This window comes from Acinetobacter sp. SFA (genome assembly GCF_001647535.1).
GTDB lineage: Bacteria > Pseudomonadota > Gammaproteobacteria > Pseudomonadales > Moraxellaceae > Acinetobacter > Acinetobacter pecorum.
This window is the reverse complement of sequence record NZ_LSZI01000004.1, coordinates 1-57671: the sequence shown is the minus strand read 5'-3', so window position 1 is coordinate 57671 and position 57671 is coordinate 1. Positions and strand designations below refer to the sequence as shown.

49 protein-coding genes and 7 pseudogenes (1 of these 56 running past the window's edge) are annotated in these 57671 nt (G+C 41.1%); 27 read left to right on the top strand and 29 right to left on the bottom strand.

Annotation, left to right across the window (positions count from 1 at the left end; genetic code table 11):
• Both AY607_RS03315 and trmB read left to right on the top strand, forming a co-directional pair.
• On the top strand, positions 1 to 1399 hold the 3' portion of the coding sequence (locus AY607_RS03315; RefSeq protein ID WP_064101773.1) for a SulP family inorganic anion transporter. 47 nt of this gene lie to the left of the window's left edge; only the last 1399 of its 1446 coding nucleotides appear in the window; its start codon lies beyond the left edge, outside the window; the stop codon is at positions 1397 to 1399.
• Between the two features lie 151 nt (positions 1400 to 1550).
• On the top strand, positions 1551 to 2267 hold the full coding sequence (gene trmB, locus AY607_RS03310) for a tRNA (guanosine(46)-N7)-methyltransferase TrmB (protein WP_064095843.1): 717 nt from the start codon (positions 1551 to 1553) through the stop codon (positions 2265 to 2267).
• Between the two features lie 98 nt (positions 2268 to 2365).
• Here the strand turns inward: trmB and AY607_RS03305 are convergent, their stop codons facing one another.
• The 5 genes from AY607_RS03305 to AY607_RS03285 form a co-directional block, all read right to left on the bottom strand.
• Positions 2366 to 3136: a Rossmann-like and DUF2520 domain-containing protein gene (locus AY607_RS03305; protein WP_064096161.1), complete on the bottom strand. Its 771-nt coding sequence runs from the start codon at positions 3134 to 3136 to the stop codon at positions 2366 to 2368.
• Positions 3137 to 3218: 82 nt separating this feature from the next.
• A complete protein-coding gene (locus AY607_RS03300) occupies positions 3219 to 4016 on the bottom strand; it encodes a thioesterase family protein (protein WP_064095842.1) in 798 nt (265 codons plus the stop codon).
• 62 nt (positions 4017 to 4078) lie between these two features.
• Complete coding sequence (locus AY607_RS03295) at positions 4079 to 4747, bottom strand: class I SAM-dependent methyltransferase (RefSeq protein ID WP_064095841.1); 669 nt, start codon at positions 4745 to 4747, stop codon at positions 4079 to 4081.
• A 333-nt stretch (positions 4748 to 5080) separates the two neighbouring features.
• Positions 5081 to 6769, bottom strand: coding sequence for an AMP-binding protein (locus AY607_RS03290; protein WP_064095840.1), 1689 nt, complete (start codon positions 6767 to 6769; stop codon positions 5081 to 5083).
• 97 nt (positions 6770 to 6866) lie between these two features.
• Positions 6867 to 7502: a TetR/AcrR family transcriptional regulator gene (locus tag AY607_RS03285; protein ID WP_064095839.1), complete on the bottom strand. Its 636-nt coding sequence runs from the start codon at positions 7500 to 7502 to the stop codon at positions 6867 to 6869.
• A gap of 147 nt (positions 7503 to 7649) precedes the next feature.
• Between AY607_RS03285 and AY607_RS03280 the strand changes: the two genes are divergently transcribed.
• From AY607_RS03280 to AY607_RS03245, 8 genes are all read left to right on the top strand, one after another.
• Entirely contained in the window at positions 7650 to 8822 is a 1173-nt protein-coding gene (locus AY607_RS03280; RefSeq protein ID WP_064101772.1) for an isovaleryl-CoA dehydrogenase, read from the top strand.
• Positions 8823 to 8857: 35 nt separating this feature from the next.
• Positions 8858 to 10459 carry a carboxyl transferase domain-containing protein gene (locus AY607_RS03275; RefSeq protein ID WP_064101771.1) on the top strand — a complete coding sequence of 534 codons (1602 nt, stop codon included), beginning with the start codon at positions 8858 to 8860 and terminating at the stop codon, positions 10457 to 10459.
• Positions 10460 to 10471: 12 nt separating this feature from the next.
• Positions 10472 to 11266, top strand: coding sequence for an enoyl-CoA hydratase/isomerase family protein (locus AY607_RS03270; protein WP_064101770.1), 795 nt, complete (start codon positions 10472 to 10474; stop codon positions 11264 to 11266).
• A gap of 19 nt (positions 11267 to 11285) precedes the next feature.
• Positions 11286 to 13280, top strand: a complete 1995-nt coding sequence (locus AY607_RS03265; RefSeq protein ID WP_064101769.1) for an acetyl/propionyl/methylcrotonyl-CoA carboxylase subunit alpha — start codon at positions 11286 to 11288, stop codon at positions 13278 to 13280.
• Complete coding sequence (locus tag AY607_RS03260) at positions 13277 to 14179, top strand: hydroxymethylglutaryl-CoA lyase (RefSeq protein WP_064101768.1); 903 nt, start codon at positions 13277 to 13279, stop codon at positions 14177 to 14179. The genes AY607_RS03265 and AY607_RS03260 overlap by 4 nt, the downstream gene beginning before the upstream one ends.
• Positions 14180 to 14272: 93 nt before the next feature.
• A complete protein-coding gene (locus tag AY607_RS03255; RefSeq protein ID WP_064095834.1) occupies positions 14273 to 14977 on the top strand; it encodes a CoA transferase subunit A in 705 nt (234 codons plus the stop codon).
• 2 nt (positions 14978 to 14979) lie between these two features.
• Positions 14980 to 15618 (top strand): CoA transferase subunit B, encoded by a 639-nt coding sequence (locus AY607_RS03250; protein ID WP_064095833.1) that lies wholly within the window; start codon positions 14980 to 14982, stop codon positions 15616 to 15618.
• A gap of 96 nt (positions 15619 to 15714) precedes the next feature.
• A complete protein-coding gene (locus AY607_RS03245) occupies positions 15715 to 17127 on the top strand; it encodes a short-chain fatty acid transporter (protein WP_064101767.1) in 1413 nt (470 codons plus the stop codon).
• 54 nt (positions 17128 to 17181) lie between these two features.
• On the opposite strand, the gene AY607_RS03240 is transcribed toward AY607_RS03245, so the two are convergent.
• The 4 genes from AY607_RS03240 to AY607_RS03225 form a co-directional block, all read right to left on the bottom strand.
• Positions 17182 to 18681: an OmpA family protein gene (locus tag AY607_RS03240; protein WP_081408791.1), complete on the bottom strand. Its 1500-nt coding sequence runs from the start codon at positions 18679 to 18681 to the stop codon at positions 17182 to 17184.
• 181 nt (positions 18682 to 18862) lie between these two features.
• Positions 18863 to 20098, bottom strand: coding sequence for a dihydroorotase (locus tag AY607_RS03235; RefSeq protein ID WP_064101765.1), 1236 nt, complete (start codon positions 20096 to 20098; stop codon positions 18863 to 18865).
• A 10-nt stretch (positions 20099 to 20108) separates the two neighbouring features.
• Positions 20109 to 21125 (bottom strand): aspartate carbamoyltransferase catalytic subunit, encoded by a 1017-nt coding sequence (locus tag AY607_RS03230; RefSeq protein WP_064101764.1) that lies wholly within the window; start codon positions 21123 to 21125, stop codon positions 20109 to 20111.
• A 222-nt stretch (positions 21126 to 21347) separates the two neighbouring features.
• Entirely contained in the window at positions 21348 to 21692 is a 345-nt protein-coding gene (locus AY607_RS03225; protein WP_064101763.1) for a hypothetical protein, read from the bottom strand.
• Positions 21693 to 21922: 230 nt separating this feature from the next.
• Between AY607_RS03225 and rlmKL the strand changes: the two genes are divergently transcribed.
• Entirely contained in the window at positions 21923 to 24127 is a 2205-nt protein-coding gene (gene rlmKL / locus AY607_RS03220) for a bifunctional 23S rRNA (guanine(2069)-N(7))-methyltransferase RlmK/23S rRNA (guanine(2445)-N(2))-methyltransferase RlmL (protein WP_064101762.1), read from the top strand.
• Between the two features lie 99 nt (positions 24128 to 24226).
• Here the strand turns inward: rlmKL and clpB are convergent, their stop codons facing one another.
• The 3 genes from clpB to crp all read right to left on the bottom strand — a co-directional run bounded on the left by clpB (position 24227) and on the right by crp (position 28973).
• Positions 24227 to 26806, bottom strand: coding sequence for an ATP-dependent chaperone ClpB (clpB, locus tag AY607_RS03215; protein WP_064095827.1), 2580 nt, complete (start codon positions 26804 to 26806; stop codon positions 24227 to 24229).
• 233 nt (positions 26807 to 27039) lie between these two features.
• Complete coding sequence (locus AY607_RS03210) at positions 27040 to 28089, bottom strand: NADP(H)-dependent aldo-keto reductase (RefSeq protein ID WP_064101761.1); 1050 nt, start codon at positions 28087 to 28089, stop codon at positions 27040 to 27042.
• Between the two features lie 176 nt (positions 28090 to 28265).
• Positions 28266 to 28973, bottom strand: a complete 708-nt coding sequence (gene crp, locus AY607_RS03205) for a cAMP-activated global transcriptional regulator CRP (protein WP_064101760.1) — start codon at positions 28971 to 28973, stop codon at positions 28266 to 28268.
• A 147-nt stretch (positions 28974 to 29120) separates the two neighbouring features.
• Between crp and AY607_RS03200 the strand changes: the two genes are divergently transcribed.
• From AY607_RS03200 to AY607_RS15365, 6 genes are all read left to right on the top strand, one after another.
• Positions 29121 to 29543 carry an OsmC family protein gene (locus AY607_RS03200; RefSeq protein ID WP_064101759.1) on the top strand — a complete coding sequence of 141 codons (423 nt, stop codon included), beginning with the start codon at positions 29121 to 29123 and terminating at the stop codon, positions 29541 to 29543.
• Positions 29544 to 30053: 510 nt separating this feature from the next.
• Complete coding sequence (locus tag AY607_RS03195) at positions 30054 to 32210, top strand: TonB-dependent siderophore receptor (RefSeq protein WP_064101758.1); 2157 nt, start codon at positions 30054 to 30056, stop codon at positions 32208 to 32210.
• 71 nt (positions 32211 to 32281) lie between these two features.
• A complete protein-coding gene (locus AY607_RS03190; RefSeq protein ID WP_064101757.1) occupies positions 32282 to 32893 on the top strand; it encodes a DUF4198 domain-containing protein in 612 nt (203 codons plus the stop codon).
• Between the two features lie 43 nt (positions 32894 to 32936).
• Positions 32937 to 33215 (top strand): hypothetical protein, encoded by a 279-nt coding sequence (locus AY607_RS03185; RefSeq protein ID WP_064101756.1) that lies wholly within the window; start codon positions 32937 to 32939, stop codon positions 33213 to 33215.
• Positions 33216 to 33218: 3 nt separating this feature from the next.
• Positions 33219 to 34778, top strand: a complete 1560-nt coding sequence (locus tag AY607_RS03180; RefSeq protein ID WP_064101755.1) for a PepSY-associated TM helix domain-containing protein — start codon at positions 33219 to 33221, stop codon at positions 34776 to 34778.
• Positions 34775 to 35056, top strand: coding sequence for a hypothetical protein (locus AY607_RS15365; protein ID WP_064101754.1), 282 nt, complete (start codon positions 34775 to 34777; stop codon positions 35054 to 35056). Before AY607_RS03180 ends, AY607_RS15365 begins: the two co-directional genes overlap by 4 nt.
• A 408-nt stretch (positions 35057 to 35464) precedes the next feature.
• On the opposite strand, the gene AY607_RS03170 is transcribed toward AY607_RS15365, so the two are convergent.
• From AY607_RS03170 to AY607_RS03160, 3 genes and pseudogenes are all read right to left on the bottom strand, one after another.
• Positions 35465 to 36949: a carboxylesterase/lipase family protein gene (locus tag AY607_RS03170; protein WP_064101753.1), complete on the bottom strand. Its 1485-nt coding sequence runs from the start codon at positions 36947 to 36949 to the stop codon at positions 35465 to 35467.
• A 243-nt stretch (positions 36950 to 37192) separates the two neighbouring features.
• A pseudogene (locus AY607_RS03165) lies at positions 37193 to 37438 on the bottom strand (transposase); the annotation flags it as partial.
• Between the two features lie 151 nt (positions 37439 to 37589).
• A pseudogene (locus tag AY607_RS03160) lies at positions 37590 to 38641 on the bottom strand (linear amide C-N hydrolase).
• A gap of 1020 nt (positions 38642 to 39661) precedes the next feature.
• Here AY607_RS03160 and AY607_RS15295 point away from each other — a divergent pair.
• Together AY607_RS15295 and AY607_RS14955 are read left to right on the top strand one after the other, a co-directional pair.
• A complete protein-coding gene (locus AY607_RS15295; RefSeq protein WP_205630793.1) occupies positions 39662 to 39835 on the top strand; it encodes a hypothetical protein in 174 nt (57 codons plus the stop codon).
• A gap of 94 nt (positions 39836 to 39929) precedes the next feature.
• Positions 39930 to 40073: pseudogene (locus AY607_RS14955) on the top strand (IS982 family transposase); the annotation flags it as partial.
• A 429-nt stretch (positions 40074 to 40502) separates the two neighbouring features.
• On the opposite strand, the gene AY607_RS03145 reads toward AY607_RS14955, so the two are convergent.
• The 4 genes and pseudogenes from AY607_RS03145 to AY607_RS03130 all read right to left on the bottom strand — a co-directional run.
• Positions 40503 to 40700, bottom strand: coding sequence for a hypothetical protein (locus AY607_RS03145; protein WP_064095820.1), 198 nt, complete (start codon positions 40698 to 40700; stop codon positions 40503 to 40505).
• A 67-nt stretch (positions 40701 to 40767) separates the two neighbouring features.
• Positions 40768 to 40995: a hypothetical protein gene (locus AY607_RS03140; protein WP_005168316.1), complete on the bottom strand. Its 228-nt coding sequence runs from the start codon at positions 40993 to 40995 to the stop codon at positions 40768 to 40770.
• Between the two features lie 111 nt (positions 40996 to 41106).
• Positions 41107 to 41322 carry a cold-shock protein gene (locus AY607_RS03135; RefSeq protein WP_005237341.1) on the bottom strand — a complete coding sequence of 72 codons (216 nt, stop codon included), beginning with the start codon at positions 41320 to 41322 and terminating at the stop codon, positions 41107 to 41109.
• A gap of 551 nt (positions 41323 to 41873) precedes the next feature.
• Positions 41874 to 42458, bottom strand: a pseudogene (locus AY607_RS03130) (alpha/beta hydrolase); the annotation flags it as partial.
• Positions 42459 to 42727: 269 nt separating this feature from the next.
• Between AY607_RS03130 and ddlA the strand changes: the two are divergent.
• Positions 42728 to 43819, top strand: a complete 1092-nt coding sequence (ddlA, locus tag AY607_RS03125) for a D-alanine--D-alanine ligase (protein WP_064101784.1) — start codon at positions 42728 to 42730, stop codon at positions 43817 to 43819.
• 515 nt (positions 43820 to 44334) lie between these two features.
• Here the strand turns inward: ddlA and AY607_RS15185 are convergent.
• Both AY607_RS15185 and AY607_RS03115 read right to left on the bottom strand, forming a co-directional pair.
• Positions 44335 to 44508, bottom strand: a complete 174-nt coding sequence (locus tag AY607_RS15185; RefSeq protein ID WP_155857660.1) for a hypothetical protein — start codon at positions 44506 to 44508, stop codon at positions 44335 to 44337.
• 267 nt (positions 44509 to 44775) lie between these two features.
• Positions 44776 to 45048: a hypothetical protein gene (locus AY607_RS03115; protein WP_064095448.1), complete on the bottom strand. Its 273-nt coding sequence runs from the start codon at positions 45046 to 45048 to the stop codon at positions 44776 to 44778.
• Positions 45049 to 45236: 188 nt separating this feature from the next.
• Between AY607_RS03115 and AY607_RS15015 the strand changes: the two genes are divergently transcribed.
• Positions 45237 to 45407: a hypothetical protein gene (locus AY607_RS15015; RefSeq protein ID WP_171255268.1), complete on the top strand. Its 171-nt coding sequence runs from the start codon at positions 45237 to 45239 to the stop codon at positions 45405 to 45407.
• Between the two features lie 275 nt (positions 45408 to 45682).
• On the opposite strand, the pseudogene AY607_RS15290 reads toward AY607_RS15015, so the two are convergent.
• The 6 genes and pseudogenes from AY607_RS15290 to AY607_RS03085 form a co-directional block, all read right to left on the bottom strand.
• A pseudogene (locus AY607_RS15290) lies at positions 45683 to 45727 on the bottom strand (hypothetical protein); the annotation flags it as partial.
• Positions 45728 to 45912: 185 nt separating this feature from the next.
• A pseudogene (locus tag AY607_RS15360) lies at positions 45913 to 46263 on the bottom strand (hypothetical protein).
• Positions 46264 to 46400: 137 nt separating this feature from the next.
• Positions 46401 to 46742, bottom strand: coding sequence for a hypothetical protein (locus AY607_RS03100; RefSeq protein WP_064101750.1), 342 nt, complete (start codon positions 46740 to 46742; stop codon positions 46401 to 46403).
• Between the two features lie 730 nt (positions 46743 to 47472).
• Positions 47473 to 47673, bottom strand: coding sequence for a hypothetical protein (locus tag AY607_RS15180; RefSeq protein ID WP_064101749.1), 201 nt, complete (start codon positions 47671 to 47673; stop codon positions 47473 to 47475).
• A gap of 153 nt (positions 47674 to 47826) precedes the next feature.
• Positions 47827 to 48048 carry a hypothetical protein gene (locus tag AY607_RS03090; protein WP_064101748.1) on the bottom strand — a complete coding sequence of 74 codons (222 nt, stop codon included), beginning with the start codon at positions 48046 to 48048 and terminating at the stop codon, positions 47827 to 47829.
• Positions 48049 to 48111: 63 nt separating this feature from the next.
• The gene (locus AY607_RS03085; RefSeq protein WP_064101747.1) at positions 48112 to 48414 is read right to left on the bottom strand and encodes an I78 family peptidase inhibitor; all 303 of its coding nucleotides are present in this window, start codon (positions 48412 to 48414) and stop codon (positions 48112 to 48114) included.
• Positions 48415 to 48839: 425 nt separating this feature from the next.
• On the opposite strand from AY607_RS03085, the gene AY607_RS03080 reads away from it, so the two are divergent.
• The gene (locus AY607_RS03080; protein WP_064101746.1) at positions 48840 to 49160 is read left to right on the top strand and encodes a hypothetical protein; all 321 of its coding nucleotides are present in this window, start codon (positions 48840 to 48842) and stop codon (positions 49158 to 49160) included.
• A gap of 306 nt (positions 49161 to 49466) precedes the next feature.
• On the opposite strand, the gene AY607_RS03075 is transcribed toward AY607_RS03080, so the two are convergent.
• The gene (locus AY607_RS03075) at positions 49467 to 49685 is read right to left on the bottom strand and encodes a hypothetical protein (protein WP_064101745.1); all 219 of its coding nucleotides are present in this window, start codon (positions 49683 to 49685) and stop codon (positions 49467 to 49469) included.
• 888 nt (positions 49686 to 50573) lie between these two features.
• Positions 50574 to 50954: a hypothetical protein gene (locus AY607_RS03065; RefSeq protein WP_064101743.1), complete on the bottom strand. Its 381-nt coding sequence runs from the start codon at positions 50952 to 50954 to the stop codon at positions 50574 to 50576.
• Between the two features lie 722 nt (positions 50955 to 51676).
• On the opposite strand from AY607_RS03065, the pseudogene AY607_RS15175 reads away from it, so the two are divergent.
• The 5 genes and pseudogenes from AY607_RS15175 to AY607_RS03045 form a co-directional block, all read left to right on the top strand.
• Positions 51677 to 52039, top strand: a pseudogene (locus AY607_RS15175) (S24 family peptidase); the annotation flags it as partial.
• Between the two features lie 81 nt (positions 52040 to 52120).
• A complete protein-coding gene (locus AY607_RS03060) occupies positions 52121 to 52411 on the top strand; it encodes a hypothetical protein (RefSeq protein ID WP_064095455.1) in 291 nt (96 codons plus the stop codon).
• A gap of 922 nt (positions 52412 to 53333) precedes the next feature.
• The gene (locus AY607_RS03055) at positions 53334 to 54278 is read left to right on the top strand and encodes a sensor domain-containing diguanylate cyclase (RefSeq protein ID WP_064095456.1); all 945 of its coding nucleotides are present in this window, start codon (positions 53334 to 53336) and stop codon (positions 54276 to 54278) included.
• Positions 54279 to 55217: 939 nt separating this feature from the next.
• Positions 55218 to 55499, top strand: a complete 282-nt coding sequence (locus AY607_RS03050) for a hypothetical protein (protein WP_064095457.1) — start codon at positions 55218 to 55220, stop codon at positions 55497 to 55499.
• 557 nt (positions 55500 to 56056) lie between these two features.
• Complete coding sequence (locus AY607_RS03045) at positions 56057 to 57187, top strand: hypothetical protein (protein ID WP_064101742.1); 1131 nt, start codon at positions 56057 to 56059, stop codon at positions 57185 to 57187.
• Positions 57188 to 57671 lie beyond the last annotated feature (484 nt).

Genomic DNA, 57671 nt, shown 5'->3' with positions numbered 1-57671 from the left:
TGTACTGGCAGGTCTGGTGGTGGGACTTGCCCTGATTCCTGAATCAATCGCCTTCTCTGCCATTGCCGGTGTCGATCCGCAAGTCGGTTTATATGCCTCTTTCTGTATAGCGGTATCCATTGCTTTTTTTGGCGGCCGTCCTGCCATGATTTCCGCAGCTACAGGCGCAATGGCGCTTTTGATGATTACCTTGGTAAAAGAACATGGTCTGCAATATCTGCTGGCTGCCACAATTCTGACCGGCATCATTCAGGTCATTGCCGGTTATTTTAAAGTCGCTAAATTAATGCGTTTTGTATCGCAGGCGGTGGTATACGGATTTTTGAATGCCTTGGCGATCCTGATATTTGTGGCACAAATCCCGGAAATTAAGCAGATGGAGAGCACCGGTTATCTGTTTATTGCGATTGGTCTGGCAATTATTTATCTGTTTCCTTATATCCCTAAAATTGGTAAAGCCATTCCCTCGCCTTTGATCTGTATTATCGTCTTAAGTGGGCTGGCGCTGTTGTTGGGTGCAGATATGCGTACCGTGAGCGATCTGGGACAATTCCCGGATACCTTGCCGGTATTCCTGATTCCAGAAATTCCACTCAATCTGGAAACCTTGCAAATTATCCTACCTTATTCCTTTACCTTGGCAACTGTCGGTTTGCTGGAAAGCATGATGACCACTACGGTCATTGATGAAGTGACCAGAACTGAAGGTGACCGTCATCAAGAATGTCGTGGTCAGGGTATGGCCAATATTGTCAGCGGCTTTATGGGTGGGATGGCCGGGTGTGCCATGATCGGCCAGTCAATTATCAATGTGTCTTCAGGGGCACGTACCCGTTTATCGACTCTGGTCGCTGGTGTGTTTCTGCTCTGTCTCGTGGTTTTTTTGAAAGACTGGCTGGCTTATATCCCAATGGCAGCACTGGTTGCGATCATGATTATGGTGGCATTTACCACCTTTCAATGGGGAGCAATCAAGCAATTCAGCAAACATCCGCTAGAATTCAATACCGTGATGATTGCCGTGATTATTGTCGTGCTTGCCACTCATAATCTGGCGCTTGGTGTATTTGTCGGCGTATTGCTCTCTGCCCTGTTCTTTATTAATAAACTGGAAAGAACCGTACATGTCTATACGCATTTAAATGCAGCCAATTCACGTAGCTATGTTATTTCTGGACAAATTTTCTTTAGCAGTACAGAAAAATTCTATCAGTTCTTTGATTTTAAAGAAAAGCTTGAGCATGTGGAACTGGATCTGACCCATGCGCATGTCTGGGACGTGACTTCGGTCAATATGCTGAATAACGTGATTCAGAAGTTTAAAGCCCAAGGTATAGATGTAAGGGTAATCGGTTTAAATGAAGCCAGCAGTACACTGATTGACCGTTTTAGTAGCTGATGAACGATGATTAATAAAAGAGCCTCGATTGGCTCTTTTACTTTATCTGGAAGATCTTGCCGATTTTTATGGAGAAATACCGAGAAAAGTTTGACTTGCTCGGCTCAGGACTTAAAATACCGCATTCTGAATTTTTAGATTTGCCAAAGTTATGTCGAACGATCAATTAGACCAGCAAGTCGTGGAGCTGGAAAACTTAAGCGAGCACCGTGAAATCGTGACGTTTATGCGCCGCTCAATGCCGCTAAACACCTCCCAACGTACTGCGCTTGAACAATATGGTCACTTAATTTTGGAATATCCAGTCGGTGATTTGCGTCAGCACTTTGAACATCCTCAACGTCCTTTGACTGTAGAAATCGGTTTTGGTATGGGCCGTTCACTGGTATTGATGGCCAAAGCCAATCCTGAGCGAAACTTTGTCGGAATTGAAGTCCATGTACCGGGTATTGCCCAGTGCGTGTATGAAGCAGGTGTTGAAGGCTTGACTAATTTACGTGTGCTAGATGCGGATGCAATTCAGGTATTACGTGAAATGCCAGATAATAGTATTAATGCAGTTCAGTTATACTTCCCTGATCCATGGCAGAAAAAGCGTCATTTTAAACGCCGCTTTGTTTCACATGAGCGTATGCCACTGGTGGAGCAAAAGCTGGAGCTTGGCGGAACTTTCCATGCTGCAACGGACTGGGAGCCGTATGCTGAATGGATGATTGAAGTATTGGAAGAACGTCCACGACTGGAAAATCTGGCGGGCAAAGGCAACAGCTACCCTCGTCCGGAATGGCGTCCACAAACCAAGTTTGAACGTCGCGGCATTGAAGCCGGTCACAAGATTAATGATTTTATCTTCAAGAAAATTTCTTAATCCAAGATTCAAAAAAGCGCTGATTAATCAGCGCTTTTTTATGGGAAAAATTTGGCTTTGAACCCTGCTCCGCAGATAAATCATCAGATTCTTCATTCCTAATGACGCCTGAGTATCTGCTGGCTCAACAGCTGATAGACATTTTGCAAATCTTCTCGTTGCATATTGGCCAACATCTGCTGATGCATATTCAAGATATTCTGATCACCACGCATCGCTGGACCAGTCTGCATTTGTTTAGGATCATTCTGAGTGGCTTTACTGGCGGTTTCCAGCATCAAGGGATACAGCAAACTGAAATCGACCTGTTGTACATCAACCACCTGCTTGGCCATGTCATAACAATAATTGGCAAAATTACAGGCAAATACCGCTGCAAGATGCAAACTGAGACGTTGACTAGAATTATAAGTATAAACACGATTACTTAGGCTATTTGCCAGTTCTAATAACAGGATTTGGTCCTGTTCATTCACCGCTTCAATAAACAGTGGCGTCTGCTGCCAATTAATCTGGTGTTCCAGACTAAAAGTCTGTAAAGGATAAAATACGCCTGCACGCGTATGCACATTTTTCAGTAAATCGAGATGGGTACTGCCAGAGGTATGTACGATCAGATTCTGCTGCAGATACGGATGAATCTGTTCAATGACGTTGGTAATCGACTGATCACTTACCGCGATAATGACCAGATCTACCTCATGATCTAGCTGTTCAGGCCGAGCGATTGCTTGAGCTTTAAATTGCTCAGCCAGTTGTTGTGCTTTTTCTAGGGTTCGACTGTAGATCTGTACGATCTCATGGTGTGCTGACAATACAAGGGCAAGATGGTATGCCACTCGCCCTGCCCCAATCATACTGATCCGCATCTGCTGTTCTTCCTGATAAATTACGCACAGCATGCCAATAAATAAAGATTGAGGCAATTGGCCTTGATGTTTCGAATAGACTTTAAAACTTTCGCAGGGTCAGAATCTGTTCACTTCGACCAAAAGGCCCATGAACATCATGCAGAATTCCGCTGGTCAAACCGATACCATCTCCACCATATTGCTGCACCACTTCCAGTCCTAGCCATTTACCCTGCGGCAGACGGTGCATATGAATCTGCAGGTCCAGATTCGGAAATCCCCAACCGGAATTCGGATCCTGACGTGGCACAATGCCATTGGCTGTATCGACCATACCAAGTAAACGGCTAAAGTCTGTCGTCGGTTGGCCTTCTACCATGTCTAGCGAATTTCTCAGCCAGACAATGCCCTTGCCTGCACGATGGTCAGCATGCGCACGGGTTTCAACACTCTGGATATAACCACCCGGCCAGCAGCGCATGCCCTCCCAAACCGGTAAATAATCTGGACTTTCGATCGGAAAGTCTTCCACTCCGGCAATGGCCTTGGTATCTGAAGTTAGCATTCTCCACGCGCGTGCCACGATACAGGTTTTACCATTGGCACACATTTCAGCTTCAACCAGCTCGATGGTTTTACCCGGGCGGATCATGCGTGTGGTAATTGAAAATTCACCAAAGGCTATCAGGCCAAAAATATCCAGCCCGACCCGACCAATACGCATGTCAGCACGTGGCTGAAACTGTTCCAGTTCGACGCATAGAATACCAGTGGCTGGTGCCATGTGCTGCTCATGCGGATTCCATGCACCTTGCGCATGAATATTTGAACGGTAATAAGCTGTAGTACTGCCATCTGCATGCTGTTCGCGCTGGATAAAACTGTAATATGCCCACATTGTTTTAATACTTCCCTGAATATTCACTTAAACTTTAGAGTTTACAAAAAGTTCTTTAATCTTTATTTTCTGAGCAAAAAGCCATGATAATTCATGATTTGACAATAAATTTTGCACTGTTTAAATCCGACTTTGGTTAAAAGTACTGTAAAATTTTGCGCAGATACCAAGTGAAAATCCTGCTCCAAGCGTTCAATCATCTTGTTACTTTGCACTACGCTTAACCCTGTCTGTTGTGCCAGCTTCTGCATAATTTTGATGTCTTGCTGATCTTCGGGTTGCATCAGATCATAGGTCAATGCAAGACCATTGGTTTTAAGACTCTGATGGATAGCCTGAAAGAATCCGTTTTTTTCGGAATTTGGAATGAAATGTGCCACCAGAATGGCTAATGCAGCATCAAACGTATCTGGCTGATTCAAATCTTGAATTGTGCTTTGGATAAGTTGCACCCTTTGTCGATCTACAGAATTCAGATTTCTACTAGTCTGTTCCAGCATAGCTGCTGATGGATCAATTGCAGTAAAGGTCCAGTCTGGATAACGCTGCAATAAATACGACAGTTCATAACCCGTCCCGCAGCCCACTACTAAAATATGGGCGGTTTCCGGGAGTTCAGTGCTGAGAATCGCTTCAATCTGCTGATGCACCAGTTCATAACCGGGAATCAGTTTACGGATGTGATCGTCATAACTGGCGACGACGACTTCACTGTGAAAGTTTTTTGCCATATTTTTACTCTAAATCTATGCATGAATCTAAAACTCAGGCGGGTCTTTAAATAGATTGAATATTTAAATCTTGTAGCTTGATCTTATTTGCTGTTTTCTTGAAATTTGATCATAGGCCCAGCGACATGGATGTCGCCATTTTGCTGAGGGACATGGAAGTCCCTTCAGCAAAATAAATGGAAGTCCCTTCAGCAAAATAAAGGGATTTTGCTTACTTTTGGCCCATCAAAAGTAAGAAAAGCCTAAATATTGATATCGAAACCGTTATACAAATGGAGGCAATGCATGCATTAAATACTGCTTTGCCCCACTTAAGAATCGCATCAATACAATTTAAGCAATCTCTTTCAAGTTCAGCTCTTCACGCATAAATTCACGCAACTTGAACTTCTGCGCCTTACCTGAAGCCGTCATCGGGAATTCATGGAAGAAACGCACATAACGCGGCACTTTGTTATGCGAGATATGCTCGGCACAATACTCACGGATTACGTCTTCGGTACAAGGATCATTTTCATGCAGGATGATACAAGCACAAAGCTCTTCTCCATATTTATGGTCTGGTACCCCAATCACCTGTACATCTGAAACAGCCGGATGGGTATAAAGGAAATCTTCGATTTCTTTCGGGAACAGGTTTTCCCCGCCACGAATGACAACATCCTTGATTCGCCCCTTGATTTTGACAAAGCCCTCATCATCCATTTCAGCGATATCACCAGTATGCATCCAGCGCGCTGTATCAATCACTTCCTGGGTTTTGTCCTGGTCTTCCCAGTAACCGAGCATTACGGAATAACCGCGTACACATAGCTCACCCAATTGACCGCGTGGAACCACCTTGCCACTTTCATCCACAATTTTGACTTCCAGATGCGGATGTACCCGACCAACCGTACTGACACGTTGTTCAACACTGTCTTCAGTAGAACTTTGTGCACTTACTGGCGCAGTTTCGGTCATACCATAGCAGATGGTAATTTCAGACATATGCATACGTTCAATCACGCGCTGCATAATCTCCTGCGGGCATGGACTACCTGCCATAATCCCGGTACGCAGACTGGACAGATCAAATTCGTCAAACTGTTCATGCTCAAGAATGGCGATAAACATGGTCGGCACACCATAAGCCGCGGTACATTTTTCCTGCTGGATGGCTTTCAGGGTTTCCAGCGGATTAAACACGGCAGACGGATAAATCATGGCAGAACCGTGCGTAATACAGGCCAGATTACCCATCACCATGCCAAAACAATGAAATAAAGGAACTGAAATACAGACGCGGTCTTCTGGACCTAAATGAATCGCTTCACCGACAAAGTACCCATTATTTAAAATATTATTATGGGTCAGCATGGTGCCTTTCGGATTGCCCGTGGTACCCGAGGTAAACTGGATATTAATCGTTTCATCGAACTGCAATTCACTGGAGATCTGTTGCAGTTGTTCTAGCTCTTGTTCGCCAGGCGAGCTCAGCAAATCCTGAAACCGGTGGATGCCGGTATGCTGCTGGTCATCAATTTTAATCACATGTTTTAAATGCGGCAGACGCTCTGCATTAAGGAATTTATCTTCAGTTTCCTGCAATTCCGGTGCAATTTTAGTCAGAATTTCCTGATAGTCCGTCGTTTTAAACTGGGACGCAATCACCAATCCCTTACAAGACACCTTGTTCAGCACATATTCCAGCTCATTGCTTTTATAAGCAGGATTCAGATTAACCAGAATAATACCTGCCTTAAAGGCTGCAAACTGGGTAATGGTCCATTCCACACAGTTCGGCGACCAGATCGCCAGACGGTCACCTTTTTGCATACCCAGTTTCAGCAGCTGACAGGCAAAGGCATTAACCTGTTCCTTTAGCTGCCGGTAACTGAGACGTATGTTCTGGTGCAGACTGACCACTGCATCACTTTGTGCATACTGCTCACAAGCCTGATCAAATTTTTCACCAATCGTCATACCCAATAAAGGCTGGCTGCTGGTTCCATAGGCATAGCTTAACCGTACTTGTGTCATTGAATCGATCTCCTTGATTCTTTGTAATTCTGATTTTCAACTTTACTAATTGTTTTATGACCACGACGACCTTGTCTGTGTGCCTGTTTTTGTGTGCTTATGCTGCTGGATTTCCCTCCTGTCGACGTACTGCGTTAACACAAAAATCGGCAATCTGTTTGACAAAGTGATCCTTATATTTCTGATCAAACATCACATTGCGGGACGGATTCAAAGGTTCGATTACCACAAAGGTCATGGCGCCAACCACACCTAGTGCTGCGGTATTCAAATCTTCAAATTCGAATTCTCCATTGACCTTTCCTTCGGCCAGAATCTCCTTAATGCTCTGCTTGAGCAGCTGCTTACTGCGAAAACGCTCATGTTCCATTTCCGGATCAACCGGCTCGAACATTAGTGAATATGCCAATTGAGGGCTATTCATGGCACGCTTCACAAAAGTTGTAACAGATTTTTGCAATTTCAGTCTTGCCGATAAATCCGATTCAGCAATATGGACTAAAATTCCGACTTCATGCTGAATTGCCGCCGACAAAACCTCAATTAAAATCTGGCTTTTATTCTCGAAATATCGATAGACCAGCCCTGTAGATACGCCTGCGCGTTCTGCAATCGCCTGTATCGACGCCTCTTTAAAGCCCCCTTCAGTAATCAGTTCACGAGCAGATTGCAAAATCGACAGACGATTTTGTTCCATCCGTTCCTGCATCAATGATGATCTTTTATAACTCATAAAATTAATCTCAACAAGATAAAATGAATTGTAAATCATTTTGTGAATATAGATTCACTTTTTTATTTTTTCGTTGTATGTTAAACCTCAAGCACAACAAAAATGCTTTTTTGGACACAACAAATATAACCTCAGGATGGATGAAGAATGAATTTACAAAGCTTGGATTTCGGTTTAGATGAAACTCTGATTGCGCTTCGTGATTCAGTGGCCGCATTTTGCGCCAAGGAAATTGCCCCGATTGCCCAACAGGTCGACCGTGACAATGAGTTTCCGGCTCAACTCTGGAAAAAATTTGGCGAGATGGGCCTGCTCGGTTTAACGGTCAGTGAGGAATATGGCGGTTCAAATTTCGGTTATCTGGCCCATATCATTGCCATGCAGGAAATTTCCCGTGCTTCAGCATCCATTGGTTTGTCCTATGGCGCACATTCTAACCTATGTGTGAACCAAATTAAGCGAAATGGTACGGAAGAACAGAAACAGCGTTATCTGCCTAAACTGATTTCAGGTGAATATGTCGGTGCCTTGGCAATGTCTGAACCGAATGCAGGCTCGGATGTGGTGAGCATGAAGCTCAAAGCGGAAGACAAAGGCGATCACTACCTGCTGAATGGTTCAAAAATGTGGATCACCAATGGTGGCGATGCCGATGTCCTGGTGGTCTATGCAAAAACTGATTTGCAGGCCGGTGCCAAAGGCATGACTGCCTTTCTGGTAGAGAAAAATATGTCAGGTTTCAGCCACGGCACGCATTTGGACAAACTGGGTATGCGCGGTTCCAATACTTATCCTCTATTTTTTGACAATGTTGAAGTTCCGAAAGAAAACGTCATGGGCGGCGTCGGCAATGGCACCAAAGTCTTGATGAGCGGGCTGGATTACGAGCGTGCCGTATTGAGTGCTGGCCCGCTGGGGATTATGGATGCCTGCATGGACACCGTGATTCCGTATATTCATGACCGTAAACAGTTTGGTCAGGCACTGGGTGAATTCCAGTTAATGCAGGGCAAAATTGCCGACATGTATTCGACCTGGCTGGCATGTAAGGCACTGGTTTATGCGGTCGGCGCCGAATGTGACAAGGCCGAACATAGCCGTAGCCTGCGTAAAGATGCTGCCAGTGCCATTTTATATGCTGCTGAAAAAGCGACCTGGATGGCGGGTGAAACCATTCAGACTTTAGGTGGTAACGGTTATATCAACGAGTTTGCTGCAGGCCGTTTATGGCGCGATGCCAAACTGTATGAAATTGGCGCCGGTACTTCAGAAATCCGCCGCATGCTGATTGGCCGTGAACTTTTCAACGAAACAGCCTAAATCTTAACACTTAGAATAAAACAAGGATGTTCGTCATGAATCAGTTATCGAGCAAAATCAATATACGTAGTGAAGAGTTTAAAACCAACCAGACTGCCATGCTGCAACTGGTGGATGACCTAAAACAGAAAGTTGAAAAAATTGCTTTGGGTGGCGGCGAAACTGCCCGCCAAAAACATTTAGATCGCGGCAAGCTGTTACCACGTGAACGGATTAATCACCTGATTGATCCAGGAACCGCTTTTCTGGAAATTGGTCAACTGGCTGCCTATCAGGTGTATCAGGATGATGTTCCTGCCGCAGGTGTGGTCGCTGGTGTTGGTCAGGTCAACGGTGTGACCTGCATGATCATCGCCAATGATGCTACGGTGAAAGGCGGTACTTATTATCCATTAACAGTGAAAAAGCATTTACGTGCCCAGGAAATTGCCGAACAGAACCATCTGACCTGTATTTATCTGGTGGATTCAGGCGGTGCATATTTGCCTTTACAGGATGAAGTATTTCCAGACCGCGATCACTTCGGCCGTATTTTCTACAATCAGGCACGTATGTCGAGCCAAGGTATCGCCCAGATTGCAGTGGTGATGGGTAGCTGTACTGCAGGCGGTGCTTATGTTCCCGCCATGTCGGATGAAACCATTATTGTCCGCAATCAGGGCACGATTTTCCTCGGCGGCCCTCCTCTGGTTAAGGCAGCTACCGGTGAAGTGGTTTCCAGTGAGGATCTCGGTGGTGGTGATGTGCATACCCGTTTGTCTGGTGTGGCTGATCATCTGGCAGAAAATGATGAACATGCACTTGCAATTGCCCGCAACATCGTGGCCAACCTGAACAAAAAGCCAAACAAAACCGCAGATGAAATCGAAGCGCCGCTGTTTGACAGTTCGGAACTGTACGGCATTGTGCCGAGTGACGCACGCAAGCCTTTTGATATCCGTGAAGTGATCGCGCGTATTGTCGATGGCTCACGTTTTGACGAGTTCAAAGCACGTTTCGGCACTACCTTGGTGACCGGTTTTGCCAAGCTCTATGGCATGCCGGTCGGGATAATTGCCAATAACGGGATTTTATTTTCCGAGTCTGCCCAAAAAGGCGCACATTTTATTGAACTGTGTACCCAACGCAATATTCCACTGATTTTCCTGCAAAACATTACCGGCTTTATGGTCGGTCGCCAGTATGAAAATGAAGGCATTGCCAAAAATGGTGCCAAACTGGTGATGGCCGTCGCCAACGCCAATGTGCCTAAGTTGACTCTAGTGATTGGTGGTTCTTTTGGTGCCGGCAACTACGGCATGTGTGGTCGTGCTTATTCGCCACGCTTTATGTGGACCTGGCCAAACTCGCGTATTTCAGTGATGGGCGGTGAACAGGCATCCAGCGTTTTGTCGACCTTAAAACGTGACCAGATTGAACAGAAAGGTGGCAGCTGGTCAGCAGAAGAAGAAGACCAGTTTAAACAACCGATTCGTGACCAATACGAACGCCAAGGCCATCCTTATTATGCATCATCGCGTTTATGGGATGATGGTGTGATTGATCCAGCGCAATCGCGTGAAGTACTAGCCTTGAGTCTGGCTACAGCCCTGAATGCGCCCATCCAACCAACCAAATTCGGCGTGTTCCGTATGTAAGAGGTTTCAAAAATGGATTATCAATTTTTACAGCTCGAACAGCAGAATCAGGTGGCAACGGTCTGGATTAATCGCGCTGAACTGCACAATGCCTTTAATACCCAAGTCATTGAAGAACTGCATACTTGCTTCCAGTCTCTCAATAACCGTGACGATGTGCGTGTCGTGATTCTGGCAGGTCGTGGCAAAAGTTTCTCTGCGGGCGCTGACCTGAACTGGATGAAACAGGCCGGTCAGGCATCACAGGCAGACAATGAGGCGGATGCGCTCAAACTGGCAAAAATGCTGCAAAGTCTGGCAACCTTGAAACAGCCAACGATTGCCCGGGTACATGGTATTGCCTTTGGCGGCGGCATGGGACTGGCTTCGGCCTGTGATATCTGCATCGCCAGTACCGATGCCAAGTTTGCGACGTCGGAAGTACGTTTAGGCTTGGCACCTTCGACCATCAGCCCGTATGTGATTCGTGCGATTGGGGCCCGTCAGGCCTCACGTTATTTCCTGACCGCCGAGCGGATTACTGCTGAACAGGCCAAAAGTATTGGTCTTGCACATGAAGTCACTATACCTGAACAGCTCGACAGCAAAATTGATGAAATTGTGGAAACACTTTTATTGGGTGGCCCTGCTGCACAGAGCGCATCCAAACAGTTGATTCAACTGGTTGACCAACAGGTTTTGACCGAAGATTTACTGCTTAAAACAGCACAGCATATTGCCCATATTCGCCAGGGAGATGAGGCGAAAAATGGACTGAATGCATTTTTGAACAAACAAAGCCCGGCCTGGATCAAGACCACGGCATAACAACAAGAAGGATCCTATGATGTTTGAAAAGATTTTAATTGCCAACCGTGGTGAAATTGCCTGCCGTGTGATTCGTACAGCGAAGAAATTAGGTATCGCCACCGTTGCCGTCTATTCTGATGCCGATGCGCAGGCACAGCATGTCAAACTGGCCGATGAAGCGATCTATATTGGTGAATCGCCAGCTGCACAAAGTTATTTACAGATTGATCGCATTATTCAGGCAGCCAAAAGCACGGGTGCCCAGGCGATTCATCCGGGTTATGGTTTCCTGTCTGAAAATGACCAGTTTGCCGAAGCATGCCAAGCCAATAATATCACTTTTATTGGTCCACCGGTAGCAGCCATTCTGGCAATGGGCCTGAAAGCGACCTCTAAAGCCTTGATGGAAAAAGCCGGTGTACCTTTAACCCCTGGTTATCACGGCACCAATCAGGATGCTGACTTCCTGAAAAAGCAGGCAGACAATATTGGCTATCCGGTGCTGATCAAGGCCAGTGCCGGCGGTGGCGGTAAAGGCATGCGTCTGGTGGAACGCAGCGAAGATTTTCTTAGCTCGCTTGCTTCATGTAAGAGTGAAGCACGTTCAAGTTTTGGCAATGAAGACGTTCTGATTGAACGCTATGTGATTCAGCCACGTCATATTGAAGTGCAGGTGTTTGGTGATACCCACGGCAATTATGTACATCTGTTCGAACGTGATTGCTCGGTACAGCGCCGTCACCAGAAAGTGCTGGAAGAAGCACCAGCTCCAAAAATGCCGGAAGACAAACTGGAGGCGATGCGTCAGGCGGCGATTGATGCTGCGCGTGCAGTGAACTATGTCGGTGCCGGTACAGTCGAGTTTATCGTGGAGCAAGACGGCACAGCTTACTTCATGGAAATGAACACCCGTCTTCAGGTTGAACATCCAGTGACGGAAATGATTACCGGACAGGATCTGGTGGAATGGCAACTGCGCGTGGCCTTTGGTGAACCTTTACCGAAACAGCAGCATGAATTGCAGATTCATGGACATGCACTCGAAGCTCGTGTCTATGCCGAAGAACCGGAAAAAGGCTTTATTCCTGCGATTGGTCAGATCAGCTACCTGCATTATCCAGAGCAAAGTGACTGTGTCCGTGTCGATAGCGGTATTGTCGAAGGTGATGAAATCAGCACCTATTATGATCCGATGATTGCCAAACTGATTGTCTGGGGCAAAAACCGTGAAGCAGCCTTGACCCAAATGCACCATGCACTGGGTCAGTTCCATGTTGATGGTCTGGGTAACAATATTGCTTTTCTAGATCGCCTAGTGCTGTGCGAATCGTTTAAAAATGCACATTTAGATACTGGCCTGATTCAACGTGAAGAAGAATTCCTGCTCAAACCTTCTGCGGATATCAGTGCCGAACTGGTAGTTAGTGCCGCACTGATTGAGCTACTGTCACGTCAGGCACAGAACCCCGTTCCAAGCAATCCGGTGTGGCAGCAAAAAGCATTCTGGCGCCTGAACCAGAAAAATAGCCATACAGTGCAATTACAACGTAATGGTTTTACCCTAAAAGCTCAGTTCAGCACCCAAGATCAAGGATTTGTCGCCAGCTATAACGGTCAGCAGATTGAGATTCAAGGTCAGCTCGTCGATGCCCATACTTTAGCGTTGCAACTGGCGGGTAAACAGCAAAAACTGGCTTTTAGCCAGACTGAGCAAGGCATTACCCTGTTCCAGAATGGTCAAAGCTATAAGTTCAATTACCTGAAGTCTGATTTTAATAATCAGGATGAACAAGGCACGGAAAATAATCTGATCGCGCCAATGCCAGGTGTCATTACCCAGGTGCTCGTGGCAGCCAATGACAAAGTCAAAAAAGATGATGTGCTGATGACGCTGGAAGCCATGAAGATCGAATATTCAATTCGTGCACCGCATGACGGCATCATCGCAAGTTCATATTTCCAGAAGGGTGATCAGGTTAAAGCTGGTGATGAACTGGTCGAATTCCAGCCACTGGCGGAGGAAGTGGCATGACGGATTTTGTCAAAATCGTAGAAGTCGGGCCACGCGATGGCCTGCAAAATGAAAAAACACCATTGACATTGGATGACCGGAAAAACCTGATTCTAGACCTGATGAAAACCGGTCTGCAGTCCATCGAAGTTGGTTCCTGCGTTTCAGCCAAATGGGTACCGCAAATGGCAGACAGTGATGTGCTCTTTGCCAGCCTACCTCAAGATCCAAATATTCAGTTCAGTCTGCTGACCCCAAATCTGAAAGGTTTTGAATCGGCACTGGCTGTGGGTTGCAAGGAAGTAGCGGTATTTACCGCTGCTTCTGAAAGCTTTACCCGCAAAAACATCAATTGCTCGATTGATGAAAGCTTCGAGAAGTTTGCCGATGTCATGGCAGCCGCCAAAGCCAATGACATTAAGGTGCGCGGCTATGTCTCCTGCATGGTGGACTGTCCTTATGAAGGTGCCATTGATCCAAAGCAGGTGGTAAAAGTCACCCAGCGTTTGCTGGAGATGGGCTGCTACGAAGTGTCATTGGGTGAAACCATTGGTACAGCAACACCGGATCGGGTGAAAAATGTCTGGGAGGCTTGTCTGGCTGAACTTGATGCTAAAGTTTTGGCAGGCCATTTTCATAATACTTACGGCATGGCGATTGCGAATATCTACCAGTCGCTATTACAAGGCATTCGCGTATTTGATTCATCCATTGCAGGCTTAGGTGGCTGCCCTTATGCCAAAGGGGCTTCAGGCAATGTTTCAACTGAAGACCTGTATTACCTGCTCTCGAATATGGGCTTTGAAACCGGTATTCAGCTAGACGCCCTGATGCAGGCCAGCCGTAATATCAGTGAAGTCTTGCAGCGCAATAATCCATCCAATTATGCCAATGCCTATTGGCAAAAAGCCTGTGCTTGAAAATAAGCTTGCTTGAGCAAAATGATCTTAAGCAAACCATAAGGATATAAGCAGCAGATTGAAGTCTGCTACAACAATAATAGAGGTGACAAGATGTCAAACAAGGTTTATGACAGCGCTCAATCCGCCTTAAAGGATGTGGTGCAAGATGGTCATACCCTGGCCGTTGGTGGTTTTGGTTTATGCGGTATTCCAGAAGCTTTGATCGTAGCTTTAAAAGAAACAGGTGCTAAACAACTCACCTGTATTTCCAACAATGCCGGCGTAGACGGCTTCGGTCTCGGACTTCTGCTGGAAACCAAACAGATTAAAAAAATGATTTCATCTTATGTCGGTGAAAATAAAGAGTTTGAACGTCAATATTTAAATGGCGAACTGGAAGTTGAACTGACCCCACAGGGTACACTGGCAGAAAAATTACGTGCTGGCGGTGCCGGTATTCCGGCTTTTTATACGGCGACGGGTGTCGGAACCGTGATCGCTGAAGGTAAGGATGTCCGTGAATTTAATGGCAAGTCTTACATTCTGGAAGAATCTTTAACTGCCGATGTGGCGCTAGTCAAAGCCTATAAGGCAGATAAAGCTGGCAACCTGATTTTCCGTAAAACCGCCCAAAACTTTAATCCGGTCTGTGCCATGGCGGGTAAAGTCACCATTGCTGAAGTTGAAGAAATTGTCGAAATTGGCGTGCTGGAGCCGGATGAAATCCATCTACCCGGCATTTATGTGAACCGGATTGTACTGAATACCCAACCGGAAAAACGCATTGAACAGATGACTTTAAAGGCGGAGGCTTGATCATGGCTTGGACACGTAATCAAATGGCGCAGCGCGCAGCACAAGAGCTTGAAGATGGTTTCTATGTCAATTTAGGGATTGGCCTGCCGACGCTAGTCGCGAATTATATTCCGGAAAATATCAATGTCTGGCTGCAGTCGGAAAATGGTTTGCTGGGGATTGGCGAATTTCCAACCGAGGAGACTATCGATGCCGACCTGATCAATGCCGGTAAACAGACGGTCACAGCGCGTAAAGGTGCTTCATTTTTCTCAAGTGCCGATTCCTTTGCCATGATCCGTGGCGGTCATGTCAATATTGCCATTCTGGGTGCAATGGAAGTGTCTGAAACTGGTGATCTGGCCAACTGGATGATTCCGGGCAAAAAGGTCAAAGGCATGGGTGGTGCCATGGATCTGGTCGCGGGTGTACAAAAGGTCGTGGTCTTGATGGAACACTGCGCCAAAGATGGTACACCGAAGATTGTACCGCAATGTAGCCTGCCCCTTACCGGCCAAGCTGTGGTGAACCGGATTATTACCGACCTCGGTGTACTGGATGTTACTCCTGATGGAATTCGACTGGTTGAACTGGCACCAGAGGTAAGTTTTGAAGAGATTCAAAAAGTCACTGGGGTAGCGCTACTACGTAACGCTGCCTGATCTAGCCAGCCCTTAAGAATAAAATTTCTTAAGGGCTTTTTTATATATAGCTGCTTCATTTCAAAATAATAATTGCAGAATAAATGGATTTTAATCATGCAAACTCAACAAAATATTTTGCAGCGCTTCGCCATGCGCGTCAGCGACTGGTCTGAAAAATGGTTTCCGGATTCTTATATTTTTGCCCTACTCGGTGTCATCATTGTGGCGATTGCCGCCATCGGAATTGGTGCACCGGCACAGGATGTCGCGATTTCCTTTGGAGACGGCTTCTGGAGCTTGATTCCCTTTACCTTGCAGATGTGCATGCTGATCGTGGTCGGTTATGTGGTTTCCGTATCCAAGCCTGTCCAGCTGCTGATCCAGAAAATGGCACGCTTGCCGCATTCCGGTCGTGGTGCGATTGTCCTGGTCGCCACGGTCAGCCTGTTAATTTCCCTGATTAACTGGGCCATGAGTACTGTACTGACTGCACTTCTAGTGATTGCACTGGCACAGCGTAAAGAGCTTAACATGGATTACCGCGCTGCTGCGGCTGCCGCGATTATCGGGATGGGTGCGACCTGGGCACTGGGCATCAGTTCTTCAGCTGCACAGTTACAGGCCAATAAAAGCAGTCTGCCTGAACCGATTTATAACCTGACGGGCGTGATTCCATTTACCGAGACTATTTTCCTGCCGCAATCCATGATCATGACGGCGGTACTGATTGTAGCTTCAATCGCAATTGCTTACTGGTCAGCACCTAAAGGCTCTGACATTAAAACCATTGAACACTTCCCGATTCAGATTGAAGAAGAAAAACCGGAAGTATCTGCCGAAAAAAGACCGGGGGATTGGCTGGAAAATTCACCCATTTTAAGCATTTTGATCGTGATTCTGGGCGCAGTCTGGATGTTTAACGAATTTTCCAAAAGTAATCCGATTCTGGCCATTTCCAGCTTAAATACCTATAACTTTATCTTTCTGATTTTGGGCGTGGCCTTGCACGGTACACCACGAAATTTCCTGAATGCAGTCTCCAAGGCTGTTCCGGCTATTTCAGGAGTACTGATCCAGTTTCCGTTGTATGGCAGTATTGCCTTTATGATGACCAATGCACTAAACCCGGCCGATCTGTCATTGTCACATTATATTGCCGAATTTTTCGTTTCCATTGCTTCTCAGGAAACCTTTGCCATCGTGATGGGACTTTATTCAGCAATTCTGGGCTTCTTTATTCCATCCGGTGGAGGCAAATGGATTATCGAAGCACCCTATGTGATGCAGGCAGCACATGACCTGAAAGTGCATCTGGGCTGGTCGGTGCAGATTTATAATGCGGCAGAAGCCTTGCCTAATCTGATTAACCCTTTCTTTATGCTGCCGATGCTCGGTATCCTGAAATTAAAAGCCAAAGATGTGATTGGATTTACGGTTACCCAGCTGATTTTCCATCTGCCTTTGGTACTGTTCCTGCTCTGGTTCCTGGGAAGAACCATGACCTATAGCCCGCCAGTATTTTCTTAATTTAAGATAATAAAAAAGGACAAAAATTCGTCCTTTTTTATTTAGGCCGTTCTCTTAATTTGCTGTCTTCTCCACCACACCTTCATCATCTACTTCACGTACCACTCCCGTTTCAGTATTGACGACTTCAAAGGTCACGCGACGGTTCTGGAACTGCCCGGCAGGTGTGGCATTAGGTTCAACTGGCTGATCCGCTCCCATGCCAACTGCCTGTAACTGTGCAGGATCGACGCCTTGTTGAACGAGGTAGTCGGTCACCGCTTGGGCACGTTGCACAGACAGCGCCTTATTCTCTGCTTCGCTGCCTTGAGCATCAGCATGTCCTTTAACTTTCAGGATAACTTGTGGCGCACGTTGCAATAATGCAGCAGCCTGATCCAGCACCAATTTATTGACCTCTGGAACTTCGGTAGAGGCGGTATCAAAATTGATAATCTGTAAATTGAGTGCAGTCGCTACATCCAATGCTTTAACATCGTCCTCCTTAATGCTAGCCAGCGCCTGTTCTGCTTCACTGTTGGCACTACTGATTATCTCACTGTTATTTAGAGGCTGTTGAGTCACTACCGTAACATTTTTTGCCAGACTACGAATTTGTGCTGCCAGACGCTCAGCTTCAGCATTGGTTGCTGCACGCACCAAAACCTGATTGCCCACCCAGTCCAGTGATACATTTGGCATTCCCTGGATTGCTCTCAAAACAGTTGGAATAGTATCCTGATCGGTGAATTCTGAATGATAGGCATCACTACTCAACGTACCGCAACCAATATTATAATTAAAAATCTGTTTAATCTCGTTTTGCAGAATTTCCATATATTGCGGATTATTCAACCCTATCTGGCAACTTATAATTTCACCATTGCTACCCGTACTCAATTGCAAAGAAGCAGGTTGGGCGGCTACAGCTTCACTGGCAACCTGCCCGTCCTGACCGGCTTGTGGATCATCATCATGCATACAGCTACGAATAAAAAATAGGGTTAAAGCCGCCAGAATCAGAAAAATGATAACGGGCCATAAAAAGCTTGTTTTTCTCTCTTCCTGAACCACAATAATGGGTTCCGCTTCAAGCACAGGTTCTTGATTTAAACTGTGTCCGGCCAATGGGGAAACACCAAGCGCTGCCAGAATGGGTCCAGCCCAAACAGGCAAGGCGCGCTGAATCGAATCGGCATGAGTTTCAAGCAAATGGCTAATGGCTTCCTGACTTGAAGCCCCTGCTTCAGTCTGTAAGAAATTCATGGTCGGTACAATTGACCGATTCAGGGTCTGTTCTATTTCTTCTTGTGGTGCACTCTGATCAAGTTGATCCAGAAACTGCTGCTTTAATGCCGGATTTGCATTGAATAATTCATGAATCTTTGGATTGAGTTGCTGACCAAGAATCTCGATCCAGGCGGGACGAGCACGTAATATACTTAAAAATACGGGATAGAACTGCGCCAAAGCTTGATCTTTGGCAAATAAATGCTCGGTTTCACCTTGAAGAACAATCGCCGTAACATCACTTTTTAAGCGTTCTATAAAGTCTATATTCATAATCGTCACCATTCTTTTGATTTTTCTAATGTTTAATATTTAAGCAGTGTAACGATCCCTATTTTTTGAAAATGTAAATAATTGTATGAATATCATAAAGTTTCACTATTTTTGTTAGTGTGGCATTTCGCCAATACAATTTAAAAAATAAAAAAAAGCCAGCCGAAGCTGACTTTTATAAAGTTTGTCTTACTTAAGCAACATAAGTTTGAATCACTTTACCCAGCACTTTTTGATTGATTAACGGTGTATTCTTACCTTGTGACACGATGCTTTCTTTATCCAGGGTCCATTCCAGTTCCGGATCTAGCAGCACCCAACCTGATTCATTTACCCAGCGATCTGCCATTTGTGCAACACGAGCCGGAGCCAAGGTTACTTTTTCTACCCATTCCAGTGGAGTTAACAACCCCTCACGAATCAGTTGCAGACCAAAAGGCACATAAGTATCAAAAGCAGTGAATCCTGGTTGCGTTTCTGCAAACGGCGCCATTTTCGCAGAGCTGCTCAGTGGTTCATGATGGGTGCAGATTGCATCAATCACACCGGATTTTACTCCCTGACGCAGCAATTCTTTATCCTGTTCTGAACGAAGCGGTGGACGCACATGTGCAAGAGAATTAAAACCGTCAATCAAATGATCGGTCAAATGCAGCTGATGCATTGCTACATCACAGGTCACCGGCAAACCTTTTTCCTTGGCAATACGGATCAATTCGACAGATGCACCACAAGACAACAGACCGAAGTGTGCGCGTACATGGGTGGCTTCAATCATGAGCAAGTATTTGGCGATTGCCACGGTTTCAGCCAGTGCCGGAATCATTGGCAAGCCCTGACGTGAAGCAATAAAACCTTCATGTACGCAGCCATCTTTGGCAATTTGTGGTTCTTCTGCATAGAACACCACTGTCAGGTCTAAACCTGCGGCATATTCAAGTGTACGCAGGACTACATCATCATTGGCAAACGGCGCGCTGGCATTGGAAACGGCAGTACAACCGCCTTTTTTCAGACCCGCCATATTTGCCGGCTGTTGACCATTTAGGCCTTGGGTTTGCGCACCAATCACTTGAAGATAGATACCACCATCCAGCATGGCTTTTTCAACCAGGCCGTGAATCAGCGCACCATTGTCTTGAACAATCGGTTTTGAATCTGGTGGGGTAAATACGTGCAAAATACCATTTTCACGAGCCGCTTTCCCTTCAGACTTAAGCGTACCGTGTTGCTGTTGACCCGGTTCACGTAAACGTGCACACAGGTCAACCATGGTAGGCATCAGCCATTTGCCTTGACCATCAAGGGTCTCGGCAACGTCTGAGGATGCCTCTACACGCTTACCATTTTCGAGATAAACCGTTTCGATCGAATCTGTTTTTGCAATTGGGTCGAGAACACGGACATTTTCAATTTTTACAATAGACATGACTTATTCCTTATACCGCAATCGCTTCAATCAAACCCTGTTCCTGTAACTGACCCTGCATCGCCAGTGCCAGTACTGCCATACGCACTGCAATACCATTGGTCACCTGATGCAGAATCACCGACTGTGAGCCATCTGCAATGCTGGAATCAATTTCTACCCCACGGTTCATTGGTCCCGGATGCATCACGATACAATCAGGCTTGGCCATCGCGAGACGTTCTTTGTTCAGACCATACATTTTGTAAAACTCGGCTTGCGAGGCAAGTGCTGGAGAATCAATCCGCTCGTTTTGAATACGTAGCGTAATAATCACGTCGCAGTCTTGAATGCCCTCTTCCATCTTGTTAAACAGACGAACACCATCGCCATATTCTTCAAAGCCTAATGGCAACAAAGTATTGGGTGCAATCACTCGAATATCTTGACAGCCCAAAGTTTGCAAGGCTGCCACATCTGAACGTGCCACACGCGAATGCTTGATATCGCCAATAATAGCGATCGACATTTCTTCGAATTTTTTATTGGTTTCACGGCGAATGGTCAGCATGTCCAGCATGGCTTGCGTTGGATGCGCATGACGGCCATCACCGGCGTTAATAATGGCGACGTCTGGGCAGACATCTTTGGCAATAAAATGTGCCGCTCCAGAAGATGAATGACGTACCACGAAAATATCGGCTGCCATGGCTTCCAGATTCCATAAAGTGTCACGCAGGGTTTCACCTTTAGACGTACTCGAGCGGGCAATATCGATATTGAGAACATTGGCAGAAAGGCGCTTGGCAGCGGCTTCAAAGGTGGTTCGGGTACGGGTAGAATTTTCGAAGAACAGGTTCATCACCGTTTTGCCTTCCAGCAAATTATTGGTGATCAGCTGATTTTGGTCATTAAAAAAGGACTGTGCAGTGTCCAATATTTTTGTCAGGGTTTCTTTAGAAAGACCTTCGATGGTCAAGAAGTGTTTTAGATTACCTTCTTTATTGAGTTGAATCTGGCTCGGTGTATGCAATGCCGCCAAGTGCATGAGAGATTCCTTATGCGTTAAGTCAACATATTATACAGAGATTGGCGAATTTTTATAGTTGGGCACGTTGCTACTTGTACAAAAAGCATCTGAACAATAAAAACAGAAAATCAGATTCATCTTTATTTTTTCAACAAGATAATTTAACCCGATTTACATCCTGCTGATTTTAAATATTAAAAAATGGGTGCTTCAGTCTGGAGCATTCACACCCTCTCCTGTCTAGCGTAATGCACCAATATAACGATGTGACACTTGTGCACGATAGATATCATCTTCATCCGGTTCGACCGAGATCAGCTCATTCTGCTGGCTTAGGTTCGCGGATTCTACTTCAGAACCTTGTCCTGTTTCCGAAATCTCCAGTACCATTCTCAGGCGCTGGATCAGATGACTCAACTCTGGGTCCTGGGTCTGCTCTGCCAGCTGAATCACATGCCGGGCATAGTCCAGATTTTCTGCCAAATAAAGTGCATCAATTACCCGACCGGAAACACGTCGTAAACGCGCATAAATTAAAGTGGCCACTGAAAAAGCGTCATGGTTGCGTAACTGATTCTCTAACATCTTCACCCTCATTATAAAATTGAAAAATCAGGCAGCCATCACTCCCCATCGACTGACTGCCTGATTTGCAGTGGATAGAGCAAAATACGTACCAGTTTCTTAATTTATGATACAAATACGCATTTTCTCTAAAGCAGCTCAGGCCTTTCAGAGAATTTAAAAAGCTTTCAATATAAAAATACGGTAAACTTAGCGCAGTTTTTATTTATCTTTTTTGGTCTCTCTATTATATGAATACCTCTCCACGTTTAAGCAATTATTGGGTCACCTGTGCCGATGGGCTGGAAACCTTATTAGAAGAAGAAATTCAAGGCTTAGGTGTTCAGAATATTGAGCGTTTTCCGGGCCGTCTAACCTTTAAAGGCACCCTGGAAAATGCTTATCGTATCTGCATGTGGTCACGTCTGGCTTCACGTGTCTTGATGCCGATCCACACGCATGAAATTGAATTTTCTCATGATGCCCGTGATGTGGCAGAAGAACTCTATGAAGGGGCTCTCAGCTTTGACTGGTCGCTGATTTTTGCACCACAAAGTACCTTTGCGATTCGTTTGCATGTCGAGCGTGATATCAAGGTCAATACCCAGTTTGCAACTTTACGTGCCAAAGATGGTGTCGTAGATTCCTTTATGGAAGCGGTAGGCAAACGTCCAAACATTGATACCAAACAGCCTGAAATCACCATGTATATTCTGGCAGGCAAGAAAGAACATACTTACTGCCTGGACCTGTCTGGCGACTCTTTGCATAAACGCGGTTACCGCCGGTTCATGACTGACGCCCCGATCAAGGAAAACCTGGCCGCTGCGATTCTGCAAAAAGGTGGTTTAAAAGCGTTAAATCCGGATATCGTGGTTGATCCAATGTGTGGTTCAGGAACGTTCATTATTGAATCACTGATGATCCTGACCGACCGTGCGCCTGGTCTGGTCCGTCGTTTCGGTTTTAATGGCTGGAATGGTCATGACCATGAACTCTGGATGAGCATCAAGGCAGAAGCAGCTGAGCGCCATCAAGCGGCAATGGAAAATCCATTACCACAATTCTATGCCTTCGATGCGGACTGGGAAGCGGTTAAAGCCACCAGACAAAATATTATCGCGGCGGGTTTTGAATCCGCACTCGACAATATCATGATTGAAGAACGGACTTTAAATGACTGGCCTGATTTTCATGCAGAAGGCAAGAAAGTATTCTTCGTGACCAACCCGCCTTATGGTGAACGTCTCGGTGATAAAGCCCAAAACCGTTCTTTATACCTTGGTTTATCAGCTTTACTGCAAAAGAATTTCCCGAATCAAAAAGCGGCTGTGATTGCCTCCCAAGTGGAACAGGCCGACGTGCTGGCATTCAATGATCCGCAAATCCTGCGTTTGATGAATGGTAAATTGCCGATTTATATCCGTTTCGGTACGGTTAAACCGGCCGCGGTGGTACGTCCATTCCTAGAAAGCTGGCAGCCTCAGCAGTTTGAGCCGATTGAAGGTGCGATGGAGTTTGCCAACCGTCTGACCAAAAACATACAAGCTCTAAAAAAATGGGCAGTTAAGGAACAGATCCATTGTTTACGTCTCTATGATGCAGATTTACCTGATTTTAACGTCGCAGTAGATTTGTATGGCGAGCGTTTGCATGTACAAGAATACGCGCCACCTAAAACCATTGATCCGGAAAAAGCCAAGAAACGTTTCAACCTGGCCTTACAGGCAATTCGCGCCGTGACCGGTTTGGGCCGTGATGCGATCTTTATCAAGACCCGTGCGCGTCAGGAGGGCAAAAACCAGTACACCAAACAAAGTACAGCATCCAAGCGTTTTATCGTACAGGAAGGCAAGGCCAAGATTTTGGTCAACCTGACCGATTATCTGGATACCGGTCTATTCCTGGATCACCGTCAAATGCGTTTACGTATTGCACGTGAAGCAAAAGGCAAACACTTCCTGAACTTATACAGCTATACCTCAACGGCAAGTTTACATGCTGCTTTGGGCGGTGCTGCGAGCACCACCAGCGTCGATCTGTCGAATACTTATTTAAACTGGTCAAAAGAAAACTTTGTCCTGAACGGTTTAACCGTGGATCATGCGGATGAACAACACCAGTTCTTTGCCTCTGACTGTTTCGAATGGCTGAAAGAAGGCCATGAGCAATATGACCTGATCTTTATTGATCCGCCAACGTTTTCGAACTCGAAGAAATTCTACGGTACCTTTGATGTCCAGCGTGACCATTTATCCCTGCTGAAACGTGCCATGAACCGTTTAACCAGCGATGGTACCCTGTATTTCTCAAATAACTATCGTGGTTTTGAGATGGATGAAGAAATTCTGGCGTTCTTTGATGTTGAAGAAATTACCCAGGAAACCATTGGTCCTGACTTTAAGCGGAATCAAAAGATTCACCGTGCCTGGAAAATCCGTCATCCGCAAGTTTAATTCCTTATAGACTTGCGACTAATATCCAGTCACAAATAAAAAACCCAGTTCAATTGAACTGGGTTTTTTCATGGAACATATAATAAACTGGATTGAAACTTAGCTGAGTTTCATTTTTTCAAAAACCAGCTCACCATGTTCCGCTCTTACCAGAATCGTATCGCCCGGCTGGAATTCTCCCGCAAGAATTTTCTGAGCCAGTCCATTTTCAATACGTTGCTGAATCGCGCGTTTTAGCGGACGTGCACCATACAGTGGATCAAACCCGACCTCAATCAATTGCTCAAAGGCAGTATCATCTACCGACAGGCGCATATCCCGTTCGGCTAGGCGTTGACGTAAACGGTCCAGCTGAATATCGGCAATACCGCGAATCTGGTCTTTTTCCAGTGCGTGGAATACGACAATTTCATCAATACGGTTAATAAATTCTGGACGGAAATGTTCAGATACCGCATTCATCACCACTGTCCGAACTTCATCGCGTGTTGCGCCTTCACCTAACTCGCGAACGTCTTGTGAACCCAGATTCGAAGTCATGACAATCACGGTATTTTTAAAATCTACTACACGGCCTTGGGAATCAGTTAAACGACCATCATCCAGCACTTGCAGCAAGATGTTAAATACATCCGGATGTGCTTTTTCGACTTCATCGAACAAGAGCACGCTGTACGGTTTACGGCGCACAGCTTCTGTCAGTACCCCGCCTTCTTCATAGCCTACATAACCCGGAGGTGCACCAACCAGACGGCTTACCGAGTGTTTTTCCATAAACTCGGACATGTCGATCCGGATCATTGCATCGTCACTGTCAAACAGGAAGTTTGCCAAGGCTTTGGTTAGTTCTGTTTTACCTACACCAGTCGGTCCAAGGAACAGGAACGAACCACTTGGCCGGTTAGGATCAGACAGGCCAGCACGTGAACGGCGCACGGCATTGGATACGGCCACCACGGCTTCATCTTGACCCACCACACGTTTATGCAGGAATTCTTCCATATGCAGCAGTTTGTCACGCTCACCCTGCAGCATTTTCGCGACAGGAATACCGGTAGCCGCACTGACGACTTCCGCAATTTCATTCTCGGTCACCTTGTCACGCAACAGTTTTGGTGACTCGCTTTCCTCCGCTGCTTCAATGCGCTCTAGCTGCTTTTGCAATTCAGGAATCACGCCATACTGATAGCGTGCTGCCTCTGCCAGATCACCTTCGCGCTGTGCTTTATCTAGGGCTATACGTGCCTGATCCAGTTTAACTTGGATATCCTTGTTGCCAGCCACCAAGGCTTTATCTGCACGCCAGATTTCTTCCAGATCTTGGTATTCTTTCTCGACCGTTTCAATCTGTTGGGTCAGATGCTTAATCTCGCCTTTGGCACCGCTATCCTCATCTTTTTTCACTGCTTCAAGCTGCATTTTCAGCTGGATCAGACGGCGCTCCAGTTTATCTAGCGCTTCAGGTTTGGAATCTAGCTCCATTTTGATACGGGATGCAGCTTCATCAATCAGGTCAATGGCTTTATCGGGCAACTGGCGATCGGTAATATAACGGTGTGACATTTTTGCCGCTGCAATAATCGCAGAATCCAGAATTTGTACACCATGATGCGTTGCATAACGGTCTTTCAGGCCACGTAGAATCGCAATCGTGTCTTCGACACTCGGTTCATCTACCAGCACTTTTTGGAAACGACGCTCAAGTGCAGCATCTTTTTCAATATATTGACGGTATTCATCCAGGGTTGTCGCACCCACACAGCGCAATTCGCCACGTGCCAATGCAGGTTTCAGCATGTTGCCGGCATCCATCGCACCATCACTTTTACCTGCGCCTACCAATGTATGCAATTCATCGATAAACAGGATGATTTCACCTTCGTGTTTGGCAATATCTTTGAGTACAGCTTTTAAGCGTTCCTCAAACTCGCCGCGGTATTTGGCACCGGCCAGCAAAGAGCCGAGGTCTAATGACAAAACACGCTTGCCTTTGAGCCCTTCAGGTACTTCACCATTGATAATACGCTGTGCCAGACCTTCGACAATTGCTGTTTTACCCACGCCCGGCTCACCAATCAGTACCGGGTTATTTTTAGTACGGCGTGACAAGACCTGAATGGTACGACGGATTTCATCATCACGCCCAATCACAGGATCAAGCTTGCCTGCCAAAGCACGTTCTGTTAAATCGATGGTGTACTTATTTAGTGAATCACGCTGATCTTCATGATTATTGCTCATGACTTTTTCATCACCTCGAAATTGATTGATAATCTGACGTAAAGTCTCTGCCTTTACTCCAGCACTGCTTAATAAATTTTTGGTATTTCCTGTTTCTGCAAGTGCCAGTAGCACCCAGTCTGTTGAAAGGAATTCATCTCCGGCTTTTTGGGCATAACTGTCTGCGAGATGTAAAACTTTTGCCGCTTCAGGGCTGAGATTAATATCTGCAGATGGATTACTCAGTGTGGCTGCATTACTTAGCGCTGTTTCCAGTTTGGTTTGCAATTCCCGCAGGTTTGCTCCGGCCTGTTGCAACAAGCTGACATTGGAAGTTTCATCCATCAAGGTCGCCAAGATATGAATTCCATCAATAGAAGCATGATCCCTGCTCATTGCCAACGATTGGGCATCTGAAAGGGTTTGCTGCAGGCGGTTGGTAAATTTTTCAAAACGCATTCTTGTTATTCCTCAGCACAAATATTCTATTTGAAAAATATATGGGGGCATGCGAGAAAAATTCAATTCTTTTATATATATTTTTCAAAAACTTAAATTATATTATTGGACATATATCAGTAATAATATTGGTATAGTTCTAGTTAATTTCAAGCGTAATAATTTAAATTATTTTATTTAAATTCCAGTTCACGCTTAAGTTAAAAAATACCCTCACAAGGAGGGTATTTTATTTACGGTGCAGGGTTCGGCTGCTGACGGTGAATATCTTCAATACCTTTGAGGACTTCTTCTGACAGATCAACTTCAAATGCCTGAATATTTTCTTTCAGCTGCTCCAGATTAGTGGCGCCAATAATGGTACTGGTTACAAAGAACTGCTGCTTGATAAAGGCCAAAGCCAGTTGAGTAAGACTTAAGCCATGCTGTTCTGCCAGCTCGGCATATTGCTCGGTTGCCCATTCACTTTGCGGATTACTATAGCGGCTAAAACGTGAGAACAAGGTGACGCGCGCATTGGCAGGACGGGCACCATGCCGGAATTTACCGGTCAAATAACCAAATGCCAAAGGCGAATACGCCAATAAACCTACGTTTTCATATCGGGCAATTTCTGACATGCCAATTTCATAAGTACGGTTCAGCAGGTTATATGGGTTTTGTACACTGACGAATTTGGACAACCCTAATTTCTCTGCAAGGTGCAGAAATTTCATCGTGCCCCACGGGGTTTCATTGGAAAGTCCAATATAACGGATGCGGCCTTTTTTAATTTCATCCTGTAAGGCGGTCAGGGTTTCTTCGAGATCGGTCACGGCACGGTCTTCTGCCGCTTCAGCATTGCCATAACCCAGTTTGCCAAAGAAATTGGTTGGGCGTTGTGGCCAGTGTAACTGATACAGGTCAATATAATCCGTTTGCAGGCGTGACAATGACTGGTCAATGGCTGCTGAAATTTCATCGGCAACGAAACGGGTTTGACCATCACGGATATGACTACCACCTTGCGATGGTCCGGCAATTTTTGAAGCTAAAAAAAGTTTGTCACGGCCACCGCGGGCAGCGATCCAGTGACCGATAATACGCTCGGTTGCACCCTGCGTTTCAGGTTTTGGCGGCACTGGATACATTTCCGCGGTATCCCAGAAATACAGTCCCTGATCCAGCGCATAATCCAGTTGCTGAAAAGCCTGTTCTTGCGTGTTCTGCTCACCAAAGGTCATGGTGCCCAAACAAATTTCTGGCAAAAGAATGCCAGTATCCGCCAATGGTTTGAATTGCATAAAACCTTCCTGTGAATTTTATTCAGTGAATTGAGATTAAGTCGGCTATAGCCTATCGGAATTATAAGGGGGACTTAAATCATCTTTTCTGAGAAGCTTGTTCTAAATTTTTATGTATTGGGTAAAGGAACTCTAATAAAAAAGCAAATCCTGAGATTTGCTTTTTAACATCTGGATTATTCGTCTATGGCACCATCGGCTACTGCTTCGGACGCCTCTTCTAGAGAAACATCAAAGATCAGGATAGCTTTACCATCCGTCTCGATCATGCCCTGTTCTTCTAGCGTTTTCAGTACACGACCCACCATTTCACGGGAACAACCAACAATACGGCCAATTTCCTGACGGGTAATACGAATCTGACGACCATTCGGCAAGATCATTGCTTCCGGCTGTGAAGACAGATCGATCAGGCAACGTGCAATTCGGCCTGAAACGTCAATAAATGCCAGATCAGTCACTTTACGTGTGGTATTTTTCAAGCGACGTACCAGCTGAGCAAATACCGCATAGCTCAGATCAGGATATTGCTTGCTAATTTCGTGAAAGTTTTCATAGGTAATTTCAGCAATTTCACACACATCACGGGTACGAACTTCCGCAGTGCGTTGTGGATTTACCTCGAATAAGCCCATTTCCCCAAAAAAGTCACCCGCATTTAAATATGCTACGACAATTTCACGATCATCATCTTCACGAAGGATGATAGATACAGACCCCTTCAGAATTAAATACAAAGATTTAGATTCTGATCCTGCATCAATGATCGTAGTACGTTTTGGATACCGATTAATATATGCACGTTTTAAAAGTGCTTTCACGGATTCTGGTAATTGCCCCGGAGAAAGCGCATCAGTGCTTAATTGTGAAAAGTTTGAAGTCATGCTAACAGTTCCGATTATGGATAATTTATAGATCGCACAAGACCTAATGTGAACTTGTCACACAGTGGGATTGAAATTCCGTATCAACCCAATTTATGTTAGTGTACAGTTACTTGACAAATTTATAGCTTTTTTTAGGTAGTTGCAATGCAAACAAGCGTTCATTGGTTAGAGAATGTTGCTTTTGAAGCAAAAACTCAAAGTGGTCATAGCCTTATCATGGATGGTTCAGCTGAATACGGTGGTGAAAACCGTGGTCCTCGTCCTATGGAACTGCTTTTAACGGGTCTGGGCGGTTGTGCATCTTTTGATATTGTTACCATTTTAAAGAAGGCTCGTCAGGATATTACCGATGTACGCTGCGAATTAAAAGCTGAACGTGCAGATACAATTCCGGCAGTTTTCACGAAAATTCACCTGCATTTTGTGGTTACCGGCAAGGCGATTAAAGACAAACAGGTGGCAAAAGCGGTAGAACTTTCTGCTGAAAAGTATTGCTCTGCCAGCAAAATGCTGTCTGATGGCGGTGTAGAAATCACCCATGACTACGAAATTATCGAAGCTGAATAAATTTTAAACTTTGCAAAAAAAAAGCGGCCTTGATGAGCTGCTTTTTTTATATCAAAAAAATATCAATCAGAACTTCTCTCTTTGTTCTTTTCTTATACCCATTAAACTGAAAGATCATTACCATCCTTCTAACTAAATTAAATCTAAGCACTGAATGCCTTTACCTGAATTAGAAACGAAAGTGATTTAAAAAAACTTCATGATATGTAGAAAATTCATTTAAAGCATCAATACATTTAAACACCTTAAAATTCTGTTTACATCCAGATTCAGTATCTGAAATGTAATTGGCTAATGACTAAAAAATGGGTTCAGGAGCAAAAAATTAAGGTAATAACATCCTTTTTAATAGTGATATTTTATTGCCCTTCTCCCGACATCAAAGTTTTATTTATCAACTTCCCTATCATTAACTCATTTTTAATTTGGATTTCCTGTTATGTTGAGATTGCTTTAAAAATCATTAAACAATAACATTACTGATAATTATTATCATTTACATTAACTAAAATGTCTTATACCGTTCCTTCATCATTTCAGCTATCTTTACTCAGTTTTTCGATTTTAATTACACAGCAAAGTTTTGCCGATGATACTCAGCAATTACCGACGATTACCGTTACAGCTGAATCAGAACAGAGTGAGCTTACCTCTGAACAGAGCAAAGCCTATATCATCCAAAATTCGTCAACCGCCTCAAAACTGAATATTCCACTCAAGGAAACGCCGCAAACAGTCAATGTTATCACCCGCCAGCAGCTAGATGACTTTGCCTTGGCAAATACACGGGATGTACTGCGCAATACCCCTGGCATTATCGTCAGTAATCAGGAAACGGAACGGACCTCCTACATTGCCCGAGGTTTCGAGATTTCAAATGTCTTGGTCGATGGCGTTGGCATTCCACTCGAAGGCTATAATTATAATAATGACAATCCAGACAGTTTTTTGTTTGACCGTATAGAGGTGGTCAAAGGCGCGAATGCCTTAAATAATGGAATTGGTGATCCCGGCGCAACTATTAACATGATTCGCAAACGCCCGACATTCGATCTTCAAGCAGCCTTTAATGCCAGTTATGGTTCATGGAATACGCAGCGCTATGAAGCAGATGTATCTTCTCCTTTCACCCAGGATGGAAAAGTCAGAGGCCGTGTATTTGGTTATCAACAGACTGGCGACAGTTATCTGGATCGATATGAACTGGAAAAGAACGGCATAGGGGCTGTTCTGGAAGCAGATGTAACTGACACGACCCTATTGACTGCTGGGTATACCGAAACCAATCATAAGCCAAATGGTGTCAATTGGGGTTCTAATCCGCTGATCAATACCGAAGGTGAGCAGCTCAGTTATTCACGAAGCTATAATTACAGTCCAGACTGGACGTATTGGAATAATAATATTAAAAGTTACTTTGCTGAGCTTGAACAAAAACTGGCAGGCGACTGGACAGCCAAACTGACTTATGATGAAAAACGCACAAAACGCGATTCAAAACTCTTGTTTCTGTCTGGAAAACCCGGCGCAAATGGCACTTCAGGCATCACCCTATATCCCGGTATGTATATTGATGACAATAAAGAGCAACAAGCCAGCCTGAGTTTTAGCGGCACCTATCCGCTTTGGGGACAACGCCATGAAGCCTCTTTGGGCTATGTCTGGGCTAAGAATAGTCTAGATGAATTGGGTTATGCTGGCAGCTTTGCCAATCCGCTGACCACAGATTTAGCCAGCTTTACACCAGAAGAACCAACCTGGGATATGTCGAAAACCAGTGGTGAAATGCATATACGACAGAAGAACCAAAGTCTTTATGCTGCAACCCGACTACATCTGAATGATGATCTTAAACTTCTTTTAGGTGCCAATTATGTTCAGGCTGAGAGCAGTGGTAGCAGTTATGGGACCGACATCATTTATGATGAAGATAAAGTTTTACCCTATGCCGGTCTAACCTATAACTTTAACCCTGAATATATAGGTTATCTGAGTTATACCTCCATTTTCCGTCCGCAAACCACCAAAGCAATGGATGGCAGCATTAACAAACCGATCGAAGGTGAAAGCTATGAAGTCGGAGTGAAAAGTTCCTGGCTAGATGACAAGCTTACCGCCACCATGGCTGTGTTCAGAACAGAGCAAAGTAATTATCCACTTCGTGATTCTGATGGTATTCCGACTTTACGCAAGACTCAGGTCAGTGACCTGCGTTCCCAAGGCTATGAGTTCGGCTTGGCGGGACAACTGAGCGACCATTTAAACTTAAGCTTTGGTTATACCCAATTTAACCTGAAAGATCTAATCAATGGCGGCGATGCGCGTACTTTCAATCCCACCCAATCTTTTAATCTTTTGACCACCTATCAGGTGCCGCAAATTCCAAAACTGAAACTGGGCCTTGGGGTGCAATGGCAGGACCGGACCTATCTGGAGGTGCCTGAAGCAACCGCCAATGGAGTGATTACCCAAAACACTGGAATCATTGAGCAGGATGCCTATGCACTCGTGAACTTAATGGCCATCTATGAGCTGAATGAACATATGACCTTGCAAGCCAATGGTAATAACCTGACCAATGAAAAATATCTGTTCAATTTCCCGAATCAGCAAGGTTTTTATGGTGCACCAGCGAATTACAGCGTTGCTGTGAAATTTAAATATTAATTTTTAAACTGAGCCTTGACGACATGTTCAGGGCTAAATCATCGATAGATACACAAAAACAGGTAAAACAAATGAAAAAAATGATCGCTTTGACCATTGGACTGTCTATGACACTTTCAACTCAGGCGCATATGCTTTGGCTGGAACGTGGTACAGATATGCAGACTCATGCTTTCTTTGGTGAATATAGTGAACAGCTTAAAGAAACGCAGCAAGGTGCCCTGAAGTCTTTCAATCAGGCAAAGGCCGTTCAGTCTAGAAAGACCTTTAGTCCTCAAATGCAACAGGATCATTTGCTCTATGCGACCCAAGGCCAGACAGATGTCCAGCTCAGTCATGAATTGATCTATGGAGAATCATTGCTGAGCTATCATGCCAAATCCGGTAGACAAAACTTGAAAGCAGAGTCAGAACTGGATATTGTCCCGACCCAAATCAACAGCAATACATTTACGGTACTGTATCAGGGTAAACCTGCTGCTGATGTTGAAATCACAGTCTTTTCCCCGCAATTCTGGCTAAAGAAATACACCACCAACAGCCAAGGCCAAATTACCATTGCTACGCCATGGAAAGGTCAATATGTCATTGAAGTCGGCAAAGAAGCAGACAAGGCAGGAAAGTTGAATCAGCAGGCCTATAAAAAACAGTATCTGGTAACGACTTTAAGTTTTGTTCATTAAATTTTTTAGATTTTCATCAGTATAGATTTATTCAAGGCCAAATATGATGTCTGTAGTGCAGCCACTTGCCATTCTCTATCGCTTAGGCATGACCTTTGGTATTGGCTACTTGTGCAGTTATTTAATCGCACTCGATTTGGCTTACTTTTTACAAGCTTATTTGCCTAAAGCTGAGTCTGTCTATTTGGCCGCCTTTACTGCCCTGATTTTTTATGTCTGTTTTGTGATTGGAATCTTCTGTATCCAAAGCTTAAAAAAGCTTTCTATCTATAGCCTGATTCCTTTACTTATTTTATTTCTCTTCTCCCGCTTCATAGGTTAAACCATGCATAAATCTGTCCGTCAATCCATGGCATGGTTACATTCATGGTTAGGTTTAAGCTTTGGCTGGTTACTCTTCGCCATTTTTTTAACAGGCACCGTCACCTATTACCGACATGAGATCAGTATATGGATGCAGCCTGAATTTGCCTCGATACAAGTCAATCAGGAAACTGCCTTAAAATCTGCTTACAGCTATTTACAGCAGCATGCACCGGACGCCCAAAACTGGTATATCGGAGTCGCCAATCAAGACTCACCTGTGAATAAAGTCTACTGGCAAAAAGCAGATGGCGGCTATGAAGTTAAAACCCTGGATGCCTCAACAGGCAAAGAGTTAAAACTCTCAGCCACACAAGGGGGAGATTTTTTCTATAATTTTCATTTTCAGCTCTATGGTATGCCCTACACGATTGGTCGCCTCATTGTGACGATTGCTGCCTTTATCATGTTACTGACTCTGATTTCAGGAATTATTACCCATAAAAAAATCCTGACAGACTTTTTTACCTTAAGAGCCTTTAAAGGGCAACGCTCCTATCTGGATTTTCATAATGTCAGTTCAGTGATTGCCCTGCCGTTCTTTTTGACCATGACATTTACCGGGCTGGCGATTTTCTTTTATATTGTGTTGCCTTCCGGCATGAAAAAACTGTATCCGGACAATCCCTTTCAGTATTTTGAAGAAATTCGCACAGTCAATATATTGGCCAACTCTACGGTTCCGGTGAAAACCGAGATGCTGCCAATTCAACATTTCATCACCACGGCGCAGCAACATTGGGGACAGACAGAATTTGACAATATCACGGTCAAGTACCCCAACACCCAGCTGGCACGTATGACCTTAACTCAGCTCAAAGATCATTCCATTACCCGAAATCAGGCACAGCTCATCTTAAATGCTGCTACCGGAAAATTGCTTGAAAATACCCGAAATGAAAGTGCAATTGCTACACTAAATGCCAGCATGTATGGTTTACATATGGCACGTTTTGCCGAGCCTGTTTTACGTTTAGGATTGTTTTTCTCTGGCATATTAGGCTGCGCAATGATTGCATCCGGACTGCTGCTGTGGAGCCTGAAACGACAGATGCAGAAAAAATCAGCGCGGTTTCATATCGGACACTATTTGGTTAACCGGTTGAATATCACCATAATTATTGGCTTGCCGCTTGCCATGCTGGGTTATCTCTATGCGAATCGTTTTATCAGTGTTCCTGAAGGTGCACCAAATTATGAGATTTATAGCTTTTTCAGTATCTGGCTTGGCAGCTTTATCCTGGCATGTGTAACCCCACAGCAACATATATGGAGAATGCAGCTTAAAATTCTGATTTGTGCTGCCTTCATACTTCCTCTTATTGATATTTATTATTTAGTCTCCCTGCAATATATTGATTCTTTTGCGACTTATTGGCCGTTTCTGCATATTGATCTGATGTTGTGGGCCTTGGCACTTCTCGCCCTATTTTTACACCAGAAAATTACGCCCATTCAGCAAAAGGCGATGCATAAAATTCAGGCCAAACTAAAATCTGCACAGCAGGAGTCTTCCACATGATATGGATCGCAATTATGGGGCTTTTATGGCTAAGCTGTTTTTTCTTTCATGCGGTGAGTGAAAAGCAGATCGTAAAAACCCGAAAATCTCGATATGCTTTTTTAACGAACTTCTCTACCCATGCTAAATTCGCTGCTGGTAGTTTTTTACTCCTCTCGATGTTTTTATTACGTACCCAGTTTAGCTCCAGTATTAGCTTTGTGGCTTTATGGGTATTGCTAAGCCCTGTACTTTTTATCTTTATTTTTAAAATAAACAATTTGATAGGAAGATTATAGAATCCAGATCTTAGCTATAAACTAGCAAAAACAATATTTATTGATCATCAAGGATGAATCTATTATGCTTCTACACATTAAATTATAAAAATATCTTAAGATTATAAAAGAATTAAATCAGATCAAGTTTTGTAGGCCTTTAAAATAATAAAGGCTTAACTTTAACTGTAAATTACGCAATCTTAGTAAAAATATGGGTAGATAAAAACCATACCTATACTTAATTTTAAAAATATAGTCATTATTTTCATGAATTCACTTAAAATAATACCTACTGATCAATAATTATATTAATTCATGGAGGATAAACACAATCTAGCCCAATTCATTTCTGATATTGTTCACCATATAATAATCGTGGTGCAATAACATTAGGGTAGCTTAAGCTTATGTATCAACGAGTAATCATCAGAACCTGAAATTTTCCCATAGGGTCGTGATTTGTTGATCACCCAAGGTTCCCAGGTAGCTTTTTGTGTCAAAAAACATTGTCTTTTTATCTTTGTCTGAATATTTGGGCCACCCCGGGTTGCCATATTTAGCAAATCCGACCCAGGCATCATTCATACTGTCAGACAAAGACTGCGGCGGATTAATACCGACAAAATTCTCCGCTTCTTTTGTATGAATTGTTCCGAACGTAAACGGTACATCTACAAAATGAGCAGCGCCCAGAAAGCCATTGTAAGCTGGAGATCGCCAGGAAAAGTGATAAAACCACGTGTTTTGATTACGACTCATAATTTGTGCTATATGCAGTGCTGGCATCCTGAACGTGTAGTCCGACATGATCTGGGCATAAACGTCCCCCGGGTTCTCCGCGCTGATACTGTTTTTTATATAAGCCTGAAATACATCTGCAGGGAGACCCAGCGCATGAATAACCATGTTCACATCATGAGTCGTGATTTTTTTTAATCCGCTATCAGGCATCAAATATAACCTGTACTCACTGTCAGTACTCCCCACAATAACAGGGACTCGGTTGCCGTCATTCATCGCCAGATCTTCCATTGGGCTTCTAACGATAATTTTAGAGTCCGCAACTGGCAAAAATGTCGTGCCTCCAAGAGAAAGCCTTCCCCATTGGGTAGCATCTTTAATCTGCTCCCCAACTTTCAGGACATTCTGAACCAGATCGTCAAAAGGTACTTTAGTCACAGCTTCGGGATCGGCAGGAATCTCAAGATTGTCGGCAAATTGCCGGGTGATTCGGGTTGCATCGGCTGGGCTAAGCCACTGCATCGGAGGGCTCTGAATAATCGCTTGCTGGTAAAGTCCTTTGGTCTCTGGATTGCCTAAAATGATGGCAACACTGCCTGCACCCGCAGATTGTCCAAAGAGCGTCACCCTGTCTGGGTCACCTCCGAAGTTCGCGATATTATGCTGAACCCATTTAAGTGCTGCGATCTGGTCTGCGATACCACGGTTGTCAGGACGTTGAGCAAAATGCATAAACCCATCCACACCCACCCTATAGTTTACCGTAACGACCATTACCCCTTTTTTAGCAAACACGCTTCCGTCATATACAGACTCCGTGGCATCTTCCCTGATCCACGCCCCTCCAGGGATCCAGATCATGACGGGTAACTTTCCTTCAGTATTGCCAGGCCGCCATATATTGAGAGTTAAATCGCCAGCTCGCCCCACCATCCGTTGCGTAGGACTTCTTCCCGGCTGTGGCACGGGCCAGTCAGATACGGTCGCTTTTATCCCTTGCCAGGGCTGCATGGGCTGGGGGTTCTGAAATCGTCGTTCAGGGGTAAAAGGGTTAGCCACATAGGGAATTCCTTTATAAACGCTAATGCCCTCATCGGTGCAGTAACCCTGTACCTTACCCGCCTCAGTATCGACAACGGGGGCTAGTACATTGCAGTGTAAAAACTCCATTCGTATTCCTCCTGGATTCTGCCCCGCATAATTTAGGTTCAGTAGGATAAAACAATACAATAGGGCTAAAAGCCAAAGAGATTTTTTTTGTTAAAGATAATGAGCCTTCAGTAAATTATCTAAAAATAGCTACTTGAAATAACCCGATATATCATTTTAATCTTAAATTGATGGCTGTATTAGAGGGTCAACTGATACTTTACTCAGGAAGGCTGGCGAAACGGCGTAAAAGCTGTGCTTTCACTTTAAGATGCGCCGTTCCTCTTCAGTTTCTTTGAGCTGACTTTTAAGGCGTAGGATTTCTTTCTTTGCTTCGAGCAGTTCATGTGCATCAGGTTTATTACGTAAAGGCAGTACGGCCTTTAACCATTTATAAATGCTGTGCTGGGATACACCTAAACGTTCTGCGGCACCAGTGACAGAATATCCTTGTTCACTGATCAAGTTTACAGCTTCATCTTTAAATTCTAGGGGTATCTTGTTGTCCACTCATAAGGTTCTCTCTTAGGCAAAAGAAAATATTTGCCTAGGAGAATGGTGGCAGTCCAGCAGCACATTGAATTGCTCATGCGCTGCTGGCAGAGGTGCATCTGAGTTCTGTGGTTAACTCCATCCACGGACACTGTAAAGACACCTTATATTATTTCTGTGCTCCCTTCTCTGGGGCAAATTTAAATGGTTTGGCCACACGGTAGTGCTTGTGGTTGCGTTTCCTGAGAATATGTTTTCCTGGTCGACTCCAAGCTCAAGCTTCATCACCTTTCCAGTTTCCTTCGAGAAGTCAATCTGGTTGAGATCGGTCCAGAAGATATTCGGTGACATTGCGGAATCAAAGAAATAGAGGCGCTGCTTATGATCGAACACTGTGCGCCAACGGGTGGTCGCAATTTCCGATTTGCCCGGAGTTGAGAGGCCGAACGGTACAGAAATATTACGGATGATGCCAAAGACACTGGAGCGAAGCTGTTCCGGCTTGGCATTCGGTGGAATTGCCTTCACGTAGTAAGAGGCGCGAGCGAAACGGTCGACGGCCCGGCTTGTCCCAGGCAACATTGCCGTTCCACCGACTTCTGACCAGTAAGATGCCAGAGCAAGTTGCTCGTCGTATGTAGGAGAATTGGTCATTACCTGATACTGGCGACCATGGTGGATAACTTGCTTGCCGTTGATATACTCGATGATGGCGCTATCGCCGCTTGAGTCAGACAATGACAGGTGAACAGTCGCTTTGAATTGGGTGCCAGGCATCGCATTGGTCACGATCGTAAACGGCTGCTTCTCAAAAGCGGCCACCGCTTCAGCAACAGTTGCAAAGTTGTCAAGGGCATACTGCGCCCAAGCTGCAATCGTCAATCCAGGCGCATCATTTACCTTAAAGGCAGGATACTTTGACTCATCCAGCCAAAGCACATTCGCAACTAGACCCGCTTCGTTCGCCCCGTCACTGGTTGAATTATCGTAGGTAGCCGCCACTACTGATCCATATTTCGATGTCCAGCGAATGGAATTCGGTCCCAATTCGCCATTCCGCTCCATACCCCTAGGAAAAATATAGAGATCGGTTGAGATTGGTTGCTCCCAGTCCATCGAGCGGGCTGTAAAAATATTACTGTCTTGACCTAGATAAACGAAGCGAGAACAAGCATTCGCGGTAGGAATAACGCTTCCGAATACGGCACAGCATGTCAACATACATGCGGCTAATCGTTTTAGTGAGGCTCGGCGCATTGAGATTTCCTCCAACTAGTACACATATATATCGGCAACAGCAGAGATGATCATGTCAAGCCCGCTCCTGAGCTTGCCGGTTGCTTTGCGTTCCGCCATCAGTCGCAAGATGAGGCCCGAATTGTCGTTGAACGACAGGATACGACCCGCAAACAGCACCAGCGGCCTTTCCAGTCTAGAGAATCACTAACCGAGTATGTCGCGCTCCATGATCACTTCCACATGTTTGCAAAAATTTAGCCAAAGGTGTGTGCCGTTGTCAATGAACGCTTAGTCAGTGGCAACATATGGCATCGATGCCAATCAGGTGATACACTTTATTCGACTTTTCTCTATTTAAAGGCAGGAAGCGGCACTCAGTGCCCTGAACTGCAGCCACTCTTCCTGCCACTTCAATAGATGGCGAATGGACAATTTTTTTAGTATTGAACGGAAGGCCACGGAATTTAATCAGGAATGGCTATAATGCTTCAAGTATGCCCATATGATCCATCACAAGCTAGTTGCTGAAACACTGCCCCGCAATTTTCGGATGCTGAAATCATCGGCAATATCCTGATCTCGAGCATTCTCTTTGCAGGGATTTCTACACGCAATACCCTGAATACCTATGCCAAATGCACAGCTCATCAGAGATTTTATGCAGACTTCATAAATCCACTCTTGTGATCTTAATCAATCTTGTAAGCATATTACCCAACCCCTAAATAACAATAATTATCATTTAAATTATCAAAATAAAATATTTTTACGTGTCAACAACGGCATATATTTTTAAAATATTCCAAGCTATCTATTACTTTCTGATGAGGAGTAATTCATGATTGTTGTGACTAATCGTATTTGCGTAAAAAAAGGCATGGGCAAAAAAATGGCCCCAATGTTTACCAAAGAAGGCCCTCTTCAAAGCTTTGATGGTTTTTAAAAAGTTGAAGTTTTAGTCTCAGAACAAGAGGATCATGATGAGATGAAATGAGTGTCAATATGTATTGGCAGTCACAGGAACAATTTGAGGTATGGCGCCAATCAGATGCCTTTAAACAAGCCCATCATCGCCCTGAAAATGGTGGCCTTACTGCTGAAATTAATCCGGTGATAAGCTCTCAGTTAATCATCTCGCAGGTAGCTTCAACCGCGACTAAAAGTAAATTATTTTAAGTAACACTAATAGCGGATAAGAAATTGACTTGAAACATAGGAGGGCTAGAGCCATCAGCTGAGTTACCACACCAAACTCACAACTCTAGTCCTGATGTTTAATAGTAACGAATTATTTTGCATAATTGATGATTTATTTCTTAAATTTGAAGCGACTTATTGGAAATTTCTCAAACAAAGTCGTCATTCTGTAAGAATTCGAACGGCACAAAAGAAAAAAACTAAATACGTCTATATATGTCATAATCAAACCATACAAAACATATGAAAGGTTACAATGTTCCACACAGTCTCTTTATTAACTATAGAACAAATTTATAACTTTTTAAAAGAATCTCCAAATTTTCAGAATAGTACTCAATTTGAAAGGTTGAAGGGGTTTTTCTTTGAACTTCATGACCATAAAATCGGTGAATTTAAAGCACATCAACCATTAAATTTTACATTAAATTTCAATAAATCCTGGCTAGTAGTAGATGCTGTAGCTGCACCAAATTTTAATCATAAACAATTATTTTTGAAATGGTTATGTATACGATTTAATATTCCAGTTTAAATTAAAAGGACTAATTTTGCATAATACAAAATTAGTCCTTTTAATGAGGCTAAGCTAGCCTTAACTTTTAAAGTACACTTGAAAAATATACTAGCTTAAACTTCGTACTATCTATGCAATTTTGAAAATTTTCCCACTTACAGTACTCTGAAAAAACATTTCAAAACTAGGTCGAATATTTTCCCCATCAACAGTGATATGTTTTATATTCGAATGAGAGCGAGTACTGGCAAACTGATGATCCACAGTCGCTTGAATAGTGTGTTTAACCCCAAACTGATCTTTAACATTAATACTCTGTTTAAGCATGTATATACCTTCCATAAAATTACAGTAGACACTATTTAAATAAATATCTGATTTTTAGTGTTTTTATCTAAACAACTCTATGATCTAGTTTAAACAACTGATTTAAAGAAGTATAAAATGTACGGCCATCTAAATTTAAATCAACCTCCATCCCCGATGAAAGAAGAACTCTTTTACCCACTTCGATTGTTTTTAACCCCTGACGTGTACTTTGCATTTTATTTAGAGGAGTTAATGAAACAATAATTTCGGTACCATTTTTAGCTTTTGCAATTAAATAATTTATTTTTAACAACTTGAATCCTGTTTTTCTGAAAATTTTCCAATTTTGGAAATAACTTTAAAATTTAATTTTAAATTATAAAAAAAGCACTCATGAGTGCTTTTTATTACTGCTTACTACTGCTTAAATAGCAACAATATTTACAGCATTCGGTCCTTTTTGACCTTGGGCTACGCTGAATTCAACCATTTGGCCTTCCATTAAGGTTTTGAAACCTGAACTTGCGATTTCGCTAAAATGAGCAAAAACGTCTGGACCTGACTCTTGTTGAATGAAACCAAAACCTTTAGTTTCGTTGAACCACTTTACAGTACCTTTAACAACATTTGAGTTTGACATAATATATCCTACTAATTTTTAATAATTTTGAGTCATTTTATTGACTAGGTATAACTTTGAAAATAATAAAGAAGCGACTTAAAATCTGAAAAAACGAAGGATTATGACTAAAACTGCGATACTTAAAGAAGATCTACCGAAACAAGACTTTTTTCTAGTTAAGTTAACTATACACTAAAAATATAAATAATCAAGTTTTTTAATATATATATTTATTTTTCTAATAAAAAACCCTATATTTTATAAAAAATAAAATAAAATCAAATTTATATGGTAAATGTAACAATATAATGTAATATGCTAGTCTAGCAAGTTTGATAAGTAATGAATGCGATTATATAGTTCTGTAATAACAATATTAATGTTTTTAATTTCGGGAATGATGATTTTTTCCCATATGCAAATCATATATCAACCACCAAATTTTACCGCTTTAAATATTGCCAATTAGCAATATTTAATTAAAAAACCGCCTGTTAGGCGGTTTTTTAATTTTTGAAGAAATAATAAATGTCTTTATTTAACATAAAACCTCTTATATGTAACCCAAGCTAATTTTGGGATTTTTCTTGACTAAGTAAAAATTTGGACATTAAACGTGTTGCCCAAGAAGTCGTTTTAAACATTCCCTCATAAAAACCACAATGGCTCCCCCTTCTTGTAGTCACTACAAGGATATTTGGCATCTTCATAATGGCTTGTTTATAAGGTTCCAAATTTTTAATATGACAAACAGGATCATCTTCTGCATTTAAAATCATTAGGGGGATTTTAATATTTTCAAAAACATAAATTGGGTTAGAGGCTTTGACATAGCTTTCATACTCAGAAAATCCAGCCATTTTAAAGTATGTTTTCTCAAATTCGGCTAAAGTTTTGACATGCAAGATTTCCTCCCATTGCGGTATTTTCTGCCATATTTCTTGATGGGGCAAAACAAATTTTCGTATGAGTTTCTTAGTCATGATTTTACTATAAACAGGATGAACATTTTTAAATCCTAGTTCAGTGTTATAACCTGGACAAAGGGCAAATGCAGCCTTAATTGGTGTTTTTTCAGCCTCTTCACCTAAGTACCGTATTAATAATCCTGTTCCAGCAGAAGAGCCTACTGCATATAAATCAGAATTTGGAAATTTTTCTCAACCGATGTCATTATGAGCGTAAGACGATTCAACCGATGTCATTTTTCAATAAATGATTTTTTAGGTTCAAGATCCATCACAAGATTGTTATTCTCAAATAGAAATGTTCTTTTTGGATATTTCTATTTAGAGCTTACACCTTATCTTCGCATAAAAGATTTTATGCCAAATAAGTGAGGTTTATATATCAAAATCATATCAATGACACTAAGTTATTGCAGTGGTATGTTGTTATTGATAAATCTTTTTATGGGAAAAAAATGAAAAAAAATGTAGGAATTATATTTGGGGGGAAATCAACAGAACATGAAGTATCCCTTCAATCTGCAAGAAATATTGTTGATGCTATAGATAAAGAAAAATTTGATGTGACACTGATAGGAATAGATAAAGATGGAATTTGGCACCTTAATGAAAGTACTCAATTTCTATTAAACTCAGATGATCCAAACCTTATAGCCTTACATCCATCTGGAAGAAATTTAGCTTTTATTCCTGGAAAAAGTGAAAAACAAGTTATTGAATTTCAAAATAAAGCTATATCACAGTTAGATGTAATTTTTCCTATTGTTCATGGAACACTTGGAGAAGATGGTTCATTGCAAGGGCTATTAAAAATGGTAAATTTGCCATTTGTAGGCTCTCAAGTATTAAGTTCTGCTATATGTATGGATAAAGATGTATCAAAGAGATTATTACGAGATGCAGGATTAAACGTTACACCATATATAAAATTAACCAAACGAAATAGAATAAATATAGATTTTGAAGTTGCTTGCTCCAAGTTAGGTTTACCATTATTCGTGAAGCCTGCTAATCAAGGATCATCAGTTGGTGTTAGTAAAGTAAATACTATAGAAGAGTTTGAAATAGCTCTGGATACAGCATTCAACTATGATCATAAGGTATTAATTGAAAAAGGTATTAATGGTAGAGAAATAGAATGTGCTGTTATTGGAAATTACAAACCTATCGCTAGTGTCTGTGGTGAGATCGAGTTATCAGATAGTTTCTATTCTTATGAAACAAAATACATTAATGAAAAAGGCGCAAAGGTAACAATACCAGCCAATATATCAACTGAATTAAGTAAAAAAATTCAAGATATAGCTATCAGTGCATATGAAATTCTGGAATGTACAGGACTTGCAAGAATTGATGTTTTTTTAACAAAAGATGAAACTGTATTTATTAATGAAATAAACACTTTACCGGGTTTCACGAATATAAGTATGTTCCCTAAGTTATGGGAAGAAAGTGGATTGAGCTATTCAGACTTGATCACTTGTTTAATCGAATTGGCTATAGAGCATCATCGAGAACAGGAAAAAATTCAAAATACAGTATTTTAGCTAAAATCAACATAATACATGTTATATGAAATGCTTTATTTTATCTTCTATAAATCATATGCTTAACTTGAGTCTTTTCAGGGTTCAGCACACTGGAACGGCTCTTTATTGATTTTTTATGTTTTCTACCTATTCTTTGAGCAATGTTCCACAATTACGATAAGGTATTTTAATTACTTAACTCTTTTGATAATCCTTTTAAAAATTACAACCTATCAAAATCTAGAAAATATAAATTTTCTAAAAAAGTCGGTGTTATAAAAAACCTGTCCTTTACTGAGAATTTTTTTATGACAATTTATGTTTCATTCAATGACATTCTATGCGTCGCAGATGACAAACCTTGAGTCGTGTGATGTTTTTTAAGCCTGTCATCAATTAACCCAGTTCATTGTTGCAGCAAGCTAAATTGCCGAAAAAAGTTTTAAGCTAATACATTTTGTTTGCTGCCTTAACGTAGTTCTGAAATGCGCCTTAAGTCATTGCAATGATTTCACTGTGCTGATGGCCCATTACTACCAGAAACTGAAATGAATCAAACTAGGTTGGTCATCTTTCTTTTTAGGCTTTTCATATTTAAAACAAGCCTGATTGATCAGATGCACTGCCTTAAGCAGCTCTTTAAAAGCTTGCTCATCAGCAGCTAGCTCTACCAGTGATTCATTATCCAGCTCAGTGATGCATGACATCGTTGAAATGACCTGCACATCATGAGCTTTAAATAGCCCTGTCAAAATCTCATCTGAATGATTTTAGTCTTTAATAAAGTTGTTCAATACTTCAGCATGCATTACCTAGGTATCAAAATCTTTCATCTGGATCTAGCGCACTTCAATGCCATTAATTTTGATGCTTCGATTTGTTGCTAGGAAAAAAGTCATTCATGATTGGGTTCCGGGTATTAAAAAACCACCTGAAGAGGGTTTTCTTTTAATGAAAGACTCTCAATATGAATTCTAATTTTTTTCAACTTTAACTTTGTGTACGAGTCGATGCCCCGTATAAGATTCATGACCTACAGCAATAATATCAATAACGCCCTCGCTCTCTAAATTTAACAATAGATGATAAATTTCCTGCATGTCATTTAGTTCGAAATTACTACCAATCCACTTAATAGCACCAGATTTCATATTTTCTATTTCTTGTTGGATTTTATTGTAATCAACCATAGCCTGGCTCTTATTATCATTTGCGGTTAATTTATATCCGAGGATATATATTTTCAAGCAAGAGTTCTTAACTTTTCGTTAATCAAGTCAACAAAAAGAATCATCTGATAATTGCGCTTACATAAGCCTGTAGCGCCATAACTAAAAGCTTGATCATCTTACATATAGGGACATAGCCAATACACGGCTGGCTGAGTCTCACCTCTACACTGAAATTAAGTCTTAGAAACGTAGAGGACATTCAAATGAAAAAGTTGTCGCAAGTTCTATTACTAACTTTGTTCGGATTTACTGGAACAATAGCTATCGCAGATGAATCCGTACCTCTAGAGGCTACCGCCGCGGCCGAAGCGCAACAAATTGCTTTAGAATATGGAGATGGACAAGGACAAAAATCTGATTCTTCTGATGAATAAACTGAAGCCCTCAAATGAGGGCTTGTTTCAACACTTGAAGATATTTTAGTACTTCCAATTTAATCCTTGTCCCATTTCATAAATAATGAGGATCAAGGAAAATATCATGAGCGCAATCACGATGGCTTCCGCTTTAGTAGGCACGCTGAATTCTCCAACTATCCAACATACATATGTTAAACAAACTAAACAGTTAATAATACAACAGTTACAAAAATTTTATTGAATGGTAAAAAATAGGGATTGGAGTTAGCTCATTTTTTAAGTTATCCGCTTCAGTGGCAATGGCTTTTGCCAGTCTTAGTTTCTTTGTGACAACCCTCCTTATCAGTTCGTCCGCCATGAGAAAAAGCTGTAGTTGCAAAGCAAGAGACTTAACAATATAACTTTTTTCATACTTGCTCCTTTTATGGTACGAATACTGAGTTTTAGCCTTTTTTGTACAAATTTCAATCATTAAAAACCACCTCAGAGGGTGTTTAAAAATTACATCCATGCATCACATTTATTTGTATTCAGTAATACTAATCGGCTTGCCTTTAACCAATTCCACCACACCTTCGCCACGCTTAAAGTGAATAGACACACCCTTATCATTTGCTAAACGTACACCACTAGCTGCAACAGTTTGTTTTAAACGATGGACTTTACCAGAGTTATCCATCATCTCTGCTGTTTCAAAATTATCAGATGACTTAAGTTAAATGGTCAAATCCATGGGTCCAACAAAGTTTATAACTTGCGTTGCTACCACGGTGTTAACATTAGATGCCGATAAAGCAGATTCATGAGCAGGGTAAGAGTTACATCCTGTTAGTGCTAAAGCTAAAAGGAAGCTACCCACTAAATATTTCATTAAAGTTAGCCTTATAATCAAAAAAATACGAAACCGTATATATATATATATATATATATTAGTTATTTAAAATAACGAAAAAACCTTCACTTATATTTAAGTGACAAAAGATGCCATCAAGTGATGGAGCTTAATAATCACTTGTTCCAACTTGCCATACAAGCACTTTTCCAAGACAGTTCAAACTGCTTCTGTTCCGTTTGATTTTCTATAAGTACTAAATTCATCTCAAGAATAATAAAACGCTGGTAAGGAATATATTTATTGTCTTTATTCTTATAGCTAACTTCCCCACAATCTCCCACTTGATTGCGAAATTTAGATGAATCTGCATTAAGAATAAAGGTTCTAACCTGTTCTCTTGTTTCTCTCAGCTGTTTTTCATTTAATACCTCAGGATCTGCTTCAAGGTTTTTAAACTTTTGTTTGCTGCATCCTGCCAGTATTAATATGAATATCCAAATCCCTAGATTTTTCATAATTCCCTCCCGTAGATGGGCTAGAACTTTACATTAATTTTTTAATTATTTGAAACTGAAAAGTCACTTAATTAAAAACCTCCCGAAGGAGGTTCTTTTTTAAACTCTGGATTGAAAGCTATCAGAGAATCCAAATACAACGTTGCCCTATTTTACAAATTACATATATTAAGGTGAATACCATTAGTGCAATCACCATAAATTCTACTTTAGTTACCATGGTGAATCCTTCAAATTTTACGCATTTATATATTATAGAAATCAAATTTTCAATAAAAAATAATTATATATCAATTGATTAAAAAGGTAAAAATATTGTGGTTTATATAAAAAAGCCATTCTAAAAAAAGATTTAATTAAATATCTGTCCTAACATATAAAATACTAGGCATATAATCAATCATAATAATTTTTTCATACTCAATTTCTTATTCATTTTCTCGCTAATGAAGGGCTGAATATATAATACAAGCACAAAAAAAAGACGCTATTGCGCGGTGGAGTTCTTGTGCCTGTAGAGGGAATTACGCTGCCGGAATCGTCACAATATAACTATACTAGCGATGTGTTGGATCTGTTTCTTTACCTACATCAAATAAAGTCTGCCCTGAAATTTCATATTGCCCTAATTAGTTATGAATTAATGGAAGGGTTATTTCAGGAGACTTTTAATTCATTCTAAACGAAGAACTTTGCATTCTCCACTCTAATCACGAGGTCTGAAGCTGTATCAGCCATCAGCAAAGGACGCATTTAGTTGAACTATCTGCTCAACTTGATACGCTGCAACTTGTTGAAGTGTCGCAGCACCATACATTTTTTTCGCTACGGCAGCAGATGAAGTCCAAGTGAATGCAAGGAACTCTTCATTGTCGAGAAGCAGCTCGACAATATGATCGTGATCCGGATTATGCAGCTGACCGCCCCACATAAGCCAGTTTTTAACTGGCTTATGTTGATGTCATTAACTTCAAAGCACTGAAGCGATAACCTATTTCTTCCGCATGTTCATAATGATCAATACGCCATGCTTTTGTAGCTAACCTGCCTTTACGTCTGCCGGACCATGGATCGCCAGCAATTTCTATAAATATTGATATTCAATAACATACAAATCAAAATGCCAGTGTTTGGCACTTTTGAAATGAAAATACTCTTCATATTTGATTTCCATCCGATCAAGGCCCTCTTTCAATCGATTGAAGACTTCTAAGTATTTTCTACTAGCTTTAGGTAGTGGCCTATTACAAGGTTTATTTTTAACTGGACCTTTGGCAGTCAAGCCTTTATAGAGTTTTGGATCCATAATTTGCGCTCATTAAAAAAACCTCCCGAAGGAGGTCTTATACATTATTGCTCTTTTCAGTTTTTAACCACAGAATGCCTTCAGGATTGTTTGAGTTTGTGGATCAGCAATAACCGTGACTCGTCCTGGATGATAATCTTTAGTTATAGGCTGACCAGGTGCAACAAGTCTTACAACCTCAGCATTTGTTTTTGATTTGATATCAGCTTCACTTGATAATGTCGTACGTGCTAATTTTGCTGCACTTTCAGGCACGCATTTCTTCATCATTTCTGGTTTGTGAACCACTTCAGTTTCGGGAGTACCGGCACAAGCAGTCAAGGCTACTGCAGCAAGAATAAGTGACAAATTATAAATAATTTTCATAAGCTTCTATCTTTAACATATAAAAGCAGGATGATACCCAAGTCGGCTTGGGCAAGCCTAGCCATATCAACAATGTTAATACACTTCTTTAAATATTTAAATTTAAAAAAAACCTACTTAACTCTCCCAAATTAAGCAGGTACATGTCCATTCATCTATCTTTTTTGTTCTTTTTATGAACAAACATCCTAACAAATAAATTATCTACCCAAATAGAATTATTTAACTTCTTTAGACGAATTGCTAATTATTTAATTTCCTTCAAACATTCAGACTTTCTTTCTTATAGAATTACATTGAACAACACCTAAGTTGTACCAGCATTTAGGTTTCAGCCTGAAGCCCCCATGATCTAATAAATTTTTAAGATCAATTTACTTTTTTGGTGGTATGAAGCTTTTTAAGATTTATAAGGTGAAGTTTTTATGAATTTCATTAAAAAAATTTTTTTAAGTGTGGCGAGTATATTTATAATTGCTTGCTCACCTATAGAAAAAGATCATGGAATTATAAGCGTAAATAATAAAACTGATAAGACGGTTTATAACGTTAATTTCAAATACACACATTCAAAAAGAATAGATTTTATAGGTGACTTGGAGCCAAATGCTTCGTACCAATATGAAATACATTATTCTGATACGGAAGACTCAATAAGTATTAATTATACGGATAAGGATAAGAAAAATTATTCTGAGTCGGTAGTAGCATATTCTGCAAAATATGATAAAGAAAATATTATATAATCATAGCCATTCGCTTTGCATCACGCATTAAGCATATTTCTCAAACTCTTTGATCATTCTTTTAATTGGGCAATTTTCCGATCCACCATGATCATTTCAATCACATGACATTAATCCGCATGGTAGTGCTTGCCATTTAGTGATTTCGGTTTCGTACTTCTCAATGTTATGTTTTGCTTCTATTGTGTCCATTTTCACTACCAATAAGAAAAGAAAAATCCCTTAACCTCTAAAATGCAAGGGATTTTGTTTGCCATAATAGGCTCATATATACAGAAAATGTGACGCTATTAAAATTGTATCAGCTTAATATTCCACGGCAATCACAAATGTGTTCTCGCCCTCTAAATAAGTTTCAAAATTAAAAGCATGTTTGCGGAAATATTCACCCAATTCTAAAATATCGTCCTTATCAATAGCATGTAAAGGTACTTTCAAAAGAATTGGATTTTCCTTTCGCTTAGCAATAGCCTGATGAAGCTTAATAAACAATTCTTCGTATGTTAGGGTTATGTTATTAGTCATTTTGGTCACCAGTGATTACCAAAAATACAATTATAACTGAGAAGCAAAATACCTAATGTAAGAATAATTTTATACTTTCAAGTAGCATCTATTTCCTTCAAGCAATCCCGGTATTCTTTCTTGCCATTCCTGTTCTCAGTCACACCGTCTAGGCCGAATAAACAGTATATGAATTGGAGCATGTTTTTCCTGATAAAAAAAGCCCACTCATGGAAAGGTGAAGTGGGCTTATAAACTAAGGACCATTGAGGGTCACGAAGAAACTACAGCAGTTTCTACCGGTTATTTTCTACACTAATCATATATTTTCCAGTGGCAAAACATACCAACAATAATAATTAAATCATATTGTTGTATAGTTTTAATCTATGATTAATATTTAAAAATCCCTCTTCGCGGGGATAGATGCTACTCACAATCACACCCACCTAACATGCACAGTCTGCTTTAATTGCTTTCAATCCTTTGTAGGGCGGGCTGCCAAACCCTGATCTAGATCCCAAGAAGGTAAGTTTACTCGAAGACTTGTTCCACTGATCAGTACTCCAGCAGGAATAGATTTTCTTTTTATGGACAACAAAAAAGCCCATCTTTCGACGAGCTTTTATTTTATTCTTATAAAAATTAGCTATTGGGATATTCTAAACTTTTCAGACAGTTTTTCCAGACTCTCTAATCTTTCTTGCTTTGAAAGACTATACATGTGGAAACACAATAAGAATATAAGTGCTAATAATACTCCGCCTAAAATCACAACCCTTTGGCTGGTCATAAGGATTCTTCTTGATTTAAACTTAAGTCTTAGTATGACACCCATTTGTTTTAAACAAAATAACAAAAAAGCTCAATCTGTGATCGAGCTTATGTGTAGACATAAGGAATAAATTATCAATTAGAGATATAACATACATCTAATTTTCCTTTATTCTGCTTATAGCAGGTCCAGTCACCTTTGGCTTGGTTAGCGACAATATTTTTAGTTTTATAGTTTCGAAAATACTTTTTGGCTTCACGCACATCTTCAGGAATAGTTCCAAGATGAGGCGCGCATTTCCCACCACAAGCTACAGACTGTTCGATAAGGTATTCTTGCTTATTAAATTGTAAATCGATGTATGACACCCCCACATCTCCGCCTGAGAGAATCATACAAGTATAAGATTGTTTCGCCCCATCCACAAAGAAACACTCACCTTCTTTGGTCGGATTTTGATAAGCAAACGCAAAGCTAGACAACCCTAATAATCCAATAGCAATAATACCCTTCATAATTTAAATCCATTTGTTAGTAAATACATAAAAAAACACCCACAAACTAGAAGTTTGCAGGTATTGAAATTCTTTAAATTTTTGATCAAGCCATAATACGACCATTATAGAAAAATCATACTTGAATCAGAAAAATATTACTAGCTTTAGCCATCACTTTGCTCAAACCAAGTGGTTTGACGTATGCAACATCAGGAGCCAAGCCAAGGTCAACTTCACGTGTTTCAAATTTCTTAAGAAGGCATCGTTTGTAGTCGCTTCACATTTGAAAGAACCTTGGTGTTGTGCTAAATTTGATCGCATATTCATTGGTTCCATGATTAATGAATCGAACAAGCCTGATCTAGACCATCAGGCTTGTTCTTTTTGTGTGAATTTATGCATTTGTTTGCTTAAAGCTAAATCTGCTGCTTTCCCGTTCTTAATAATTGGTTTAGACGGCTGTCTTTGATGAGCAATTCTTTTTCCAAAGCTTCTTAGGAATTTTACCCTTATCGTAGGATTAGGCGATTACTGCAAATGCGGTGTTCCAGATTACTTACATAGTTCTGTAAATATTTAATTTAGTTATTAATTTAAGTATGTTTTAATCCCTATTTTTGTAAATCAGAGATCACTGTCTACCATTGATCCATAAGAGCCTCCGATATTATAAAAACAACCAAACCGATATTTATTTGTATCACAATTCCGATATCAGTAATCAAGGAAATATGCATGGTATAAGCGAGGTAACCGAGGAATGGTTACTCTTAGCAGAAGATGAATGCTCAAACTGCTTTTTTCTAAAGATTCAAGGCTTGAGTAATTTCCCTGATTTTATGGAAGGTGATTACATCGTTGTTGATCCAAATGCTTATTACGCAGAGATATAGTCTGGTGACATTATTGTAGTTCGTCGCGGTGATGATATTACTTTCAAAACATTAGTTATCGAGACAAATTGAAAAAGATATCTCCAGCCTCTAAATCAAGAACTTAAGCCAAATATTAATGAGTTAGACGACCAATGTATATTTGTAGCTCAGGTGATTGACTGGCGCACGCATGTTTATCGAGCGGGAACAAGAGTTAGAGGGAATTAACAAAAGCCAACATATTCATCGTTGTCTAAATTGATAAAATCGCCGTTTGCTACAGAAAATTTAAGATTGTTAAGGATTGAAGTGAATATTCAAAATGATTTATCAGAATTAAGTAATTACAGTGAGTTAAGTAGTAAAGAGCAACTAACTATCCATCAAACGCTTATTTCGTACGTCCGCTCAGATCACCTCTATAATATTATCTTGACCCATAATGTTGAACCTTACGACTTGGTAAAACTTGTGAGTATTAGTTTTGAGAATAGAGATGCTGCTATCTGGGTTCATTTTGAAACTATTACAGCTGAGAGACTAACCATGCCTCTCGATTTTATTTCAAGAATAGAAGTATGTAATTACGAAGTTTTTTAAATTAGAATTGAGACACCTAACCCACCCTAGCAGTGGGTTTTATCTTAAATAAGATCCAAGACAAAATAGAAATACACCTGGTAACATATATAAGAAGCCAGCAGCTTGTGCATCCATATAATTCTTGACCTTTTTATGTAAAATATGTGGTCCAAAAATAATGTACTCTCTTATAAGAGATATAGTCATAAACACAAGGAACTTTATATTTTTTTCTTACTGGCTGTGATAATTCTTCAAAATTAAATTATGAAATGAAATCATTAGACAAAGATATCAGGTGGTCGTTTAATCTAATATAAAACTCATAGGGGCTAATAAAACAGTTAATAATTACTTAGAAAAGCTTGAAAACCCACATACTCTCATTAGTGAAGAACTCAAATCTTATGTGAAGCTTATACCAAAAAATTTAAAGGAAACTATCTATCAGTTCTTATAAGATTGTCCCCCAATGCACACAATGAAGATAAACTGTTGAATGATTTAAATAAATCACCAAATAAATATAAATTTTATTTTAATATAAAGGGTTAGATAATTTTCCTCTCGACTTTACAATTTCCTTTCCTTATTAATAATAACGATACATATTGAAGGTTTCTTTAGGCCTATAATTTTGAAAATTTTTTGGTAGCTTCGCTTCATTATGACTTTTTATATATTTTTAATCCTTATGAATATCGCAGCCATAATGGCAGTGATTGCATTTTTTCATAAGTAATAAGAAAACTACATCTTGGTATTCTTCTTCGCTGGTTAATTTTAAATTTCATTATAAAAATACATTTCTTTAAGCATTATTTTTGGTATAAATTTCACACATTTCTATATAATACCTATTTTGACTCCCTTTTATAAGAATTATTCATATGTTGTGTATTTCACATATATATTCTTACTATTGCAGTAGGTTCACTTCATGAATAATATTAACTTTAAGAACTTTGAAGAAGCTGGCCAAGCCATTTTAAAATTCTTATCTCAACGATTTGGCTTTAAATTATGGATGATTACTCGTACAGAGGGTGATGACTGGATCGTGTTACTAAGTGAAGATAATGGTTATAACGTTAAGCCTGGACAAGTATTTCATTGGGCAGACTCATTCTGCTCACACATGGTGCAAAGCAATGCGCCCCGTATTGCTCCCTATTCACCAGATATTCAAGTTTACGCAGACGCACCTATAAATCACCTAGTCCCAATTAAAGCCTATATCGGCCAACCTCTGTATAAAGAAGATGGCTCTCTTTTTGGTACTTTATGTGCAATTGATCCCGAACCTCAACCTAAAATTCTTGTTGAAGATGCTCCATTATTCGAGCTGATAGCAAAGGTACTCAGTTATACGATTCAAGCCGATATAAAAGCTGCTGAGTACATACGTAAAGCTGAGCGTTTTGAAATGGAAGCAATGTCCGACCCAATGACTGGACTTTTCAACCGTCGTGCCTGGGATGAGCTGATTATCAAAGAGGAAGAGCGCTGTAAGCGCTATGGGCATCCTACTGCTATTCTTATGATAGACCTTAATGATCTTAAGATCACAAATGATACTCTGGGTCATGCTGCAGGTGATGAGCTCATTCAAAGAATGGCTTTAGCTCTCAAAAATACGGTACGTAGTAATGATATTATCGCTCGCTTAGGGGGTGATGAGTTTGCTGTGATGACTATTGAAACTAACTTAGAGCATGCTAAAAAGCTTGCATCAAGAATTCAAAATACTTTTGCAAAAGTTGGAATTAGTGCTGCAATTGGTCTTGCAATGCGTAATCCAACCTTTGGGTTAGCTGAAGCTATCAAAGAAGCAGATGCAAAGATGTATCAGAATAAAGTTATGGTCAAATCAAGTAGCCATTAATTAAACTACTTGCACGATGTATTCTTTGTATCTGTTAAGGTCCTATCTACAATCTGAAGATATGCAATTGAAATAGTCACATGCACTTCACACAATCTGATACGCGATTTTGCCCAAATATTTTTATCTCTGGTCAAAAAACTTATGATTTTCCCATCTCAAAACTTCATAATTATTGCTTTTTAAAACACTTTATATCTTTATATTTTATAATCTAATTATTTGTTTACTTTAAAAAAATAATACCTATAATCCCATCTGCTCATTACGAGAAGCAGACATGATGAAAAGAAAAATTCTCCAAATTCTATTAGTACCCTTTCTCTATACGAGCTGTTATAGAACTTCGTCGGAAGATGACCCGAAATCTATAGTGACAAATATAGAGAGATCAAAAAATCTCTTGGCTCTTTCAGCTCACTCGGGAATTTGTCACCATGTTGGTACGGTCTAAAATCAGCATCGATCAGATCTACTCAGACAGACTGCTGATGTTGTTCAACCAGTATCTCAGCAAGAGTTTTTTTATGATTTGAACTGCCGTATAACCAAAACAGAGCAAACATGAATGGTGGGTAATTCTGTTTACCTTCATTTATCACGCGCTTTAGTTGAAGCAAACTTTAAACATAAAAATATTTATAAAGGGGCAGCTTAATGATTGAAATGAGCACAATTGCAGTACCCAACTTCATCATTGACGAGCTGCACAAGGACAAGGCTTTTAATCTGGCACCGAACTAACAACAAGCCGATGTTTCTTTTGGGTAGTAGAAGAATTTCAAGGTAATTTTAGGCTATCTATTTCCTATAAATTAGGCATAACAACCGTTCCAGTTGATAATGAAAATGCCAATGCAATTTACCCATATGCTTTCAAGCTATATTGCGAAGCATGACCGATCTGGAGTCTTACAGAGCTTAAAGGAGGTGTCTTAAATGGATATTTTTCAAATTACTGTACAAAGTGAAGCACCTCAATTATTTATAGGATCTGAGATTGGCGGTGCAAAGATCATATCGATTAAGGATGTAAGCCCAAAACTGGTATCAGCAGCTGAATTGGCTCAGCACTATGGCATTAGTGTAGATGCTGTACGTGATCGCTGTGCAGAGATTAACAAAGGCACTCGAGGCAAATGTCTTTACGACCCAGAGCAGGCAAATTTGATTTTGACTGCTAAGCCAGTGGCTAAGCGTGGGCGTGCTAGGAAGAATTAGTGACTATGAAATATAAAAAATGGCTTTAAGCTACTGTTTTTGCTTAAAACCCTTATAACTTAATGTTTAGAATCTTGGTAGGTATATCCACTACCAATTACCATTATAATATTTTTATTTTCAACTACTTATTGCAGTGAAATTTTTCAGTGATACAAGTTGTGATACAAGAAAATTTATAGTTTTAATTGTATCTTTTTGTTTCACTTATTAGTAAGTCAAAATCCTTTTTACCGCTCACACGCCACTATAACTATATAATATGGATGATCGTAATGCTCGATATTTCATAATAGATTATTTATACAGGTTAAGCGCAGAATATTCCACTTAACTCACTCGACTCCATTTAAATAATAAAGATTTTCAACGCACTTGATTCATAAAGTCTAAAAATTTCAGAAATCACCTATTATTGAGATCTAAAAAACTAAAGTAAAAAACTTGACGTAAACCAGTGTATAAATATTGCATAAGTATAGCTAATGGACGCATAATCAAAAAGATACCACCCACCCCTCACACAATACAAAACTCTGAGACGTCCTGATATCACTATGTTAGAGCCTAAATTTAAGCTAATACCACTTAAAAATTATCCTCATCCTTACCAAGTAAAAAAAGTCTCTTACATGGAAACGGGTGATCCAAGATTCACCTATGCTGTAATTAGCTTAGTACCAACCAACAATAATATTAAAAATACAGAATATTTCATTCGTGTTCTTATGATGAATGAACTGCTTAAATCTGATGCTGAATTTAATATTGTATCAGGCTTATTCACAAGCTTCATACATCCTGATGTTTCTGTGGCTATCAAAGGTAAACTGAGTCCAGTACAGGATTCAAATTTATATGAAGTGTTAGCCCAAACTGCTATGGATACATTTGCTCAAGAATATAGCTATGAGTCTATCATTGAAAACCAAGATATGGCTCGTCTGTTCGGCTTCTTAATTTCGTCCATGATTGGTATTGAATTTAATCCCAATCCTGTTAAGTCTGAGGTAGCTGTCGCTTCTGAACTTTTAAAAAATCTTGATGATATTGTCTATGTTTATAAAAACTATGTAGCTCTCAACCTTAATGCTGAACTTAGAGGTGAGATAAATTATCAATTCTGGTCAGCTCTTACAATGATGACACGCAGTAATGCTTTGGTATATGCAGATAGTTCGAAAGGTTATGATTTTTCAAGCTTGGCTAATAAGAAGGCTGATTTAACCCCTAAAAATCTTAAAAAAGCGATTGAAACCAACTTACCCTACTTTAACAAAGCACATATTCAACGTGAAATTCGAGATTTAGTTGCTCATGCTGATTTTGATTTATCAAATAAGAAGATCACCTGCAAAGATATGATTATGCCTTCCTCACAAGGTGGTAAAGTGAATATGCAAAAATTTATGAAATATAAGAGTGCCCTTGCGATTCTATACCGTGCATATCTTGTTTTTATAAAACAGATTAATGATAAAAAGGAGATCAAAAAATTAAATACAGTGTTGGACGAGTCTGTATATCGACTTTCTAACTCACCTCAAAACACTCTCACTATAAAAATACTTAAAGACCTGTTTACTATAGAGAAAAAGCCTTTAAATGTTCATGGCAATAATGATGTAGACATTATACTCAGTGAAGAAATATCCAATATTATCAAGAATCTGGCTCTTGTTTCATGATTAAATAATGGGCCTCTTGTGAAAGTATGTTTTTACCTAATTTTTGAATCAGCTAAAACCTTATAAAATATAGCTTGCGGCTGTTTAAATTTTGACTAATGCAAGAAGTCTATTTATCATGCTTTTATAATGGGAATCAGATATTAGAGATATTACTTGAACTGTTAACCTTAAGCATATAAGTAAATTTTATAAGCCCATTTATTTCAATCTAGCAGAAAAATTGATTACAGCTCCTAACATTTTAGAAGCTGTTTTTATTAATTTTTTAGGGCTTCAATATAATACTTTAATTAGAGACAATATTTATGAGGGAAACTCCAAGAAATTAATGAGATGAAATAGTATTTAATTTTAGACTCTTTACAATCAATATTCCATAATTTTCTACATTCATCGTAAGCGTCCGCTGAGCCCCACTTTTTCTAACTCATTAATACCGCGATAGTGTCCACTAAAATTTAAGTGGACACCTATTTATGGA

Coding starts and splice junctions, on each gene's coding strand:
- AY607_RS03240 (WP_081408791.1), bottom strand. CDS start 18,681: ATGGTGACGATTATGAATATAGACTTTATAGAACGCTTAAAAAGTGAT.
- AY607_RS03065 (WP_064101743.1), bottom strand. CDS start 50,954: ATGAAGGGTATTATTGCTATTGGATTATTAGGGTTGTCTAGCTTTGCG.
- AY607_RS15365 (WP_064101754.1), top strand. CDS start 34,775: ATGATATGGATCGCAATTATGGGGCTTTTATGGCTAAGCTGTTTTTTC.
- AY607_RS03075 (WP_064101745.1), bottom strand. CDS start 49,685: ATGACTAATAACATAACCCTAACATACGAAGAATTGTTTATTAAGCTT.
- AY607_RS03225 (WP_064101763.1), bottom strand. CDS start 21,692: ATGTTAGAGAATCAGTTACGCAACCATGACGCTTTTTCAGTGGCCACT.
- AY607_RS03045 (WP_064101742.1), top strand. CDS start 56,057: ATGTTAGAGCCTAAATTTAAGCTAATACCACTTAAAAATTATCCTCAT.
- AY607_RS03265 (WP_064101769.1), top strand. CDS start 11,286: ATGTTTGAAAAGATTTTAATTGCCAACCGTGGTGAAATTGCCTGCCGT.
- AY607_RS15180 (WP_064101749.1), bottom strand. CDS start 47,673: ATGTGGGGCGGTCAGCTGCATAATCCGGATCACGATCATATTGTCGAG.
- AY607_RS03260 (WP_064101768.1), top strand. CDS start 13,277: ATGACGGATTTTGTCAAAATCGTAGAAGTCGGGCCACGCGATGGCCTG.
- AY607_RS03135 (WP_005237341.1), bottom strand. CDS start 41,322: ATGTCAAACTCAAATGTTGTTAAAGGTACTGTAAAGTGGTTCAACGAA.
- AY607_RS03230 (WP_064101764.1), bottom strand. CDS start 21,125: ATGCACTTGGCGGCATTGCATACACCGAGCCAGATTCAACTCAATAAA.
- AY607_RS03285 (WP_064095839.1), bottom strand. CDS start 7,502: ATGAGTTATAAAAGATCATCATTGATGCAGGAACGGATGGAACAAAAT.
- AY607_RS03255 (WP_064095834.1), top strand. CDS start 14,273: ATGTCAAACAAGGTTTATGACAGCGCTCAATCCGCCTTAAAGGATGTG.
- AY607_RS03245 (WP_064101767.1), top strand. CDS start 15,715: ATGCAAACTCAACAAAATATTTTGCAGCGCTTCGCCATGCGCGTCAGC.
- AY607_RS03305 (WP_064096161.1), bottom strand. CDS start 3,136: ATGCGGATCAGTATGATTGGGGCAGGGCGAGTGGCATACCATCTTGCC.
- AY607_RS03235 (WP_064101765.1), bottom strand. CDS start 20,098: ATGTCTATTGTAAAAATTGAAAATGTCCGTGTTCTCGACCCAATTGCA.
- AY607_RS03275 (WP_064101771.1), top strand. CDS start 8,858: ATGAATCAGTTATCGAGCAAAATCAATATACGTAGTGAAGAGTTTAAA.
- AY607_RS03190 (WP_064101757.1), top strand. CDS start 32,282: ATGAAAAAAATGATCGCTTTGACCATTGGACTGTCTATGACACTTTCA.
- AY607_RS03170 (WP_064101753.1), bottom strand. CDS start 36,949: ATGGAGTTTTTACACTGCAATGTACTAGCCCCCGTTGTCGATACTGAG.
- AY607_RS03050 (WP_064095457.1), top strand. CDS start 55,218: ATGGATATTTTTCAAATTACTGTACAAAGTGAAGCACCTCAATTATTT.
- AY607_RS03055 (WP_064095456.1), top strand. CDS start 53,334: ATGAATAATATTAACTTTAAGAACTTTGAAGAAGCTGGCCAAGCCATT.
- AY607_RS15295 (WP_205630793.1), top strand. CDS start 39,662: ATGTATTGGCAGTCACAGGAACAATTTGAGGTATGGCGCCAATCAGAT.
- AY607_RS03270 (WP_064101770.1), top strand. CDS start 10,472: ATGGATTATCAATTTTTACAGCTCGAACAGCAGAATCAGGTGGCAACG.
- clpB (WP_064095827.1), bottom strand. CDS start 26,806: ATGCGTTTTGAAAAATTTACCAACCGCCTGCAGCAAACCCTTTCAGAT.
- AY607_RS03180 (WP_064101755.1), top strand. CDS start 33,219: ATGCATAAATCTGTCCGTCAATCCATGGCATGGTTACATTCATGGTTA.
- ddlA (WP_064101784.1), top strand. CDS start 42,728: ATGAAAAAAAATGTAGGAATTATATTTGGGGGGAAATCAACAGAACAT.
- AY607_RS03290 (WP_064095840.1), bottom strand. CDS start 6,769: ATGACACAAGTACGGTTAAGCTATGCCTATGGAACCAGCAGCCAGCCT.
- AY607_RS15185 (WP_155857660.1), bottom strand. CDS start 44,508: ATGTCATGCATCACTGAGCTGGATAATGAATCACTGGTAGAGCTAGCT.
- AY607_RS03185 (WP_064101756.1), top strand. CDS start 32,937: ATGATGTCTGTAGTGCAGCCACTTGCCATTCTCTATCGCTTAGGCATG.
- AY607_RS03300 (WP_064095842.1), bottom strand. CDS start 4,016: ATGTGGGCATATTACAGTTTTATCCAGCGCGAACAGCATGCAGATGGC.
- AY607_RS03295 (WP_064095841.1), bottom strand. CDS start 4,747: ATGGCAAAAAACTTTCACAGTGAAGTCGTCGTCGCCAGTTATGACGAT.
- AY607_RS03250 (WP_064095833.1), top strand. CDS start 14,980: ATGGCTTGGACACGTAATCAAATGGCGCAGCGCGCAGCACAAGAGCTT.
- AY607_RS03280 (WP_064101772.1), top strand. CDS start 7,650: ATGAATTTACAAAGCTTGGATTTCGGTTTAGATGAAACTCTGATTGCG.
- AY607_RS03200 (WP_064101759.1), top strand. CDS start 29,121: ATGCAAACAAGCGTTCATTGGTTAGAGAATGTTGCTTTTGAAGCAAAA.
- rlmKL (WP_064101762.1), top strand. CDS start 21,923: ATGAATACCTCTCCACGTTTAAGCAATTATTGGGTCACCTGTGCCGAT.
- crp (WP_064101760.1), bottom strand. CDS start 28,973: ATGACTTCAAACTTTTCACAATTAAGCACTGATGCGCTTTCTCCGGGG.
- AY607_RS03145 (WP_064095820.1), bottom strand. CDS start 40,700: ATGCTTAAACAGAGTATTAATGTTAAAGATCAGTTTGGGGTTAAACAC.
- AY607_RS03195 (WP_064101758.1), top strand. CDS start 30,054: ATGTCTTATACCGTTCCTTCATCATTTCAGCTATCTTTACTCAGTTTT.
- trmB (WP_064095843.1), top strand. CDS start 1,551: ATGTCGAACGATCAATTAGACCAGCAAGTCGTGGAGCTGGAAAACTTA.
- AY607_RS03080 (WP_064101746.1), top strand. CDS start 48,840: ATGAATTTCATTAAAAAAATTTTTTTAAGTGTGGCGAGTATATTTATA.
- AY607_RS03085 (WP_064101747.1), bottom strand. CDS start 48,414: ATGAAAATTATTTATAATTTGTCACTTATTCTTGCTGCAGTAGCCTTG.
- AY607_RS15015 (WP_171255268.1), top strand. CDS start 45,237: ATGAAAAAGTTGTCGCAAGTTCTATTACTAACTTTGTTCGGATTTACT.
- AY607_RS03100 (WP_064101750.1), bottom strand. CDS start 46,742: ATGAAAAATCTAGGGATTTGGATATTCATATTAATACTGGCAGGATGC.
- AY607_RS03210 (WP_064101761.1), bottom strand. CDS start 28,089: ATGCAATTCAAACCATTGGCGGATACTGGCATTCTTTTGCCAGAAATT.
- AY607_RS03090 (WP_064101748.1), bottom strand. CDS start 48,048: ATGGATCCAAAACTCTATAAAGGCTTGACTGCCAAAGGTCCAGTTAAA.